The sequence below is a fragment of the Streptomyces sp. T028 genome, from assembly GCF_048159505.1.
Taxonomy (GTDB): Bacteria; Actinomycetota; Actinomycetes; order Streptomycetales; family Streptomycetaceae; genus Streptomyces.
The window spans coordinates 169,919-227,134 of the sequence record NZ_JBLRVZ010000029.1; the positions used below are offsets into that span (position 1 = coordinate 169,919).

General features: G+C 73.5%; 46 protein-coding genes and 1 pseudogene (2 of these 47 only partly in view). 22 read left to right on the forward strand and 25 right to left on the reverse strand.

Annotated features, from left to right (window positions below):
- From ACLZN2_RS27515 to ACLZN2_RS27530, 4 genes are all read right to left on the reverse strand, one after another.
- Positions 1 to 478 carry the beginning of a poly(A) polymerase gene (locus tag ACLZN2_RS27515; protein ID WP_416981842.1) on the reverse strand. Its footprint begins 2,420 nt before the window's first position, so only the first 478 of its 2,898 coding nucleotides appear in the window; the start codon lies at positions 476 to 478; the stop codon falls past the left edge of the window.
- Positions 478 to 2,208, reverse strand: coding sequence for an RNA ligase family protein (locus ACLZN2_RS27520; RefSeq protein WP_416981843.1), 1,731 nt, complete (start codon positions 2,206 to 2,208; stop codon positions 478 to 480). Before ACLZN2_RS27520 ends, ACLZN2_RS27515 begins: the two co-directional genes overlap by 1 nt.
- A 72-nt stretch (positions 2,209 to 2,280) precedes the next feature.
- Positions 2,281 to 4,782, reverse strand: a complete 2,502-nt coding sequence (locus ACLZN2_RS27525) for a SpoIIE family protein phosphatase (RefSeq protein ID WP_416981845.1) — start codon at positions 4,780 to 4,782, stop codon at positions 2,281 to 2,283.
- Between the two features lie 71 nt (positions 4,783 to 4,853).
- A complete protein-coding gene (locus ACLZN2_RS27530) occupies positions 4,854 to 5,720 on the reverse strand; it encodes a LysR family transcriptional regulator (RefSeq protein ID WP_416981846.1) in 867 nt (288 codons plus the stop codon).
- Between the two features lie 68 nt (positions 5,721 to 5,788).
- Here ACLZN2_RS27530 and ACLZN2_RS27535 point away from each other — a divergent pair, with 68 nt between their 5' ends.
- A complete protein-coding gene (locus ACLZN2_RS27535; RefSeq protein WP_416981848.1) occupies positions 5,789 to 6,691 on the forward strand; it encodes an EamA family transporter in 903 nt (300 codons plus the stop codon).
- A gap of 4 nt (positions 6,692 to 6,695) precedes the next feature.
- Here ACLZN2_RS27535 and ACLZN2_RS27540 read toward each other — a convergent pair whose 3' ends face one another.
- On the reverse strand, positions 6,696 to 6,959 hold the full coding sequence (locus ACLZN2_RS27540; RefSeq protein ID WP_416981850.1) for an Lrp/AsnC ligand binding domain-containing protein: 264 nt from the start codon (positions 6,957 to 6,959) through the stop codon (positions 6,696 to 6,698).
- Between the two features lie 249 nt (positions 6,960 to 7,208).
- Here ACLZN2_RS27540 and ACLZN2_RS27545 point away from each other — a divergent pair, with 249 nt between their 5' ends.
- Complete coding sequence (locus ACLZN2_RS27545) at positions 7,209 to 7,679, forward strand: hypothetical protein (protein WP_416981852.1); 471 nt, start codon at positions 7,209 to 7,211, stop codon at positions 7,677 to 7,679.
- 34 nt (positions 7,680 to 7,713) lie between these two features.
- Here ACLZN2_RS27545 and ACLZN2_RS27550 read toward each other — a convergent pair whose 3' ends face one another.
- The gene (locus tag ACLZN2_RS27550) at positions 7,714 to 8,616 is read right to left on the reverse strand and encodes an amidohydrolase family protein (protein WP_416981854.1); all 903 of its coding nucleotides are present in this window, start codon (positions 8,614 to 8,616) and stop codon (positions 7,714 to 7,716) included.
- Between the two features lie 71 nt (positions 8,617 to 8,687).
- On the reverse strand, positions 8,688 to 9,287 hold the full coding sequence (locus tag ACLZN2_RS27555) for a TetR/AcrR family transcriptional regulator (RefSeq protein ID WP_416981856.1): 600 nt from the start codon (positions 9,285 to 9,287) through the stop codon (positions 8,688 to 8,690).
- 156 nt (positions 9,288 to 9,443) lie between these two features.
- Here ACLZN2_RS27555 and ACLZN2_RS27560 point away from each other — a divergent pair, with 156 nt between their 5' ends.
- The 4 genes from ACLZN2_RS27560 (at position 9,444) to ACLZN2_RS27575 (ending at position 12,915) form a co-directional block, all read left to right on the forward strand.
- Positions 9,444 to 10,343, forward strand: coding sequence for an NAD(P)-dependent oxidoreductase (locus ACLZN2_RS27560; RefSeq protein WP_416981931.1), 900 nt, complete (start codon positions 9,444 to 9,446; stop codon positions 10,341 to 10,343).
- A 102-nt stretch (positions 10,344 to 10,445) separates the two neighbouring features.
- Positions 10,446 to 11,411: a D-alanyl-D-alanine carboxypeptidase family protein gene (locus tag ACLZN2_RS27565; protein ID WP_416981857.1), complete on the forward strand. Its 966-nt coding sequence runs from the start codon at positions 10,446 to 10,448 to the stop codon at positions 11,409 to 11,411.
- 155 nt (positions 11,412 to 11,566) lie between these two features.
- Positions 11,567 to 11,818, forward strand: a complete 252-nt coding sequence (locus ACLZN2_RS27570) for an ATP-binding protein (RefSeq protein WP_416981859.1) — start codon at positions 11,567 to 11,569, stop codon at positions 11,816 to 11,818.
- Entirely contained in the window at positions 11,803 to 12,915 is a 1,113-nt protein-coding gene (locus tag ACLZN2_RS27575; RefSeq protein ID WP_416981861.1) for an MFS transporter, read from the forward strand. The genes ACLZN2_RS27570 and ACLZN2_RS27575 overlap by 16 nt, the downstream gene beginning before the upstream one ends.
- Here the strand turns inward: ACLZN2_RS27575 and ACLZN2_RS27580 are convergent.
- The gene (locus ACLZN2_RS27580; protein ID WP_416981862.1) at positions 12,891 to 13,880 is read right to left on the reverse strand and encodes a helix-turn-helix transcriptional regulator; all 990 of its coding nucleotides are present in this window, start codon (positions 13,878 to 13,880) and stop codon (positions 12,891 to 12,893) included. The genes ACLZN2_RS27575 and ACLZN2_RS27580 overlap by 25 nt on opposite strands.
- Positions 13,881 to 13,999: 119 nt before the next feature.
- Between ACLZN2_RS27580 and ACLZN2_RS27585 the strand changes: the two genes are divergently transcribed.
- Entirely contained in the window at positions 14,000 to 14,590 is a 591-nt protein-coding gene (locus tag ACLZN2_RS27585; RefSeq protein ID WP_416981863.1) for an exonuclease domain-containing protein, read from the forward strand.
- A 179-nt stretch (positions 14,591 to 14,769) separates the two neighbouring features.
- Here ACLZN2_RS27585 and ACLZN2_RS27590 read toward each other — a convergent pair whose 3' ends face one another.
- Together ACLZN2_RS27590 and ACLZN2_RS27595 are read right to left on the reverse strand one after the other, a co-directional pair.
- Entirely contained in the window at positions 14,770 to 14,895 is a 126-nt protein-coding gene (locus tag ACLZN2_RS27590; protein WP_416981865.1) for a hypothetical protein, read from the reverse strand.
- Positions 14,892 to 16,280: an MBL fold metallo-hydrolase gene (locus tag ACLZN2_RS27595; protein ID WP_416981866.1), complete on the reverse strand. Its 1,389-nt coding sequence runs from the start codon at positions 16,278 to 16,280 to the stop codon at positions 14,892 to 14,894. The genes ACLZN2_RS27590 and ACLZN2_RS27595 overlap by 4 nt, the downstream gene beginning before the upstream one ends.
- A 32-nt stretch (positions 16,281 to 16,312) precedes the next feature.
- Here ACLZN2_RS27595 and ACLZN2_RS27600 point away from each other — a divergent pair, with 32 nt between their 5' ends.
- Positions 16,313 to 16,990, forward strand: coding sequence for an ArsR/SmtB family transcription factor (locus ACLZN2_RS27600; RefSeq protein ID WP_416981867.1), 678 nt, complete (start codon positions 16,313 to 16,315; stop codon positions 16,988 to 16,990).
- A 54-nt stretch (positions 16,991 to 17,044) separates the two neighbouring features.
- Here ACLZN2_RS27600 and ACLZN2_RS27605 read toward each other — a convergent pair whose 3' ends face one another.
- Positions 17,045 to 18,034: a DMT family transporter gene (locus ACLZN2_RS27605; protein ID WP_416981869.1), complete on the reverse strand. Its 990-nt coding sequence runs from the start codon at positions 18,032 to 18,034 to the stop codon at positions 17,045 to 17,047.
- Positions 18,035 to 18,055: 21 nt separating this feature from the next.
- On the opposite strand from ACLZN2_RS27605, the gene ACLZN2_RS27610 reads away from it, so the two are divergent.
- Complete coding sequence (locus tag ACLZN2_RS27610) at positions 18,056 to 19,609, forward strand: PLP-dependent aminotransferase family protein (protein WP_416981870.1); 1,554 nt, start codon at positions 18,056 to 18,058, stop codon at positions 19,607 to 19,609.
- Between the two features lie 5 nt (positions 19,610 to 19,614).
- Here the strand turns inward: ACLZN2_RS27610 and ACLZN2_RS27615 are convergent, their stop codons facing one another.
- From ACLZN2_RS27615 to ACLZN2_RS27625, 3 genes are all read right to left on the reverse strand, one after another.
- Complete coding sequence (locus tag ACLZN2_RS27615; RefSeq protein ID WP_416981871.1) at positions 19,615 to 22,179, reverse strand: hypothetical protein; 2,565 nt, start codon at positions 22,177 to 22,179, stop codon at positions 19,615 to 19,617.
- 169 nt (positions 22,180 to 22,348) lie between these two features.
- Positions 22,349 to 25,108: a hypothetical protein gene (locus ACLZN2_RS27620; protein ID WP_416981873.1), complete on the reverse strand. Its 2,760-nt coding sequence runs from the start codon at positions 25,106 to 25,108 to the stop codon at positions 22,349 to 22,351.
- Positions 25,105 to 30,240, reverse strand: coding sequence for a hypothetical protein (locus ACLZN2_RS27625; protein ID WP_416981874.1), 5,136 nt, complete (start codon positions 30,238 to 30,240; stop codon positions 25,105 to 25,107). The genes ACLZN2_RS27620 and ACLZN2_RS27625 overlap by 4 nt, the downstream gene beginning before the upstream one ends.
- Before the next feature lie 89 nt (positions 30,241 to 30,329).
- Between ACLZN2_RS27625 and ACLZN2_RS27630 the strand changes: the two genes are divergently transcribed.
- Positions 30,330 to 30,692 carry a hypothetical protein gene (locus tag ACLZN2_RS27630; protein WP_416981876.1) on the forward strand — a complete coding sequence of 121 codons (363 nt, stop codon included), beginning with the start codon at positions 30,330 to 30,332 and terminating at the stop codon, positions 30,690 to 30,692.
- Between the two features lie 7 nt (positions 30,693 to 30,699).
- Here the strand turns inward: ACLZN2_RS27630 and ACLZN2_RS27635 are convergent, their stop codons facing one another.
- Together ACLZN2_RS27635 and ACLZN2_RS27640 are read right to left on the reverse strand one after the other, a co-directional pair.
- Positions 30,700 to 32,415, reverse strand: a complete 1,716-nt coding sequence (locus ACLZN2_RS27635) for a CHAT domain-containing protein (protein ID WP_416981877.1) — start codon at positions 32,413 to 32,415, stop codon at positions 30,700 to 30,702.
- A 27-nt stretch (positions 32,416 to 32,442) separates the two neighbouring features.
- Positions 32,443 to 33,759, reverse strand: a complete 1,317-nt coding sequence (locus tag ACLZN2_RS27640; RefSeq protein WP_416981878.1) for a CHAT domain-containing protein — start codon at positions 33,757 to 33,759, stop codon at positions 32,443 to 32,445.
- A 112-nt stretch (positions 33,760 to 33,871) separates the two neighbouring features.
- On the opposite strand from ACLZN2_RS27640, the gene ACLZN2_RS27645 reads away from it, so the two are divergent.
- Positions 33,872 to 36,109, forward strand: a complete 2,238-nt coding sequence (locus ACLZN2_RS27645) for a hypothetical protein (protein WP_416981880.1) — start codon at positions 33,872 to 33,874, stop codon at positions 36,107 to 36,109.
- Positions 36,109 to 38,925 carry a CHAT domain-containing protein gene (locus ACLZN2_RS27650; RefSeq protein ID WP_416981882.1) on the forward strand — a complete coding sequence of 939 codons (2,817 nt, stop codon included), beginning with the start codon at positions 36,109 to 36,111 and terminating at the stop codon, positions 38,923 to 38,925. Before ACLZN2_RS27645 ends, ACLZN2_RS27650 begins: the two co-directional genes overlap by 1 nt.
- Before the next feature lie 150 nt (positions 38,926 to 39,075).
- Here the strand turns inward: ACLZN2_RS27650 and ACLZN2_RS27655 are convergent, their stop codons facing one another.
- Both ACLZN2_RS27655 and ACLZN2_RS27660 read right to left on the reverse strand, forming a co-directional pair.
- Positions 39,076 to 40,461: an MFS transporter gene (locus ACLZN2_RS27655; RefSeq protein WP_416981884.1), complete on the reverse strand. Its 1,386-nt coding sequence runs from the start codon at positions 40,459 to 40,461 to the stop codon at positions 39,076 to 39,078.
- A 286-nt stretch (positions 40,462 to 40,747) separates the two neighbouring features.
- Complete coding sequence (locus ACLZN2_RS27660; protein ID WP_416981885.1) at positions 40,748 to 41,509, reverse strand: SDR family NAD(P)-dependent oxidoreductase; 762 nt, start codon at positions 41,507 to 41,509, stop codon at positions 40,748 to 40,750.
- 169 nt (positions 41,510 to 41,678) lie between these two features.
- Between ACLZN2_RS27660 and ACLZN2_RS27665 the strand changes: the two genes are divergently transcribed.
- Positions 41,679 to 42,257: a TetR/AcrR family transcriptional regulator gene (locus ACLZN2_RS27665; RefSeq protein ID WP_416981886.1), complete on the forward strand. Its 579-nt coding sequence runs from the start codon at positions 41,679 to 41,681 to the stop codon at positions 42,255 to 42,257.
- Positions 42,258 to 42,290: 33 nt separating this feature from the next.
- The gene (locus ACLZN2_RS27670) at positions 42,291 to 42,449 is read left to right on the forward strand and encodes a hypothetical protein (protein ID WP_416981887.1); all 159 of its coding nucleotides are present in this window, start codon (positions 42,291 to 42,293) and stop codon (positions 42,447 to 42,449) included.
- 295 nt (positions 42,450 to 42,744) lie between these two features.
- Here ACLZN2_RS27670 and ACLZN2_RS27675 read toward each other — a convergent pair whose 3' ends face one another.
- Positions 42,745 to 43,182, reverse strand: coding sequence for a DUF6192 family protein (locus ACLZN2_RS27675; protein ID WP_416981888.1), 438 nt, complete (start codon positions 43,180 to 43,182; stop codon positions 42,745 to 42,747).
- A 401-nt stretch (positions 43,183 to 43,583) separates the two neighbouring features.
- On the opposite strand from ACLZN2_RS27675, the gene ACLZN2_RS27680 reads away from it, so the two are divergent.
- Positions 43,584 to 44,885 carry an IS110 family transposase gene (locus ACLZN2_RS27680; protein WP_416981889.1) on the forward strand — a complete coding sequence of 434 codons (1,302 nt, stop codon included), beginning with the start codon at positions 43,584 to 43,586 and terminating at the stop codon, positions 44,883 to 44,885.
- Positions 44,886 to 44,999: 114 nt separating this feature from the next.
- Here ACLZN2_RS27680 and ACLZN2_RS27685 read toward each other — a convergent pair whose 3' ends face one another.
- Together ACLZN2_RS27685 and ACLZN2_RS27690 are read right to left on the reverse strand one after the other, a co-directional pair.
- Positions 45,000 to 45,584, reverse strand: coding sequence for a hypothetical protein (locus ACLZN2_RS27685; protein ID WP_416981890.1), 585 nt, complete (start codon positions 45,582 to 45,584; stop codon positions 45,000 to 45,002).
- Between the two features lie 341 nt (positions 45,585 to 45,925).
- A complete protein-coding gene (locus tag ACLZN2_RS27690; RefSeq protein WP_416981891.1) occupies positions 45,926 to 46,129 on the reverse strand; it encodes a hypothetical protein in 204 nt (67 codons plus the stop codon).
- A gap of 25 nt (positions 46,130 to 46,154) precedes the next feature.
- Between ACLZN2_RS27690 and ACLZN2_RS27695 the strand changes: the two genes are divergently transcribed.
- Positions 46,155 to 47,156: an Acg family FMN-binding oxidoreductase gene (locus ACLZN2_RS27695; protein ID WP_416981892.1), complete on the forward strand. Its 1,002-nt coding sequence runs from the start codon at positions 46,155 to 46,157 to the stop codon at positions 47,154 to 47,156.
- Positions 47,157 to 47,352: 196 nt separating this feature from the next.
- Here the strand turns inward: ACLZN2_RS27695 and ACLZN2_RS27700 are convergent.
- From ACLZN2_RS27700 to ACLZN2_RS27715, 4 genes and pseudogenes are all read right to left on the reverse strand, one after another.
- A pseudogene (locus tag ACLZN2_RS27700) lies at positions 47,353 to 47,751 on the reverse strand (pyridoxamine 5'-phosphate oxidase family protein); the annotation flags it as partial.
- A 75-nt stretch (positions 47,752 to 47,826) separates the two neighbouring features.
- The gene (locus tag ACLZN2_RS27705; RefSeq protein ID WP_416981894.1) at positions 47,827 to 48,528 is read right to left on the reverse strand and encodes a response regulator; all 702 of its coding nucleotides are present in this window, start codon (positions 48,526 to 48,528) and stop codon (positions 47,827 to 47,829) included.
- A 159-nt stretch (positions 48,529 to 48,687) separates the two neighbouring features.
- Positions 48,688 to 49,383 carry a CBS domain-containing protein gene (locus ACLZN2_RS27710; RefSeq protein WP_416981895.1) on the reverse strand — a complete coding sequence of 232 codons (696 nt, stop codon included), beginning with the start codon at positions 49,381 to 49,383 and terminating at the stop codon, positions 48,688 to 48,690.
- Between the two features lie 41 nt (positions 49,384 to 49,424).
- Positions 49,425 to 49,889 (reverse strand): cyclic nucleotide-binding domain-containing protein, encoded by a 465-nt coding sequence (locus ACLZN2_RS27715; protein WP_416981896.1) that lies wholly within the window; start codon positions 49,887 to 49,889, stop codon positions 49,425 to 49,427.
- A 444-nt stretch (positions 49,890 to 50,333) separates the two neighbouring features.
- On the opposite strand from ACLZN2_RS27715, the gene ACLZN2_RS27720 reads away from it, so the two are divergent.
- The 6 genes from ACLZN2_RS27720 to ACLZN2_RS27745 all read left to right on the forward strand — a co-directional run.
- Complete coding sequence (locus ACLZN2_RS27720) at positions 50,334 to 51,257, forward strand: carbamate kinase (RefSeq protein WP_416981897.1); 924 nt, start codon at positions 50,334 to 50,336, stop codon at positions 51,255 to 51,257.
- Between the two features lie 159 nt (positions 51,258 to 51,416).
- On the forward strand, positions 51,417 to 53,675 hold the full coding sequence (gene pflB / locus ACLZN2_RS27725) for a formate C-acetyltransferase (RefSeq protein WP_416981898.1): 2,259 nt from the start codon (positions 51,417 to 51,419) through the stop codon (positions 53,673 to 53,675).
- A gap of 5 nt (positions 53,676 to 53,680) precedes the next feature.
- A complete protein-coding gene (pflA, locus tag ACLZN2_RS27730; protein WP_416981932.1) occupies positions 53,681 to 54,409 on the forward strand; it encodes a pyruvate formate-lyase-activating protein in 729 nt (242 codons plus the stop codon).
- 169 nt (positions 54,410 to 54,578) lie between these two features.
- The gene (locus ACLZN2_RS27735; RefSeq protein ID WP_416981899.1) at positions 54,579 to 55,196 is read left to right on the forward strand and encodes a hypothetical protein; all 618 of its coding nucleotides are present in this window, start codon (positions 54,579 to 54,581) and stop codon (positions 55,194 to 55,196) included.
- A 149-nt stretch (positions 55,197 to 55,345) separates the two neighbouring features.
- The gene (locus ACLZN2_RS27740) at positions 55,346 to 56,251 is read left to right on the forward strand and encodes a universal stress protein (protein WP_416981901.1); all 906 of its coding nucleotides are present in this window, start codon (positions 55,346 to 55,348) and stop codon (positions 56,249 to 56,251) included.
- 44 nt (positions 56,252 to 56,295) lie between these two features.
- Positions 56,296 to 57,216, forward strand: partial view of a zinc-dependent alcohol dehydrogenase gene (locus tag ACLZN2_RS27745; protein WP_416981902.1) — the 5' portion only. Its footprint extends 102 nt past the window's final position; only the first 921 of its 1,023 coding nucleotides appear in the window; the start codon lies at positions 56,296 to 56,298; its stop codon lies beyond the right edge, outside the window.

Consider the following 57,216-nt stretch of genomic DNA (forward strand, 5'->3'; position numbering starts at 1 on the left):
CGATGACGTCCGCGTCGGCGCGCTCCAGCGCCTCCAGCAGCAGCGGGCGGCGCCGGGCGGTGTCGATGCGATGGCTGTCGTAGCGGTCCCAGAGCGTGTTCCAGGTCAGCATCCGCACCCGGTCGCGCCCCGCGTCCCGCGCGGGCGAGGGGGCGGGCCTCCACCGTCCGGCCGCCGCGTCCCAGGCGTGCGGGGTGCGCGCCGTGAAGAAGGGTGCCCGCAGCCGTCGCGCCTCGCGCACCCGGCCGGCACCGGAGGCGTCGATGCGGTCCACACCCGTGGCACGGTCCCACACCAGCTCACCGTCCGCCTCCACGAACAGCACCCGGTGCCAGGGGATCTCGCCGCCGGGCACGAACGCGGGCAGCGGCACCCGCTTGGGCGCGGCATGACGCTGGTTGATGCCGAGCACGAACCGCGCGGGGTCGAACCGCGGATCCCAGCGCACCCGGTGATAGATCTCCTCGCTGGTACGCATCAGGCGTCCTCCCCCTCCAGTGTGCCGTCACGGTCCCCGACGGTCCCGTCCGCGCCGACGTACCAGGTCCGGTGCGCCTGGCCGGGATACGGCGGCACGAACCGGCGCAGCTGCCCCGTCAGCACGTCCGCCGGCACCGGGTGCGCACGGTCGGCGTTGCGGCGTACGAGCTCGTCCTCGTCCGTGACCAGCACGGCATGCGTGACCAGCGCGTCGCGGCGGCGCGCCACGGTGTGCACCAGGGACCGCTGGTGCGGGTTGAGCGAGGTGGCGTCCCACACCACCGTGCCCGCACCGGACGCGAGCTCCTTCTCCAGCCGCCGCAGGCCCTCCCGCAGCACCTCCCCGTTGGCCCCCTGGTCCCCGCGGGCACCGCGCGCCTCGCGCAGCCCGTCCAGCGAGACGCACGCCGAGACGCCCTCCAGCCGCGCCGCGAAGGCGCTCTTTCCGCTGCCGGACGGGCCCACGAGATGCACCAGCCGCGGAAACTCCCCGCCCCGCCACCGCCAGGTCGCGGCGACGGCCTCCTCCACCGTGGAGATCCGCCCCCGGGCGTACGCCTCCCGGGCCTCCGCCCAGCAGCGGTCGGCCGCCGCGCCGCCGACCCCGTCGCGCTCCAGCGCCTCGCGCAGCCCGGCCCGCAGCGTGCCGAGCGGCGCCGCGCCGAACAGTCCCGCCTCCTGCGCGTGCAGCGCGGACCACTCCACCTGCTCGCGCGCCTGATCGTCCCCGGCGGCCGCCCCGGCGACGGCGTGCAGCACCCCGAGATCGGCCGCGAACGACATCCGTACGAGCCCGGCCCGCCGCTCCTCGTCCGGGTACGGCCGGTGCAGCGCGCCGTGCAGCCCCACCAGATCGGCGACGCGCCGCGCGAGCGGCACACCGAGCGGCCCGGCGGCCCGGCTCAGCAGCCCCGCCCGGGGCGCGCGACGCAGCAGCGCGGCCAGTACCCCCGCGAGCCGTCCGTCTCCGCCGCGACCGAGCACGTCCAGCCGGGCGCCCACCTCCGCGGCGGCGTCCGCGTCCGCGGGGAGGCCGGTCGTGCCGAGCAGCGCGGCCAGCGCCTCCGCGTCCGGCGCCGCCCCGGACCGTACGGCCCACAGCGGGGCCGCCGGGCCGAGCCCGTTCTCCACGACGGCCGCGTGCATCCAGTGCGTGTCCGTCGTGACATGCCCGGACCGCACCCACTTGGCGACCCGCCCGGCGAACTCCGCCCGGGCGAAGCCCCCTGCGGTCCGTACGACGAACCCCTCCTGCCGCCCGGTCTCCACCCGCAGCCGCCGCAGCGCCCGTTCGTCGAACACCCCGCGCCACAGCACCGGCGGCACGGGCACACCCAGCCCGCGCAGGAACCGCACGGTCTCGTCCCAGCCCAGGCACCGGCCGTGCGCGTCCCACACGGAGAAACCGTAGAAGTAGCTGTCCAGGGTGTCGTACGGGATGGAGTGCCGCGCGTACATGTTCTCGCCGCACACCCGCCACCCCGCCGGTATCCGAGCCCCGACGCGTCCCTGGAGCGCCTTGACCCACGCCCGGGACGGATGGTGCGCGGAATCCACGGACCGCGCGTGCAGCCCGTCCGCGTACAGCGTCGTGTTCTCCCCGTCGAGCTTCTCGGTGACGACGACCTCCCGCCCGGCGAACCCCTCCAGGCTCCCGGCCCGCACATCGTCGGCGGAGACGCCGGGTGACCAGGGCAGATGAGGAGTCCGGGGGTAGGCGGTGCGCATGGCGGCCACTATAGGAGCGCGGGAAACGGCCCCTCCAACGGTTAAACGGTCCCTCCAACGGTTTAAGGGCCGTCACTCGTCCAGGCTCAGGGACGCCCAGATGGTCTTGCCGGTGCCGGTGTGGCGGGTGCCCCAGGCGCGGCTGAGCTGGGCCACGAGGAGGAGGCCCCGGCCGCCCTCGTCGTAGGTGCGGGCGCGGCGCAGGTGCGGGGCGGTGTCGCTGGCGTCCGAGACCTCGCAGATGAGCCGGCGGTCGCGGAGCAGGCGGAGCCGGATGGGCGGTTCGGCGTGCCGGATCGCGTTGGTGACGAGTTCGCTGACCACCAGCTCGGCGACGAAGGACACCTCCGGCAGGTCCCACGCGTCGAGCCGGGCCGTGACGAGCCTGCGGGCGCGGGACACCACGGAGGGGTCCGCCGGCAGGTCCCAGGAGGCCACGCGCCCGGGGTCGAACACCCGGGTGCGGGCGAGGAGCAGGGCGATGTCGTCGCCGGGGTCCTCCGGCGGCACCGAGGCGAGCAGGGCATCGCACACCTCGTCCAGCGACGCGGCCGGGCGGGCGAGCGCGCGGCGCAGGCGTACGGTCCCCTCGTCCAGGTCCTGCTCGCGGGACTCGACCAGCCCGTCGGTGTAGAGAACGAGCAGGCTGCCCTCCGCGAGGACGATCTCGGTCGTCTCGAACGGCACCCCGCCCAGTCCCAGCGGGGGCCCTGGCGGTACGTCCGGGAAGGCCACGTCTCCCGCCGGGCCGACGACGGCGGGTGCCGGATGCCCTGCGCTGGCCAGCGTGCAGGCGCGGGAGACCGGGTCGTAGACGGCGTACAGGCAGGTGGCGCCGAGACCGGCCGCCATCTCGGTCGCCATCTCGGTCGCCCGGTCGGGCGGTACGTCGTCCTCGGGGGCCGCGTCCACGGAGAGCCGGATGACCAGGTCGTCGAGGTGGGTGAGGAGTTCGTCGGGCGGCAGGTCGATGTCGGCGAGGGTGCGGACGGCGGTCCGCAGCCGCCCCATGATCGCCGAGGCCTGGATGCCGTGCCCGACCACGTCGCCGACGACCAGCGCGACCCGGGCGCCGGACAGCGGGATCAGATCGAACCAGTCGCCGCCCACCCCGGCCAGGGTGTCCGAGGGCAGATAGCGGAAGGCCGCCTCCACCGCGGCCTGGGCGGGCAGCCGCTGGGGGAGCAGGGTCCGCTGGAGCGTCAGCGCGGTGTCCCGTTCACGGGTGTACCGGCGCGCGTTGTCGATGCAGACCGCGGCCCGCGCGGTGATCTCCTCGGCGAGCAGCAGATCCGCCTCGCCGAAGGACTCCGGCCGCTGATGGCGGACGAAGACGGCCACGCCCAGGGTGTGGCCACGGGCGTTGAGCGGCACCGCCATGACGGAGTGGATGCCGAAGGCCCGGACGGCGGCCAGCCGCCCGGGGTGTCCCGCCCACCAGTCGGCCGACCACGGGTCGAACTCGGCCCGGAGCACCGCCCGGCCCGTGGCCAGGCACTGGGCCGTCGGGGAGTCCGCCGGCCAGCTGTCCACCTCGCCGGGGCGCAGCACCGCCTCGGTGACACCCGGCAGCACCGACTGCTGGGCGGCGCGCCGCAGCCGGAACACCCCCGCCGGCGCGTGCTCGTACGCGGCCTCCCCGGCTTCGGCGCGCTCGACGTCGGGGAGCAGTTCGACGGTGACGAAGTCGGCGAACCCCGGGACGGCGACATCCGCGAGTTCCTGCGCCGTGAGGGTGACGTCCAGCGTGCTCCCGATGCGGGCACCGGCGTCACTGAGCAGGTGCAGCCGTTGGTGCGCCCAGTACTGGTCGGTCCGGTCGTGCGCCGACAGGCCCACCCCGCGCAGGACGCCGTGCTCGTCCGTCAGCGGGAACAGCGAGAGCGACCAGGCCTGCCTCCTGGGCTCGCCCGCGACCCGCACCTGGACCTCGACGTCCTGCGGCCGGCCCGTCCGCATCACCTCCGCCATCCGGCGCTCGACCCGGTCGAACTCCGGATGGGCCATGATCTCGGCGTGCCGGAGCCCGCGCATCTCCTCCTCGCCGAGGTTCATCGCGCGCTCGGCGAAGCGGTTGGCGTGGACCAGGCGCAGCCGGGTGTCGTACAGCTCCATCGAGCAGCAGGACGCCTGACGGAAACCCCACGCGGCCAGCTCGTCGGAGTCCGGGGCGGACACGGCACCGGCGAGCGCGGACAGCACCAGCCAGTCCGAGCCGCCGCCCTCCACCGTCCGGTGGTGGGCGAGCAGCCGGACCTCCTCGACGTGCCCGTCCCGGTGGCGCAGCCGGACCGTCCCCGTCCACCTCGGCAGACCCGGCAGCCGGCGCAGCGTCTCGCCGGGAATCTCCCCGTCGACCAGGCCGGCGGCCGGACGACCGACGATCTCCGCGGCCGGGTGGCCGAGCAGTCGGCGGGCGCCCTCGTTCCACTCGGTGACCGTGCCGTGCTCGTCGACGACGGCACGGGCCGTCAGTTCCTCGCCGGGCACGTGGAGCGGCGCGTCCGGCGGTGGGTCTCCGTCGGAGTGCGTCCGTCCCACCCCCGTGTCGTCCACCCCCGTGTCGTCCACCACCGTCTCGCCTCCGCCCGTGCGAGCCTTCCCTTCCTCCCCATACTGCGCGGCCGGTGCCTCGGGGCGCGAGGTCAGCCCTCGCGGTACAGGGCGGTGAGCAGCTCGATGGCCTGTTGGGCGGCCGGGTGGGGATCGTCCCGCCACCAGGCCAGACGTACGGCGATGGGCTCCGCGTCGCGGACCGGCCGGTAGACGACGCCCGGCCGCGGGTACTGGTGCGCGGTGGACTCCGCCGTCACGCCGACACCACGCCCGCCGGAAATCCCGTTCAGCCAGTCGTCGACGTCGTGGATCTCCTCGATCGCCGGGCGGGAGCCCGCCGGCCACAGTTCGGGGGTGGTGGTGCCGGTCCGGCGGTCGATGAGCAGCGTGCGCGCGCTGAGGTCGGCGAGGCGCAGTGAGCGCCGCGTGGCCAGCGGATCGTCGGACGACAGAGCGCACAGGCGCCGTTCCAGGCCGACGATGGCCGAGTCGAAACGGCGGTCGTCCAACGGCCTGCGGACGATGGCGAGGTCGCAGACCCCCTCCACCAGCCCGGCGCTGCCGGAGTTGCGGCGGACCAGATGCAGATCCGTTCCCGGGTGCTCCTGGGCCCAGCGGCGCTGGAACGCGGGCGTGTGCCGGCCGAGCGCCGACCAGGCGTAGCCGATCCGCAGTCCGGTGTGCCCCGAGGTGGCCGTCCGGACCAGCCCCTCCACCTCACCGAGCACCCGCCGGGCGTGCGCCAGCACCCGCAGCCCGGTCGGCGTCGGCGCCACCTCGCGTGAGGTGCGCCGCAACAGCCGTACGCCCAGACCGCGTTCGAGCGAGGCGAGATTCCGGGACACCGCCGCCTGGGAGACGCCCAGGGCGATGGCCGCGTCTGTGAAGCTGCCCTCGTCCACGATGGCGACGAGACACCGCAGCTGCCGGACCTCTACATCCTTGCCCGATTCCATAACCGAAGCGTATAGATGGTTTCGCCGACGCATTTTGCGCATGGGGCGTCGCGCAGCACGATCCGAGCATGGACAGCCCCTCCACCGCCCTCTCCGGGTCTCCCGCCCCCGCCCTGCGTACGACGGCCCCCGAGCCGGTGCGCGGACGGTCGGCCGGCGTGGCCACCATGGTCGGCAGCGGTCTGTCGAACCAGGTGGGCGCCGCGATCGGCTCGCTCGCCTTCCCCGTCCTCGGCCCGCTGGGCGTCGTCGCCGTCCGGCAGTACGTCGCCGCGCTCGTCCTGTTCGCCGTCGGCCGCCCCCGGCTGCGGGACTTCACCTGGGCGCAGTGGCGTCCGGTGCTGGGGCTGGCCGTCGTCTTCGGCACGATGAACCTCTCCCTGTACACCGCCATCGACCGGATCGGCCTCGGACTGGCGGTGACGCTGGAGTTCCTCGGCCCGCTGACGATCGCCCTCGCCGCCGCACGGCGTCGCGTCGACGCCCTGTGCGCGGTGCTGGCGGCCGCGGGCGTCGTCACCCTGATGCGTCCCCAGCCGTCGACCGACTACCCCGGGATGGGCCTGGGCCTGCTCGCCGCCTGCTGCTGGGCGTCGTACATCCTGCTCAACCGCAGCGTCGGCCGCCGGATCCCGGGAGCGCAGGGCTCCGCCGCGGCGGCCGGGGTCTCCGCGCTGACGTTCCTGCCGATCGGCGTGATCCTCGTCCTGCACCGCACGCCGAGCGCCGAGGCCGTCGGCTACGCCGTCGCGGCCGGTGTGCTCTCCTCGGCGGTGCCCTACCTCGCCGATCTGTTCACGCTGCGCCGGGTGCCCGCCCAGGCCTTCGGGCTGTTCATGAGCGTCAACCCGCTGCTGGCCGCCCTCGTGGGCCGGCTCTTCCTCGGCCAGGACCTGGGTCCGACGGAGTGGGCGAGCATCGGCGCCATCGTCGCCGCCAACATGCTGAGCATGCTCGTACGACACCGGTGAGCTCTCAGGGTTCGACCGCGCGGCCGGGGTCCAGCGCCACCTCGTGCAGGACGAGCCGGCTGCGTACCTCGCGCACGCCCAGCTCCGCCTTGAGACGGTCCACCACCGTCTCGAACTCGCGGGCGTCGGCACACGCCACCCGCAGCTGGAAGTCGTACTCGCCGGTCATGCGCACGGCGCTGATCACCTGCGGCACATCGGCGAGCTGCTCCTCGAAGGCCCAGCGGTCCACCGCCTCGCGCAGCCGGATGTCGCTGATCAGCTGCATGCCACGGCCGAACGCCGCCAGATTCAGCTCGGCCCGGTAGCCCTGGATGACGCCCGACGACGACTGGGCCGTGCCTCGCCGTGACCTGGATGAACTCCGGCCCCGCGACGACTGCGTCGGCCGCCCGGGGCGGCGTCGCCGGAATGCTGGTCGTGGCCTGCTACACCCTCGCCTACGTGCGGCTCGCCCCGGCCCGCCAGTCCGGCGCCGACGCTCCTGCTCGCCCTGCTCCGCGCGCTCGTCGCGGCCGTGGTCGGGTCGGCCGTCGGTCGTGTCCGGCTGTCCGCCGCGCTGACCTCGTCGGTGATCGTCGCAGGGCTGCTGACCTGGCCCGACGCCGATGCCGACGGCCCTGCGCCGGCTCGCGTCCGGCGGTGGGAGATACCGACGCGGATGGCCTTGTCCGGCGTGATCGTGGTGGCGGCACTGACCGCGACCGCCGCGATCGGGCCCCTGGCCGGGGGCGTCCTGGCCGCGCTGCCGGTGCTGTTGTCCGTCATGGGCCCCTCGATCCACCGCACGGCCGGGGCGGCCGCCGCGGCCGACCTGATGCGCGGCGCGCTCACTTCCGTCGCCGGAACCCTGGGCTTCCTGCTGGTCCTCTGTTTCGCGCCGCACACGCCAGGACCGGTCGCCGCGTTTCCGCTCGCCCTGATCGCGTTCGCGGCGACGGACTCGCTGGTGCGGTACGGCCTTGCGCGCGGGTCCGGCACACGGTGACGGTGGCCCGCCCCTGACCCCGCCCCCGCCCCCGTCACAGTCCGAACAACCGCGCGCCGTTGTCATGGCAGACGCCCCGCAGCCACGCGTCCCCGAGTTCCAGGCGTTCGAGGGCCTCCAGTTGGTGGACGTACGAATAGGGGATGTTGGGGAAGTCGCTGCCGAGGAGGATGCGGTCGGCGAGGGCGGACAGACGGGGCAGGGACCGCCGGGGGAAGGGCGCGAAGCGGTTCGAGAAGTCGGTGAAGGCCATGGTGGTGTCGAGTCTGACCTCCTCGTACCGCTCGGCGAGGGTGAGGAAGTCCTCGTACTCGGGCATGCCCATGTGTGCGACGACCAGCCGGAGACGGGGGTGGCGGGCGAGTACGCGCCCCACCCGCTCGGGTCCGGTGTACTTGCCGGGCGCGGGGCCCGAACCGCAGTGGATCACGACGGGGATCCCGGCCTCGGCGAGCAGCCCCCAGGCGGTGTCGAGGAGTTCGTCGGCCGGGTCGTACGCCCCCACCTGCACATGCGCCTTGAAGACGCGCGCACCCGACTCGATCGCCTCCCGGACGTACGCCTCGGCCCCCGGCTCGGGGAAGAGGGTGGAGGTGTGGAGGCAGTCGGGGGTGCGGCGGGCGAAGTCGACGGCCCAGGTGTTGAGCCAGTCGGCCATGCCCTCCTTGTGCGGATAGAGCATCGAGGTGAAGGCACGGACACCGAAGTCCCGGAGCACGGCGAGGCGTTCGGCCTCCTCCGCGCGGTAGGTGATGGGCCACTCGACGCCACCGGTCAGCGGGCCGACCGAGTCGAAGTAGCTCCATACCTTGCGCAGCACGCGCTCGGGCATGAAATGGACGTGCACGTCGACCAGGCCCGGCAGCCCGAGCCGCTCCCAGAACCGCCGGACGATGACCGCCTCGCTCGCCCAGTCGTGCGTTTGTGCGTCAGTCATGTGTCCTCTCGAACTGCTCGAACTGTCGGGAGTGCGGGGGCGGGCCGGGCGGGCCGGGCGGCCCCGGGTGGTCAACCGGCCGTGTGCACGACCGCGGCGTCGAGGAGCGGTCCCAGTTCCCGGGACACGGTCGTCAGGGCCCGGACGTCCTGTTCCGCCCGGGCCATGAGGATCGCACCCTCCAGGGAACTGATCATCAGGGTGGCGAGTGAGCCCGACCGCTCCCGCGGAACGCCCATGTCCGTCAGGGCCGCGGCCACCGGACCGGTCCAGGCGGCGAAGGCGGCGGCCGTCGCCTCCCTCGTGGACGCGGTGGTCTCGGCGCAGTCGACCGTCGCGGCGGCCACCGGGCAGCCGCCCGCGAAGCCGGCGGACTCGTACTCGTCCGTCCACTGGCGCACCATCCCGGCGAACAGCCCGCTCGGTGTCGGCTCCGGCAGGGCGGCCAGGAAGCGGGCGACACGGTGGGCCGCGTACCGTCCGGCCCAGCCCACGGCCTCGTTGACCAGTTGTTCCTTGCCGCCGGGGAAGTAGTGCTGGAGCGACCCGCGCGGTGCTCCGGCATGTGCGGCGACCTCGCGCATCCCGGTGGCGGCGACCCCGCCGCGCCGCAGGAGCTGGGCCGCGCTGAACACCATCCGCTCACGCGGACCGCGTTCGGATGTCGTCATACCCGACCTCCTTCCTCCACTCGTTCGCCCCACTCGGACGTGCCGGGACACATCCTATGACCACCGTCATAGTGCGGGTTATCTATGACCGCTGTCATAGTGGCGTGGAGAAGGCTCGACGTGACGCAGAACGTGACGAAGAATCGGCGGTGCGGCGTGTACGTGGGTTTCATCGGTCTCGGTGTGATGGGGCAGCCCATGGCCCTCAACCTCGCCCGCGCGGGAACTCCCCTCGTCGTCTGGAACCGCACCCCCGCCCGCTGCGAGCCCCTGCGCACCGCCGGTGCCGAGATCGCGCAGGGCCCCGCGGAGGTCTTCGGGCGAGCCGGGACCGTGATCCTGATGCTCGCCGACGAGAGCTCTCTGGACGCGGTCCTGTCCCGTGGCACCCCGGACTTCGCCGCCCGCGTGCGCGGCCGCACCGTCGTGCACATGGGCACCACCTCGGCCGAGTACTCCGCGGAGCTGCGGGACGCCGTACACGCGGTGGGCGGGAGGTACGTCGAGGCCCCGGTCTCCGGTTCCCGGGTCCCCGCCGAGCGGGGTGAGCTGGTGGGGATGCTCGCGGGACCCGACGACGCGGTGGCGGCCGTACGACCCCTGCTCGCGCCCCTGTGCCGTGAGACGTTCGTCTGCGGTGACGTACCGGGCGCCCTGCTGATGAAGTTCTCGGTGAACCTGTTCCTGATCACCCTGGTCACCGGTCTGGCCGAGGCGTTCCACTTCGCCGGCCGGCACGGGCTCGACCAGGGGCTGCTGCGGGACGTCCTGGACGCGGGCCCCATGGCCAGCGCCGTCTCCCGGATCAAGGGACCCAAGCTGCTCGACCGCGACTTCGACGTCCAGGCCGCCGCCGCGGACGTCCTGAAGAACAACCGGCTGATCGCCGAGGCCGCCCGCCGGGCCGGGACGGCGTCCCCGCTCCTCGACGTATGCCACGCCCTGTACGGCGAGACCGTCGCCCTGGGGCACGGCGGCGAGGACATGGTGGCCGACCTGTACGCGCTGGAGGCCAGGACCCGCTTCGGCAACCGTCCCACCCGCAAAGGACTTTGACGGGATCCGGACTCGGAACCTCCGGTCATGTCCCTTAGAGTTCAACCACTTTGGGGGCGGGCCGGAGCAGGCACGCCCGCGTGGAAGCGGGAGAGGACAACCATGCAGGGCACGAACGACGGGTCGGTCCCCGGCCGCCACAGAAGGCGCAGCCGGCGAGGGTTCCTGCTGCTGGCCACGGCCGGAGCGGGGGCCGTCGGCACGGCCGGGATCGGCTGGTCGGCCTTCGGCGGCGAGACCCCGCCGCCGCGGCTGTTCCACTCGCAGCGGGGTGTCGACCGTCGCCAACGCGCCATCACGGCCGTACTGAACGCCGCGGATCCGGCGGCGGTCGCGGCCTGGATCACCGGCACGGGCACCGCCCCGGACGCGATCCCGGCTGAGCTGGACACCCAGGTGAACGCACTGGCCGACGCCGCCGCGACCGGCACGGGCACCGACCGGGACGCGGTCCTCGTCTCCCGGGTGCGGACCGCGGCCACCCAACGCACCATATGGGACCGCAAGTACGACTTCCTGCGCACCGGTTCGGGCGGCGCCGGCACCTTCGGCGTCATCACCGACGAGACCCGCGCCAAGTACCCCGCCGAGCTGGGCTCGGACCCGCAGTGGGACCCCGACAAGGACTCCCACCGCACCGTCTGGGAGTCCATGACCCCGGACGAGCGCCAGATCGAGATACTCCGCACCTCGACCGCCCCCGGCGTCTCACGCCACCACCTGGGATCCGACGCCGACTTCTTCGACACCACGCCCCAGAACTGGACCGACGACGGCCCGCAGGCGGCCCACTACACCTGGCTGCGCGCGAACGCCGCCCGCTACGGCTTCCTGCAGACGTACACGGCCGAATCCGCCCAGGCCTCCCCGGCGATCAGCCAGGAGCGCTGGCACTGGTCGTACGCCCCGGTCGCGCAGGCGGTCCTGGGCTTCGTCCGGGCCAACGACGACCTGATCGTCGGCGCGCTGGACCAACTGTGGAGCTACGACCCCGCGCGGTTCACCTACATCAGGGCGAACTGGCGCAACTACATGTTCCACGTGAACGAGAAGGCGTACTTCGGCTGAGCCCGAGGCATGAGCTCTGGGTGAGCGCCGGTGCGAGGGCCCGGCCGGCAGGCGACCGGAGGTGGTCGCGTGGCGCGTCACCCCGGCGGGGCCGACCGCTGTCCACGACGACAGGGGCCGCACCGGCCGGGCAGGCGCGCCCCGCCCCGGACTTCGTGGGGCGCACGGTCGAACTCTCCGCCGTGCTCGACGCGTTGGAGGACGGGCCGTCCCTCGTCGTGATCGAGGGCGAGGCCGGCATGGGCAAGACCCGGCTGGTCCGCGAGGCGGTCGCGGCGTCGGCCGGGCGGCGCGCGCTGATCGCCACCTGCGCGCTGCTGCCCGAGCCGTTCACGCTAGGCGCGGTCGTGGACGGGATCCGGCGGTTCCGCCCCCGGCCGGCGGCCTGGGCGTGTCCGCCTCCGTGATCGGCCTCGTACCGACCGCCGCGCTCGTCGGCTGCATGACCGGCTTCGTCCTCCTGCTGCCGCTCACCGACCGCCGCGCACCCCACCGCCTGGTGGCCGCCCAGCTCACGGCCCTGGCCGCGGCCCTCGCCGTCGCCGCGGCCGCACCCGGCCCGGCCGTGCTGCTGGCCGCCTACCTGGTCATCGGCGCTGCCGCCGGTGTCGCGGCACAGGCGGGCAGCATCGCCGGCCGGCACGCCCCGCCCGAACGGCGTGCGACCGCCGTCGCCACGGTGGCCGCCGGCATGTCGGCGGGCATCCTGCTCAGCCGCCTCGTCGGCGGCACCCTCACCGGCGTCCTCGGCCGGCGGCGCATGCTCCTCGTCTTCGCCGGTCTCGCCCTGCTCTGCGCGATCGCCGCCGCCACCCTCCTGCCCCGCGAGCGCCCGCACTCCCCGCACGGCTACCGCGCCACCCTCGCCGCGCTCCCTCCGCTGCTGCGGGAGTTCCCGCCCCTGCGGCGCGCCGTGCTCATCGGCGGACTGTGGTACTTCGCCTTCAACCTCGTCTGGGTCGCCCTCGCCCTCGCCCTGGCCGCACCGCCCCACTCCCTGGACCCGACCGCCATCGGCCTCTACAGCCTGACCGGACTCCTCGGTCTCGCCGCCCTCCCGCTCACCGGACGCCTCACCGACCGCCGCACCCCGGCCGCCGTGATCGGCATCAGCATGCTGACCGCCGCGGCCGGCACCGCCCTCCTGGCCACCGGCTTGGACTCCCCGCCCGTCATCGCCCTCGGTCTCGCCCTCTTCGACGCCGGCTGCTTCGCCGCCCAGGCCGCCAACACCAGTCGCGTCATCGCCCTCGACCCCCACCGCTCCGGCAGCCTCACCAGCGTCTACCTCGTGCTCTACTTCACGACCGGCGCTTTCGGCACCGCCGTAGCCGCGCCCCTCCTCCACACCCTCGGCCGGCCGGGCACGGCCCTCACGGCCCTCACGGCCCTCACCGCACTGCTCCTCGCCGCTCTCCTCGGCCGTACGGGCACCCGCCGGACCCCGGACACGAAAACCTCCACGGAACCGACTGCCCCTCAGAGGCTGGGCGGGCGCAGGTAGGTGTCGGCCAGTGCGGCGACCGTTCGCGCCATCAGCTCCCGCAACTCGTCGGGCGCCACGACCTCGGCCCCCGCGCCGAGCCGCAGCAGCATGCCGACGGCGTGCCCGGCCGTCTCGACGGGGACGACGACCCGGACCCGGCCGTCGGGACCCGGTGGCCCCGCGCTGTCCCGGGCGGCGCGTGCCACCGCCGGTTCCACGAGGTCCGGCAGCCGTTCCAGGAGCCGTGGCGACAGCCGTACCACCGCCTGGCCCTGGTGGCGCCGGGCGTCGAACTCCCTCAGATACGACCGCCAGTGCGCGGCCAGGTCGAAGCCGTCGGGCCGGTCGAAGCGGTCCTCCTCCAGCACCCGGGCCCGCAGGATGTGGGAGACGCGGTAGGTGCGGACGGCGTCCGGTCGGCCCGCCACCAGGTACCAGCGGCCCGACTTGAGCACCAACCCGTAGGGCTCCAGCGTCCGGGTCACCTCCTGGGGAGCCTTCCAGCGCCGGTAGCGGACCCGGACGCGGCGCTGCCGCCACACCGCGTCGGTCACGGCGGCCAGCTGCGGGGTGGCGTCCGCCTCCGCGTACCAGCCGGCGGTGTCCAGATGGAACCGCTGCCGTATCTCGCCGCTCCGGTCACGCAGTTCGTCGGGCAGCGCGGCCCTGAGCTTGAGCTGGGCGGTGGCGAGCACGGTGCCCAGCCCGAGGTCCGCGGCCGGCCCGGGCAGCCCGGACAGGAACAGCGCCTCCGCCTCGTCGCGGGTCAGCCCGGTCAGCCGGGTACGGAACCCGTCGACCAGCCGGTAACCCCCGTCGTGGCCGGGATCGCCGTAGACAGGGACACCGGCCGCGGCGAGCGACTCCACGTCCCGGTACACCGTACGGACGGACACCTCCAGCTCGTCGGCCAGCTGCCGGGCCGTCATCCGGCCACGGGTCTGGAGCAGCAACAGGACGGACAGCAGTCGGCTCGCACGCACGCCCCAAGTCTGCCGCGGTCCACTGACACGGGATGTCAGGGGAGTGGGACCGGCTTTTCCCTGAGGCGGGGGCGGAAATGCGGATGCCGGGCGGGCCCGCCCCCTCGTAGCCTCGGCCCATGCGCCACGACCCGACCCTCCTCAACGTCATCGACGTGGAAGCCACCTGCTGGGAGGGGCAGCCGCCGCCCGGATCGGTGAACGAGATCATCGAGATCGGTCTCACGGTCGTCGACCTCCGGGCACGGCGTCGCCTCGCCCGGCACGGCATCATGGTCCGCCCCACCCGGTCGGGAGTCAGCCCCTTCTGCACCGAGCTGACCGGCCTGACGCAGGCGGACGTGGACCGCGGTGTGACCTTCGCTCAGGCGTGCCGGCTCCTCGTCGACGAGTACGGGGCGGCGGAGCGGCCGTGGGCCAGCTGGGGCGACTACGACCGGCGCCAGTTCGCCCGGCAGAGCAAGGCCGACCGGGTGGCCTATCCGTTCGGCCATCCGGTCGAGCGCGGCCACACCAACGCCAAGGCTGTCTTCACCACTGCCCACGGCCTGCGCCGAAAGCCCGGCATGAGCCAGGCCCTGCGGATCGCCGGACTGCCCCTCGAAGGACGACATCACCGGGGCGAGGACGACGCCTGGAACATCGCGGCCCTCGTCCTGGACCTGGTGGAGCGTGAGGCCTGGCCGGCCACGACGGCGACGGACCGGTGATCGTGCGGGGGACACGCACAGTGTCCGGTTGTCTCAGTGGCCCGGGCGCCGTTCGGTGATCCGGCGGGTGGTGAGCAGGCCGGACGCGGCGGTGAGCGCGGCGGCGGCGATGACGGTCGCGTCGAGACCGAGGGCGTCGGCGAGGACACCGGCGACGAGCGCGCCCGCGGCGAGACTGGTCAGCGCCTGAGGCCGACCAGGCCGCCGACACAGGCGTTGACGACGACCAGCAGGGTGAACCGGGGCCGGTTCTCCCGCAGTCCCAGCCGGACGGGCCGGGCAGCGTCCATGGCGGTGACGCTCACCGGGCGGCGCCCTCCGCGAGCGGTTCGCCGTGGGCGGCGGCGTAGTCGGCCGGTCCGCCGTCGAGGACGGCGAGGTCGCTCCGGCCCGCGCGCTCCAGCAGGCTGGCGGCGGTCATCGCTCGAACGCCGTGCCCGCACGCCACCAGCGGCCCGCCCGGGACCTCCCCGGCATGCGCGGCGAGGCCGCCGAGTTCGAGGTGCACGGCACCGGGCACATGCCCGGCCTCGTACTCCGCTTCCTGCCGTACGTCGACGTAGGGGCGGCCACCGCTGCGGTCGGCGGTGACGAACGGGGTGCGGGCCTGCGGGTGGCCGGCGGCGAGCCACGCGGCCATGCCCCCGGCGAGCCGCCCCACGAGCCGCTCGTAGCCGATCTTGTACGCCTGCCAGACGACGTCGCTCGCGTCCTGGTCGTCGTTCATCACGAAGACGAGCGGTGCGGTGTCGGGCAGGAGCCAGCCCAGCCAGGTGGCGAACTGACCGCGCAGCGGGATGGACAGCGAACCCGGGATGTGTCCGGCCGCGTAGTCCGCCGTCGGGCGCACGTCGACGATCTGACAGCCATCGGCGAGCAGGGACCTGACCCGGCCCGCGTCGAGGGCGGGCAGCAGCGGGGCGGAGCCGAGGACGGCGGGGCCGCGCCGGTTGGCCTCGGCGAGCCGCCCGAAGTAGGCCGGGTAGCTGCCCAGGCCGCCCAGCAGACGCCGTACGAAGGTGTCCTCGTCCGGGGCCGCCAGCAGCGGGTTGGTCTGCTTCTGGGCGCCGACGGTGGAGGTACGCTCGCTGCCGGGCGGGGCCGAGCAGAAGGAGCCCGCGCCATGGGTGGGCCACACGGCGGTGGCGTCCGGCAGCGCGGCCAGGCGCCGCAGCGAGTGGTACTGGGCACGGGCGAGCTCCTCGGCGCGGTCGGCGCCGAGCAGATCGGTGCGGGCGGCGGAGTCCACGATCAGCGAGCCTCCGGTGAAGACCCCGAGCGTGCGGGAGCCGTCCGACAGCAGGAAGGACAGATGCTCGTCCGTGTGGCCGGGCGTGGCCAGCGCCCGCAGGGTCAGGCCGCCCAGGTCGACCTCGTCGCCGTCGGACAGTCCGCGGTGCGCGAAGGCCCGGTGCCCGGCGGCGGAGGCCAGCACGCTCGCGCCGTCGTCGTGCGCGAGCTGGACGGCGCCGGAGAGGAAGTCCGCGTGCAGATGCGTGTCCGCCGCGTACGCGACGGTCAGTGCGCGCCGCTCGGCGGTCCGGCGCAGGGCGCGCAGATCCCGGCTCGCGTCCACGGCCAGGGCGCGGCCGTCGCCGAGGTCGACGAGGTAGGCGCTGTTGCCCAGCCCCGTGTCGACCAGAGGGGTCAGGTGGTCGTCGGCGAAACCCATCAAGTCCTCCAGGAACATCTACGATATTCCATGGATTTATGGAGGATGTCATGTCGGGACACACCGTAGCCGGTGCGAAGGCGCAGCTCTACGACGCGTTCGCGGCCGGCGGCAAGGCGTTGGCCAGCGGAAAACGCCTCGAACTGCTCGATCTGCTCGCCCAGGGTGAGCGCACGGTCGACGCCCTGGCCAAGGCCGCGGGGCTGAACCTGACGACCGCGTCGGCGCATCTGCAGACCCTCAAGCAGGCCGGGTTCGTCGCCACGCGCCGCGAGGGCGTGCGCATCCACTACCGGCTCGCGGGCGACGACGTGGCCCGCCTGTTCGTACTGCTGCGCAAGGTCACCGAGGCCCACCAGGCCGCCGTACCCGCCGCCCGCCACGCCTATCTCGGGGACGACGGCGCGACGGAGGTCACCCGCGAGGAACTGCGCGCCCGCGTCGCGGCGGGGCGGGCGGTGGTGCTGGACGTACGGCCCGTGGCGGAGTACCTCGCCGGGCACATCCCCGGGGCGCTCTCCATCCCGGTCGACGAACTGGCCGAGCGCATCGGCGAGTTGCCCGAGGAGACGGAGATCGTCGTGTACTGCCGCGGCGAGTACTGCGTCCTCGCCCACGACGCCGTACGCCTGCTGACCGGCCGCGGGCGGCGGGCGATCCGACTGAACGACGGCATGCTGGAGTGGCGCCTCGCCGACCTGCCGGTCGACGCCGGGAATCTGGGATGAGCGGAGGACCCGTACCCCAAGGGCAAGGAAGACGCCGCGACGGCGAGCAGCCGCTCATCCCGCTCGACGACTTCGAGGACGGTTACGGCCGCCGGCCTCCGGAGAGAGTTCGAGCGAGGGCGCGGAGTCCGCCGCGGCCGAGTGATCCACTCCCGTGGCCTCCCCGGCAGGGACGCGGGGTGGACGGATGCCACCGGCCAGGCCCAGGATCAGCACGACGATGCCCAGCCACACCGACGGGCTCGGCACACCGCCACCCGAGACGGTGCCGACGACCGCCGCGGCAAGGGGTGCGATCCCGGTGAGCAGTCCGGCCCGCCCGGACCCGACGGCGCGGACCGTCGAGTACCACAGCACGAAGGCGACCGCCGTCACCATCAACGCCAGATAGCCGACCGCCGCCCACTGGGCCCCGGACAACTCCCGGACCGCCGAAGGCCCTTCCGACGCCGTGCCGAGAACGGCCAGCATCACGGCGGCCATCCACATCGCGTGCACGGACACCCCCCACGGAGAGTGCCGTCGCAGCACCGGTACGGCGAGCAGGGTGAACGCGGCCTCGCAGGCCAGGGCCAGCGCCGCCCAGGCCACCCCGACGGCGTCGGTGCGCCCCGTTCCCTCCACCAGCACCGCGCCCGCCATCACGACAGGCGCCGCCAACAGGACCTGCCGGCTCGGCGTGCGCCGCTCCAGCACCGGGCCCACGACCCCGAGAACCAGCGGCACACAGGCGACCGCGACAGCGATCACCGCGGGCTCGGCATGGGCGACGCCCCGCACCACGGCCACGTTGAACAGCACCAGACCGCTGACCGCGATCCCCGCCAGCCACAGCCACTCCCACCCCCGCGGCCACATCAGACGGACACCGGCCAGCCGGGCCATGACCAGGAGGATCGCGGTCGCGGCGGCGTACCGGACCGCCTGCGTGGTGAACAGCGGGGCGTCGACGAGCGTGCGCGAGACGGTGACGCTGCTGCCGACCAGCGCCATCCCGACCATGCCGGGCGCGAGCCGGGCGAACGAAGGGGAAGGTGTGTCCATGGCGACCACGGTGCCCGCACAATGGACGTCATGGGCAGGTCCAAGAACCCACCGGCACAGGGGTCCAAAACACCGGACGCGCCGACGGACGGCACGGCTGTCGGCTCGGACTTCCTCCAGCTCGACATCGGCCAGGCGCCGCCCGGCGGCCGTATCGCCTGGCTCGCCGACCAACTGCGGTCGGCCGTCGCCGACGGCCGGCTGCCCGTCGGAGCGCGGCTGCCCGCCAGCCGGGTCCTCGCGCAGGAACTGCACGTCACCCGGGGCGTGGTCACCGAGGCGTACCGGCGGCTCGCCGAGTCCGGACAGATCGCCGGACGCGGCCGGCTGGGCACGGTGGTCGTGGCGGCACCCGCCGCGCCCCGCACCCCCGCCCGCGACACGACACCGGCCGGGGCCGGATCCGGGCCCGCGCCCGAGGCCTCGTTCTTCGCCTCGGCCGACCGCGAGGGCGCCGTCGACGCCCTGCGCGCCCTGCCCTGCCGCATCGACCTCTCCCCGGGCGTCCCCGACCTCGCCGCCTTCCCCCGCACCGCGTGGCTGCGCGCCGAGCGCGCCGTCCTCGCGGGCGTCGGCCCGGCCGACTTCGGCTACGGCGACCCCCGTGGCGCCCCCGCCCTGCGCCGGGCCGTCGTCGGCTGGCTGGCCCGCAACCGCGGCATCCGCGCAGACCCGGACGAGGTCGTGGTGGTCGCGGGGGTGGCGCAGGCCCTGGGACTGCTCGGCAAGCTCCTGCGGACGGACGGAATCGGCCGCATCGCCGTCGAGGACCCCGGATCGCTCGGGGCCCGCCAGCAACTGGAGTACGGCGGCCACGAGATCGTGCCGGTCCCGGTGGACACGGGCGGCCTCGACGTCGGCGTACTGCGCGCCAGCGGCGCACGGGCGGTACTGCTGACGCCGGCCCACCAGTTCCCGACCGGTGTCGTCCTCGACGGGGAGCGCCGCCGCGACCTGCTGAGCTGGGCGGCGGACGGCGGGGTGGTGATCGAGGACGACTACGACGCCGAGCACCGCTACGACCGGCCGCCGGTCCCGGCGCTGCGCTCGCTGATGCCCGAAGGGGTCTGTTACGCGGGCAGTGTCTCCAAACTGCTCGCGCCCGCGCTCCGCGTCGGCTGGCTGCTCGTCCCGCCGGACCGGCTCGACGCCGCGGTGACCGCCAAACGGTACGCCGACCTCGGCAACGGCGTCCTCACCCAACTGGTCCTCGCCCGGCTGATGGACTCGGGCGAGCTGGAACGGCATCTGCGCCATGTCCGGCGGCGCCACCGCCGGCGCCGGGACGTGATGCTCCGCGCGATCGAGGAGCACCTGCCCGGCGCACAGGTGCACGGGGCGGCCGCCGGCCTGCACCTCATGGTCACCTTCGGCGACCGTGGCCCACGCGATGTCGACCTGGCCGCGGCCGCCCTCGAGCGGGGGGTGAAAGCGCACCCCCTGTCCTGGCACCGGATCAGCCCCGGCCCGCCCGGCCTGGTCCTCGGCTACGCGGCAGGCCCCGCCCACGAGATCGAAGAGGGCGTCGCCGTCCTCGGCACGGCCCTGCGGGGTCTTCGTCCCCGGCAGCGCTGAAGCGGTCACCCGGTCTCGTGCCGCTGGAGAAGCCCGAGCCTGCGGACGGCGGCCACGTAACGGGCGTGCAGGCCCTCATGGCGCTCGCGCAGCAGAGCCACCCTGACCCGGTCCATACCCAGGGACTCGGACAACAGCCGGGCCCTGCCCCGCTCCAGGGCGAGCACCGCGTCGGTCCGGTCGCCGTTGCGCTCCAGCGCGTGGGCGGCCTCGGACGCGAGTCCCTTGCTGTGCGTCAGCCACGTCTCCTTGTGGTCCCGGACCGCCTGGGTACGGAACAGCCGTTCCTCGGCGCGCAGGGCGCGGGCGTAGGCATGGGCGGCCTGGGGCCACAGTCGCTGCCGCGCGAGCCGGGCGCCCCAGAACGACAGTCCCCTCAGGGCGAGTTCAGGGTAGGCCTCGGCGGTGGCGGAGGCCACGCGGGAGAAGAAGCGGTGGCTGCGCAGAAAGTCCCGGTGGCGGTGCCGGACGTCGTAACGGTGGGTGAGCGCGACGGCGAGATTGAGCACGCGCCAGTCACGGCCCCGGGCCGTCGGGGCGGAGTACCGCACGGCGGTCTCCATACGGCCGATCGCCCGGTCGAGTTCGGCGGGGTCGCCGCTGAGCACCCACTGGTGCAGGTGCAGCTTTCCGAGGTTGTTGTTCCGGTTCGCGTACTCGAAGTGGTCGGGGGAGGTGCCGTCGACGGAACGGGTGCCCCAGTCCAGGGCCTCGGCCATGTCGGACGTGTTGCCGGTGCCCCCGGCTCGGGTGCTGAGGGCGTTCGCGAGCATGGACTGGGCCCGGGGGGCATGCGGCAGGGGTATCAGCGGTATCGCCTGGCGCAGTTCGGTGATGGCTTCGTCGAGGTCGGCGGCGTCACGGGTGACGGCGAACCGCTCCAGGAGCGTGGTGCCGAGGTTGGCGCGATGCATGGCGTGCCTACGCGCCGAGCCGTACCGGCCGTGTACCGTGCGGCGGTCCAGGTCCACGAGGCGGTCCAGGTGGTCGAGTCGTCCCGTGCGGCGGAACAGCTTGGCCAACGCGCCCGCAAGGTAACTGTTCGCCAGGTTCACCCGGTCGTCGTGGACCCTGGCCAGGTAGTCGTCGTCGTCCGCGTACTTGCCCAGCGCCTGGCCGATCGCCGCCGCCCAGCGTTGTCGCATCGCGTCGCGCGGCCGCCGGGCCAACCGCTCGGCGACCTGGCCCGCCACCCGCACCACCCGCTCGAGGTCGTCCGGCGCGTCGAAGCGCTCGTGCCAGAGCAGGAGCAGTTTGCACAGCAGGAGTTCATGGGTGAAGGGCAGTTCGTCCGACGTCCGGGCGGGCGCCGTGGGGCGGTCCAGCAGCGTCCGGGCCTCCCGCAGGTCGGCGTCCGCTCCCCCCGACTGGTAGCGGTCGATCAGGGCTTCCGCGAAGAAGCGGCGGCTCCCGGACAGCCCGGGCGTGTCACCGGGTTCGGCCGCCACCATGTCGCGCAGTCCGTCGATCGCCATGACGAGGGCGCCGGGCGCGAACCCGGTCCGGTGGCACAACAACTGTGCCGTGGCGTGCTCCTGGAGGACGCACGAGGGGGCTCGCCGCCCGCGCAGGGCCGGGTGGTCCATGATCCGAGCCCATGCCTGCAGCACGCGGCGCGCGGACGCCTCGTCGTCAGGCTCACCGAGCGCGGATGCCTCGGTGAGGAGCGTGCGCAGCGAGGCGGGCAGGAGCAGACCCTGGTCCCAGGCCGCGTCGAGGACGCCGTCGACGCCGGGAGCGCGCCCGGCCTCCAGCAGTCGGCGGGCGGCGTCGAGCGAACCGGGCGGATCCACATACGGGCTGTGGGCGGCGACGAACTCCGCCGCCACCGGCGACAGCAGGCCCGGGAAACGGCGCAGGAGGTCACGCAGCCCTGACGCGTCGGTTCCGTCGGACAGTTCCTGAAGAGCCGCGATCGCCGGACGCGGGTTCCGTGACTCGGCCGTCCCGAGGACCCGGCAGGTCCGCAGGGTGAGCCGGGTCAGCCAGGCCAGGTCCGCGAGCGGACGCTCCGACTCGTTGTCCGCGTCGTTCACGGCGACGCGCGTCAGCAGTGCGTCGACCTCGTCGGACAGCAGTACGGTCTCGTGGGCCTCGACGACGGCGATGCCCACGTCCGCCGAACCGGCCCGCAACAGGGCCGCGACCGCGTCGTACACGATGCGCCGCTCGCCGTCCGGACGCCCGCCGAAGGCGTGGACGACGACGGCGTACAGCGTGGCGCGGGGCAGGTCGGGCAGGCACAGCAACCGCCCCAGGCCCAGCACCGCTTCCGCCGCCCACCGGCGGGGTGACCGCCGGACGACCTCTTCCAGGCTTCGGCGGGCCGTCGCGGCTCCCCACTCCAGGTGGCAGTCACCCAGGTTCAACGGCACGCGGGTCGCGAAGGGATCCGGCATGTCCCGGGTGAGGGCGAGGTACGTCCTGTTCGCGAGCGCGATCAGTGTGCGGCGGTCGGCCCGGCCGGACAGCGCGTCCCGGGCGCGCACCGCCTCCAGCGGCCCTGGTGCCAGCAGGCACGCAAGCGTCCCGTCGACCAGCGCGGCCCGCGGCCCGCCGTTGTGTGTCATGTTCCCCACCCCGGTCCAAGTACAGGCGGGCCCCGGGGGACCGGCAAGGGGGTGCCGTCGGTTCCCGGGTGCGCGGGGCGCGCGAAGGAGCGTTGCGGAGCCTCGGCGCGCCCCCCCCGCGCCGCGCAGGGCGCCTACGAATCGGACACGGAGCATCCGTACGGCGTGATCAGCGGGCCGTGTCCTCCGGTGCCCGAAGGCCGACCGCGGACGGTCTGCCGACGGGGTCGGGCGAAGCCGCGTCGGCCACCGCGGCCGTCAGCCGGCCCACCGCGGCCCGGTACCGTTCGGCCTGCCCGCCGAGACCCACTCGCTCCAGCCGGTTCAGGACCGAGTGGTTCCGTTCGAGTGCCTCGCTGAGCAGCATCGCCCGCCCGGTCTCCAGGGCCACGACCGCCGCGCGGGCGTCACCGAGGGCAGCGTGGGCCCGGGCCGCCCCGGCCGACAGGACTTCCGCGGACCTGAGCCAGCTCTCCTTGTGCGCGCGGGTCGCCTGGCGCCGGAAGACCTGCCGCAGAACGGCCAGACCCCGCGTGCAGGCCTCGGCCGCCTCCCGGTGCTCTCCCCGGCTCTGTGCCCATCCGGCCCAGTTCAGCGCCGCTTGGACGCTCCACAGCACCTCGGTCGCGGCACCGCTCCGGCACGCGTCCCGGAACAGTGCCGTGGCCTCGTCCGCGTCACCGGGGTCACCGGACAGCCGGTGCCGGTCGCGCAGGAAGCACGCCAGGTTGTTGAGGTACAGCGGACGGGACACGGCTGTGCCGGGAAGGCGGCCGAGTACGTCCGTGAGGGCGTCGACCGCCGCCTCCAGGAGGCGGGCATCCTCCCTCTCCCGCCACAGGTGCCACAGACAGCCCGCCCGGTTGGCGGCCGTCCTCGGCACTTCGGGGGAATCGGCGGGCAGCAGCGCGAGGGCTCTGTCGTACGCCTGGAGCGCTTCGTCGAGCGCGGCGGCGTCGGACGTCCGGAGGTAGTGGTCGACCAGCGCACTGGCGAGGTTGTCCAGGTACACCGGCTGGTCCGGGGCGGCGGGCAGCGCGCTGTCGGCCGCCTCGCGGAAGGCCGCCAGGGCCCGGGCCAGGGTGTCGGGCTCCGTGAAGTGCTCGTAGTGGGTGCGCAGGGCGTTGCCCAGGTCGTTGAGCAGCCCGTGCCGTGCGGGTGCGGTCGGCGGGGTCAGGGCAACCGCCTCGTTCAGGCACGCGAGACTCTCCTCCAGGTCCACCACATGGCCCCGGACCGTGAAGCGGTCCAGCAGATCGTTTGCCAACTCCCGCAGCAGCCCGGGCATCTGCGGTCCGCCGCGCTCCGTGCGGGCCAGCGCCTGCCGGTGCAGGGCGACGGCCGCTTCCAGGTCCTCCGCGTCACCCGAGCCGGAGTGCCGTAGACGGAGCGCCACGGCGAGGTGGTCCAGGAGGCGGGTCACCACGGGCGCCGCCGGTGCGGTCCGCTCGAGCAGGGCCCGCAGGCGCGCGACCAGTTCGTCGAGCCGCGGGCCGGGGGCGGCGAAACGCAGCCCCGCCGCCGCGGCGTTCAGCCCCCCGACGAGCGGCTGCGGAACGTCGTCCCCGGAGGGTGACCCCGGGCTCTCCTCCGACAGGAGTCCGGTCGCGCGCACCAGGTCCTCGGGGGCGCCCCGCCCGTCCCAGCGGTCGAGCAGGGCCACCGCCAGGTCGCCGGCCCGGCCGCTGCGGGCCGGGGCCCTGAGCGGTGTCATGGTCCACGCCCGGTCGAGGAACCGCACCGCCTCGTCCAGGGCCGGCCCGTCCCCGGTTCGCCGGTACGCCTCCAGGACGGCCCGGCCCAGCAGGGCCGGCGCCGCGGGTTCCCGGCCGAAGGACGGGCTCGTGCTCCGGGCGTGTCGGCACACGGCCTCGGCTTCCGCCAGGGCCGCCGCGTCCCCGTTCCGCTCGTACAGGGCGAGCAGCGCGCCTGCGAGCCCGACCGCGCAGGAGGCACGCAGGGCGGGGCGGTCCGTGATGTACACCGCCCGGTACAGGGTGATCGCCAGGGTGAGATCGTCGATGTCCCCGCGGTCCTCGTAGCGCGTCCGCAGGGCCTCCGCGAGCGTGTGCGTCTGCCGTTGCCGGTCGGCCGACGAGGGCGGGCCGGCGGCCAGCGCGCTCTGCGCGAGCGCCACCGCCGTGTCCAGGTCGGAGGCCTTGCCGCCGCGCCGGTGACGGGCGAGCAGCACTCCGGACAGATTGGCCAGGCGCAGCGGCAGATCGGGGGAGTCCTGGTCCGTGCTGTCGATGGCCTCCTGGTAGACGCTCACGGCTTCGTCCATGGCGCTCCGGTCGCCCGCGAGGTCGTAGTGCGTCTGAAGGGCGCTGCCCAGGTTCGTCAGGTACAGCAGCCGGTTCGGATCGTCGGGCCGGGACGTCACGACGGCTTCCCGGTGCGCCTCGACAGCGCGGGCGAGGTCCTGCGCGTCCCCGTCCCTGTCGTACCGTTCGGCCAGCACCAGGCCCAGGTTGTCCCGAAGCGTGCACCTCAGGTTCGTGTCGTCCGGGTCCGTGTCGTCCGGGTCCGTGAGCTCCAGGGCCCTGAGCAGGGTGGCGCCGGCGTCGTCGAGGAGGTCCACGGCGCCCGACAACTCGTACTGCACGCGCATGCAGTTGGCGAGGTTGTTGAGGGTGAAGGGCTGTTCGGGTTGTTCGGCGCGGTGGGCGGCCTCGTAGGCGGCCCGGGCCTCGGTGAGGTCCTCGGGGTCGCCCAGTGCCTCGAAGCGGTCCAGCAGGGCATGGCCCAGCTCGGTCAGGAAGTCCGTGTCCGGGTGAGCCGCCTCGGCTGTGATCCGGCGCCACAGCAGGACGGCACGTTCCGCGGCTTCGGGATCACCGGTGCCGGCGTACTCCTCCTGGGCGGCGTCCGCCCAGGAGACGAGGGTGTCGATGTCGTCGGGGAGGGCTGCGTCGTCCGACCCGCTCATCGGGCTCCTTCCGCCGACCGGGTTGGGGAGGGCGCGTCGGCCCGCAGCTCGCAGGCGCGCTTCAACTCGCGCAGCGTGCCCCGTACTTCGGGCGGCAGGTCTGCGCCGGCCAGTCGGTGCGTCAGATGATCGGCCACGGCCATGACGTCGTCCGCCGTCCCCTCCGCCGTCCCGCCCGGTCCGTCGAGATGCCAGTCCCTGACGGCGTGCGTGGCGATCGCCGCCGCGCGAGGTCCCGGTTGTACGTAGTCGTCGATCACGGTCCGCCACTCCCCGAGGTACGCGAGCCCCGCGAGCCGCCCGAGGGCCACGCCGGGCTGCGGGGCGTCGGCGGGGAGGGCCGTCAGCAGGTCCCGGGCCCGGGACAGGGCGTCGGGGTCGCCCTGGGCGGCAGCGAGCCGGGCGAGCCAGCCCACCGCCGGCAGGATGTCGGCCAGGGCGGTCTGCTCCACGCATCCGTACGGGCCGGTCGCCCGGCGCCGGGGCGTGGTCCCGAACCCGGGACGGGCGGCGAGCAGACAGGCGTGGGGGAAGGCCTCGGCGAGGCCCGCCGTGGCCGCGGCCGACACGAACCGCTCCGCGCCGTCCTCGTCGTCGGCGCCCGGCCACAGCCCGGCCAGCCGCTCCCGGGCGGTCCGGCCCAGTCGATGCCCTGGCCCCCTGGAGGCGTCGAGCAGGAAGGCGCACCCCCCGGCCAGCCCGAAAACCGCCAGGGCCGCGTCCTCGTCGTCGGTGTCGGCGTCCAGCAGTGCCTCCAGGTCGTCCGGCAGGGCCCGGGCGCGGGCGAACGCCATGATCCACGGCCAGTTGTGACGCAACGTCAGATCACGTTGCTCCAGCGTGCGTGCCGTCCGCAGGGCCAGCCGGACACCGCGCGCACGGCGGGCGGAGAACACCGCGCCCACGAGTCCCGCGAGGGCCTCGGCGTGTTCTCCGGCGGTCTCCGCGGAGAGCCCCTCGACCAGCGAGGCGACCAGGTGCTCGGCCTTGTCGAGCACCTGCGCGGCGGGTTGGCCGAGGTCGGCGTCGAGTTCGCCGACGGCCACGGCCAGAGCGGTCAGCCGGCCCGGCGGCACCTCCTCGGCCGCCGAGGTGAGCAGGAGCGCCGCCCGTTCGGGCGCGAGGGCCAGCAGCCGGTGCACGGCCGCGGCGGCGACCAGGTCGTCGTCGCTCCGGGCGAAGAGGCCGGCGAGGTCGTCGAGAGCGGGTGCGGCCATGGTCAGGACGTCCCAGGCCTCGGCCGGCAGGGAAGGCATGCGGTCCTCCTGCCCGGGCGCCGACGGGTTCCGGATCCGATCGGCCGTCAGCTTCTCGAGCAACCGGCCCGCCTCGTCGTGGGCCGCGAAATCGAACCGGTGCCACAGCAGCGGCTCCACTCGCCCGGCGACGGCGAGTTCACCGAGCAGTTCGCACCGCTCGTCGCTCAGTCGGAGCTGCTCGGCGTGGACCGTGGCGGCGGCCAGTTCCGTGACGTTGGCGGTCAGCCGGTTCTCGCAGACGGTGACCCATCGCAGGGTCAGGGCCTCGGTCGGGTCGGTGTCGAGGGTGCGCAGGGCCCGGCGGGCGGCCGAGGACACCGGCCAGGGCTGGGCCGGGTCGACCAGCTCGGCGAGGCGGGGCGTGAGGGCGGTGATTCCGCGACGGGCCACGGCGTCAATGGCGGCGACCCTCGTTACGATGTCGGGCGTGCCGCCCTGCTCGGGCGTGCCGCCCTGGTCGGGCGTGCCGCCCTGGTCGGGCGTGCCGCCCTGGTCGGGCGTGCCGCCCTGGTCGGGCGTGCCGCCCTGGTCGGGCGTGCCGCCCTGGTCGGGCGCGCCGCCCAGAATGGCTGCGCAGGCCCTGCGCAGCGTGCCGGGGTTGTCCGCTGTTCCGTCGCGTCGTGTGATCGAGGCCAGGCCCCGGATTGCCTCCGCCCGTGCCCGAGGGTCCACCGTGGGGTCCTGCGCGACGGTACGCAGGAGCGTGCGCGCGCGGGCGCCGCCGAGCTGCCCGAGCGCCGACACCGCGTCACGGTGGGCCGCGGGGTCCGCGTCCGGCCCGCGGAGCAGGCTGTCGGCCCGCGCGACGAAGTCGTCCAGGGTCGCGGGGTTCGGCGTCGGAGCGGCGGCCAGGAGGCGCGCGGCCAGCAGGATGTCGTGCTCGAGCGCGGCCGTCACCAGCGCCTCGGCCGGGGCCTCGTCCGCCAGCGTGAACGACTGCAGGATCCTGGCCGGTTCGTGCCAGGCCGGGCGGCGGACGCGCTCGGCGGTGCCGTCCGGATCCTCGCTCCACGTGAGGTAGAGCCACCGGGCCGCGAAGAACTCGCGGATCGTGGAATGGGTGAAGGTGAGCGTGGACCGCGGGCCGTCGAACTTCCGCTCGATCAGTCCGGACTCCGTGAGGCTGCCGATCCGCAGGGGCGTCCCCCCGGCCAGCTCGGCCTCGGGCAGCTCCGTGGCACGGCGGTCGGTGAGTTCGCGGGCCAGTTCGGCGAGCAGGGCCTCGTCGGCGTCGTAGTGGTCGGACGCGCGGGGCAACCGCTGCAGGGTGTAGGTGGTCAGCTTTTGCCGGGTGTAGAGGTACAACACCTCTCCGATGCCCAGCCGGAGGCCGCTCTCACCGGTGCGCCCGTCGGTGGCGGCCGTCTCCGCGGCCAGGTCGGCGACGAGGGCGACGAGACGGGGCGAGCGCAGCCCGGCGGAGAGCCGTCCCTCGGACTGCCGGCCGAAGAGCATCGCGAACAGTCTGTCCGCCGTGTCCACGGGATCCTGGACCCGTCCGTCCACCAGCAGCCGGCTGAGGAGAGTACGGCGGATCTGGTCGTCGTCCGGCGGGGCCAGCACGAGCACGTCGAAGACGTCCGCCAGCTCCGGTTCGGCGGGAGGGGCGGCCACGGTGCGGGGGCGCTCGCACACCAGGATCCCGGCGCGCGGCGCGGCGGCGTGGGCCAGGAGCCACGAGACGACCCGCTGCCGCGCGGCGCCCGGATCGAGCGTGTCCAGGCCGTCGACGACCAGACGGAGCACGCCGAGGGTGCGCAGGGCGTCGATGTGGTCCGACCACGCCGTGGGCATCCCGGCCTCGGTCCAGGCGAGGACCGGTAAGGACACCGGCGCCGGTGACCGCCCGCCGCCGTGCTCCGACAGCAGTTCCGCCAGCCGGGCGGCGGAGACGACCAGAGGGACGCGGAGCTCGGGCGGCGTGGACGCGCCGTCGATGCCGGCGGCGGCCGCCTCGGCCTGCCGCAGGCACCACTGCTCGACGACAGCGGTCTTGCCGGACTGCGGCTCGCCCCGCAGCAGCATCAGTCGCCCGGCGTCCAGGTGGTGCTGGACGTCCTCCGTCCGCCCGTCGGCGTCCGTGGCCCGCATGACGAGGCGCGGGCCGGAGCCGGTGGACCGGCCCAGGCCCACCGTCGTCACACCCCACTTCCGGAAGGCCGTGCGCACGAGCTTTCGGCCGACGTCCCGCAGCGTCGCTTCGAGCCCGGGGTCGCGCAGGCCACGGCGATCCGTCTCGTCGACCAGAGCGGCGAGCGCCGCCGCGCTCCGCGGGCCGTCCGGTACGGCTCCCCGCGCGGTGGCCCGGGCCGCGGCGGCCAACAGGCCGGTGGGCCATCGCTGGTAGGGCCGTTTCCCGTCGTAGGCCTCGGCGCAGACCCCGGCGGCCGCCACGGTCGCGGCGATCGCGGCCGGGGCGACAGAGGTGAGGGTCCAGCCGAAGGTCTGGTTGGCGGTGATGGCGAGATGGGCGGCGTACTCCCGGTGCCAGCCCCCTGCCGCGCCTTCCGGGAGGCTCAGCGCGGCCTGGGCCCGCACCGCCCACAGCACCCGGAACGCGGCGAGCAACGGGTCCGGGAAGTCCCGCAGCGCGTCGAGGGCGACCTGCTCGGCCACCGCGGCAGCCTCCCGCGGCGGGGTGCTCGCGGCGTCGGTCAGCGTGCCCGCCAGGAACAGCGCCCGTTGCAGGGTGAGCACCTCGCCGAAGCCGAGGCGGTCGGCGAAGACGTCGCGGAGCAGGCCGAGTTCCAGCCAGGTGAAGTCGGCGAGCGGGGGCCGGCCCGTGCGGGTCCGGGCGAAGTCGATCAGATAGATCTGCTCGGCTCCGTCGGCGCTCGTCGCGACGATCAGGTTGCGCGGGTTCGGGTCGCCGTGCACCAGCGACTCGGTACGCCCCGGCCGCTGGTCCGTCAGCATGGCGTACAGCCGCGCGAAGGGCGACAGGGTGCGTTCGCCGCCCGCCGCGACCTCCTCTCCCTCCAGCAGGAGGTCGCGACAGCGCTCGGACATCGCGCCCCACCGGTTGGCGGGGTAACGGTCGTCCACGGTTCCGTAGAGCTCGATCTCCTCGGACGTCGAGTCGGCCGGGGAGCGGACGAGGCGGTACTCGATGCGGTCGTGCGTCCGCGGGCCGCCCGCCGCCGGTGATCCGGGGCCCAGGTAGACGCGGCCCCCGGGGGCGGACGGCGCGAGCACGATCTTCAGCAGGGTGCGTTCGGGGCAGTAGCCGACCTCCGCGTCCGGGGGAGATCCGTCGACACACAGGTCGAACATCGGACCGAGGTCCCGTACGAAGGAGTCGAGGCTCGTGTCCACTTCCCGTACCTCGGCGCGGCTGTAGAAGGCGGCACGCGCCTTCTCGCCGTACGCGGCGAGCAGTCCCAGCACCGGAGCGACCGCCTTCGGACCGTTCTGCCACACCTGGGCGACGCGTTCCTCCAGGGTGACGACGGACCGGTCGGGGCTTCCCGCGTAGTCGCTCACATGACCGTAGACGACGGCCTCGCGCCGTCCCCGCACGGCCTTGTCGCGGCCGAGTACGGTGCGGGTCGCTGCCTCGACGGGGGCGCACAACGCGCTGCGCGGCGCCTTCAGATGGGCCTCGTACGCCTCCCACTCGTCCCGCATCTCCACCGCGGGGCCGATCTTGACGACGCATCGCCACACCACGGTCCGCCAGCGGACCTCCGCCTCCAGGACCAGGGGGCCGTCCCGTCCGCCGTGCAGCAACCGCTTGGCCTCGATGTGCGTCGGCGTCTCGCTCCACTGCCCGATGCCCGTCTCGGCCGGTTCGAGCCGCTTCAGTACGTCGAGCACCTCGGCCTCGTGGGACCGCACGGCCTCGGCACAGCTGAACGTCGTGGTCTGCGGCACGCCACTCCCGCGTCTGACGGTCCGTGACGGAAAGTCAGGCACCATGGACGGAACGGAACGTGAGTCAGTATGCACCGGAGGGAGCCGGCATGGGGGAGTCTCGAACGCCCGGGGGCCCGCTGTCGTGGGCCGACGTGTGTCTGCGCAAGGACCGGCTGCGTCAGCGGGCGAAGGAGAGCGGCCTGCTCCCCGCCTGGCGCGAACTCGACCGGGCGTCGCGGGAACAGCGGGACACCCTGCGGGAGTGGACCGCGCTGTGGGAGGCCGTCGATGCCCACCGCGTACTGGCCGGGGGCTACGTCGTGCGCACGGAGGGCGAGGACGCCGCCTCGACGGTGGCGTACGGCTGCCCGACCGCTCGGGAGTGCGGACGGCGGGTGATCGCCGAACCGGCGGACCCGGCGCCCGAGTGCCGCCTCGCCCGGCAGGAGATGGCCCGGGAGGGGCGGTGACCGCGCCTCAGCGGCCGGCGACACGGGCTGACGGGTTGCCGTACACGGTGTAGGCGAGCCAGGTCGGGTCCCCGGCCTCATCCATGATCACGCGGCGGGCGAGCCGCGATGCCTCGCCGAGCGGGCTCCCCTCGGCCAGCGCCCGGTAGAAGGCGTCGGCGAAGTCCGCCGCCGAAGTCGAACGCACGTTCCAGAGGGAGCCGACGAACGCTCCGGCGCCCGCCTTGAGGAACTGTCCGGCCCAGCCCACGGTTCCCGTCAGCCCGCGGACCTCACCGCCGGTGCGACAGCCGTTGAAGAACACCAGGGGACTGTTGCGCCAGGCCCTGCTCAGCGCCGCCCGGTTGAGGGTGTCGGGGCGGAACTCCCCGCCGTTGAGCTCCACCGCGGGCCCGGTCTTCGCGTCGAACGCGTGGTGGCAGGCGAAGTGGAGTACGCCCGGTGGTTCCGGGAGCAGCAGCTGCCGCAGATCGTCCAGGTCCTCGACGACGCCCAGGTCCTGGGTACCGCTGAGATGGCCGCGTACGGCGGCGATCTCCCGTTCCGCATGTTCCGGCATCTTTCGGGACTGGACGAAGGCGATGCTCGTCGGGACGATCAGACGGGCCCTGGACTGGCCCGCGCTCCTGCGGACGACCGCCATACGTCCGGCGAGGAAACCGGCCTCGTGGCTCTGGTCCACCGCGTAGAGCAACTCCCATGGCACCGTGTCCAGTTCGCTGGCCACCGTGAAGGAAGTGATGCGGTCCAACTGGTTCCAGAAGGCGGTGCGCACAGTGGCGGGAATGACGCCCCACAGTCCTGAGCCGAGGTCCTTCAGCCGTTCCTGGACCAACGCCGGGCTGTCGAGGCGGTGCTCTCCGCGCGCCATCAGGCCGAGTTCGCTCACGAGCAGACCGACGGCCTCCGTCGGGTCGGCGCTCGGCAGGTCGGAGCGCTCCGGCCGGGGAAGGTCGTCGCCGAGCAGCCGGAACCGGTAGTGGTCCGCCTCCCGGGCGACTTCCAGGGTCACCTCACCGGGTTCGCAGAGCATCACGGGCAGGTCCGCGGTGACGACAGCCTCGCCGCCCGGCACGGACCGGCCGGCGGCGGACGTCTCGACGGCCACCTCGACCGTCAGCTCGCCGAGGAAGGTGCCGCCCCGGTGAGCGCGGACGAGCACCCGGTGCAGCCCCGCCTCGACGGCCCGGAACCCGAAGTGCGCAGGCTCGGAGTCCCCGGTCCCGGGCACCCGCAACTCCTGTTCGAGGTCTCCCTGGCAGAACAGGCCGGGCGCCGAGACGCTCACGGTCACGGTCGCTCCGTCGGGCGGCACGTCGAAGGGTTTCAGGGCCGCCGAGGGACCCGTCGGCGATGTGGCCAGCACCCGCACGTACAGCGGGAACCGCCGGTCCACCAGGACCACCTGTTGGGGCAGTACGGCCTCCAGCCGCCGGACCGGGCCCGGCTCGGCCGAGCGGTAGTCGCTGTGGTCGGCGGGACGTCTGCGGGCGATCTGCTCGCGCACCCAGGCACGCAGGTCGGCCTGCGCGGTCAGCGCCCGGCGCAGGGCGTTCTTGGCGGTGCCCGGCGCGAGGTCGAGCGCCCGGTCGAGGGCCGCGGCGCAGTCCCGGGCGGCGCTCGCGTCGGGGATCAGCCGGTACAGCCGCCGCCGGGCTTCCCGGGCCAGCACGCGCCAGTCGTCCTCGTCCATCCGTCCCGGCTCCATGCGTCCCGGCTCCATGCGTCCTCCCGGCCGTCGGCGGCCCGCTCAGATCCCGAAGTGGGCGAAGGCCGCCCAGCGGGAGATGTGTGCCTCGTCCCGCGCGTCCGGCTCGGTGAGCAGAAGGGTGTCGAGCAGCGCGTCCGCGGAGGTGGGCGAGAGCCGGCCCTCGTCGGCCGCCGTGTCCACGAACCGTGTCTTCTCCTCGTTGGAGGTGTCCCGCACCCAGATCTGGGCCTGGCGCAGGGCCTCCGCCGGTGGCGAGCCGGCCCTCCAGCAGTCGTAGAAGCGCGTCATCACCAAGGTGGTGGGCCAGTCGGGCACCGGCCACTGGGACGCGACCACTCCCGCGGCGCCGGCCTGGAGCAGGCCGGTGGGCAGAGCGACGACCTCGTCGGGCAGCCGCGTCCCGGGCACCGAGGTCTCGCACGACGACAGCACCGCCAGCCGCACCCGTAGATCGAGCCCCATCAGGTCGCGCAGCCGCAGCGTTTCGCCGTCCGCCAGCGACAGTCCGCTGTCCAGAGGGCTGCCGATGTCGGCGAAGCCGTGGCAGGCGAAGTGGACCACACCGGCAGCCGGAAGTTCCCGCAGGACGGCGGGGACCGTGGCCCGCGGACCGCGCAGCATCCGGTGCGCGCCGGGAAAGACGCCGGCCACGGCCTCTGCCTCCAGCGCCGTGAAGGACGTATGCCCGCCGCCGGCCGGCCGGTCGGGGTCGGCGACGACCAGCAGCCGGTCGGGGCCGCGCTCCTGTGCGATGCGGCGCGCGGCGGTGAGGGCGCGCGCGTTGGGGATGTAGCTGATCGTGGTGTGGTCCAGGGCCCACCGGCGTCCGGTCGGGGTACTGGCGTCCGGTGTCCAGGCCGCATGCAGGGGCAGCATTCCGAGCAGCCCGGCGGGGATGAGGGTGACGTGGTCGGCACCGGCCAGCTCTCCGTGCAGCAGCGGGCCCATCGCCGCGTCCCACAGCCACCGGGCGGTGCCGTCGAGGTCCGTGCCCCAGGCCGCGAACCCGGCGTCGGGGTTCGCGCGGAACTCGGCCCCCGAGACGGCCAGGCCGCCGACGCGACGGCGTACCTCCTCCGCCGAGAGGTCCTCCAGCCACACCGCGGTCACCTCGTCCCCGCGGACGATCAGTGCCAGGCCCCCGCCCTGCGCGGGGGAGAGGTAGCACAGGGGCTGCTGCCCCGCCGCCGCCGAAATGTCGTCGAAGGACGGTTCGGCGAGGAAGTCCCCGAAGCCGTCGAGGCGGCGGATCTCGTCGATGACGTCGTCCAACTCCTGGCGAGCCGCGCGCAGTTCGTCGAGGTCCAGGTCCTGGCGCCTGCCCTCGGGGAAAACGTCCTCTGTCGACTCCGCCACGTCTGTCATCGTATGGGCCCGTGACGGTGTGGGAAGTCTGAACCGGGTGAAGGAACTCGAAAGCGGGGCGGGACGGTACCGGCCGATGCTACGGCGAGGGGCGCGACGCGCGGTGCGAAGAGGGGCGGAGTGGGCCGCGCGGACCGTGGCAGCCGTCCGCCAGGACCTGTGGGAACGCCGGTGTCACCGGCTGCTGGACGCCTACGCCGCCGCGCCCTCCTGGGAGGACGGCCACCGGCTGCTCTCCCGGCACCCGGCGCTGCTCGGCGAGCGGGCGGACGTCCTGATCGGTGAGCTCGTCGAGGCCGCGGACCGGGCAGGCCTGCCCGAGACGGCGGAGCGGTACGCCTACTACCGGGGCGTACTGAGGCGGTATCGCGAGGTCGGCCCGGAGCGGGCACTGCGCGAGCTGACGGCCGACGAGGACGACGACGCCCTGATCGGCCTGGCCGAGCAGGCGAGGACAGCCCACGCGCGCTACCGCGACGAGGGCGGAGCCGACGCACTCGACGCGGCGGTGAGCGGCTACGAGGAGGTGCTGGCTCGTGCCGTCGCGGTGCCGACCCGGGCGGCGACACTGACCAACCTGGGCCTCGCGCTGCTGGACCGGGCCGAACGCGACGGCGGCGGCGGGGACACCGAGCGGGGTCTCGCCCTGCTGGAGGAGGCGGTCGTGCGGACGCCGCCGGGCAGCCCCGAGCGCAGGGACAGCACCGTCAACCTCGCGGGCGGGCTGCTGCACCGCCACCGCGTCGACGGCGACACCCGAGCGCTGGACCGGGCGCTGGCCCTGCTCGAACCGCTGGCCGGTGCCCTGCCGCCGGCGGGCTCCTTCGGCGAGCCGGGGGCCATGGAGCTGTGGCTCAACCTGGGAACGGCACGCCACTCCCGTTACACCACGTTCGGCGACCCGGCCGAACTCGAGGCGGCGATCGGGCACTTCCGGCACGCCGCCGAGGCAGCCGCGGCAGCCGGCGCGCAGCCCTCGTCCTCCGCACGCCTGCTGGGCAATCTCGCCGTCGCCCTGTCCGAGCGGTACCAGCGCACCGGGAAGCGGAACGACCTGGACGGGGCGCTGCACTGCGTCGAACAAGCGCTGGAGGCGACGTTAGGCGGTTCCCCGGAACGCCCCGCGCGGCTGGCTCTGCACGCCGTCCTGCTGCTGGACCGCCACGACGCCCTCGGACACCTCGCGGATCTCGACCTCGCCGTCGAGAAGTTCGCCGCCGCACTGCGCGAGACGCCCGAGAACTCTCCCGAACGCCCCCTGCGGGAGGGCGAATCCGGCGCCGTGCTGCTCGCCCGGTACCAGCGCACCGGCGAACTCGCCGACCTGGACGCGTCCGTGGCCCTGCTGCGGCGCGCGGTCCGAGGCCGCGTGTACGAAGCCGAGGACAAGGCCATCCTGTGGGGGCAGCTCGGTACCAGTCTGCGCGTCCGGGCCCGCAGGCGGCACGACGGGAACGACGCCGGGCAGGCCGTGGCGGCACTGCGGCGCGCGGTCACGCTCACCACCGGAACGCCCAACCGGGCGGTCGATCTCAACAACCTGGGCGGAGCGCTGCGTCTGCAGGCCGAACTCCTCGGCACACGCGGGCCGTTGACGGAGGCAGTCACGGCGTACCGCCGCGCCCTGGACATCCTGCCGGCCGGCTCGCCACGCCATACGGCCGTCCTCGGCAACCTGGGCACCGCGCTGCTCGCCCGTGCCGAACACACCCACGACGAGGCCGAACTGGACGAGGCGGTCCGCGCGCTCACCGCCGCGGTCACCGGCACCGACGAGGGATCGCCCGATCTGGCAGGCCGGTGGTGCAACCTGGGCCACGGGCTGCGGGCCCGTCACGAGCGCACGGGACGGGCGCGGGACGCCGAGGCCGCGACCGCCGCGTACCGCAGCAGCTGTTCCGGCACCGACCTCGCGGGCCCCGAGGTAGGACTCCTCGCCGGCCGCGCCTGGGGTCTGTGGGCGCACTCCAGGGGCGCCCACACCGAGGCGGTGGAGGCGTTCGGCCACGCGAGCGAGTCGGCCGAGCGGCTGATGCGCACCCAGTCGGGCCGGGAGGCGGTGGAGGTCTGGCTGGCGGAGTTCCTTGAGGTCCCGGCCCACGCGGCGCACGCCCTGGCCGCCACGGGCGGCCCGCGCGCCGCCGCGCTGCAGCTGGAACGCGGCCGCGCCCGGTCCCTGTCGCGAGCCTTGGAGCGTGGCCGTGCCCAACTCGGCCTCCTCACAACGGCCCGACCCGACCTCGCCGAGCGCTACCGCCGCGCCGCGACCCGCTTGACCGTGCTGGAGACGGCGGAACTGGCCGGCGTCCGTCCGGTCGCTGCCCGCGCCATGGAGACGTGATGCACGACGACCCCTCCGACCTGGATCCGCCCGCCCGACGGCTGTTTCTGGCCGTCGACGAGTTGTTGCGGCTCGCCCGGGCGTCGGACGACCGGACGCTCTGGGACCACGTTCTGGACGCCGCCGGCCTCATCGTCGGTCTGCCCGGCGTCCTCGAGGCCCGGTACGCCCCACTACGCCTTCTCGCGGTCACGGTTCACCTCGACAGCTGCGCCGCCACCGCGGACCGCGGGCGGCTGGACCTGGCGATCGAGTCGCTTCGACGGCTGCGAGCCCCAGGGGCCGACGACGAGGCGGACGCCCGCTGCGGGCTCGCCCTGGCGGTGCTCCTCAACGCGCGCCACGACCTGCTGTCCCCCGCACAGGGCGGTGAGGATCCGGCGGACCTCGACGAGGCGCTCGCCCAGCCCCTCCCCCCTCGCCACGCGGCGGCGACCGCTCTCAAGGGGCGGCTGCTGCGCATCCGCTTCGAACGGTACGGCGACACACGTGACCTCGATGCCGCCGTCGCGGCACTGAGAACCGCACGCGGTCTCGCGCCCGCCGACCCGGCGGCCCCCGACCGGCTGCTGGCCACCGCCACGCTCGGCGACGCCCTGCGCGCCCGGGGCGACTTCACCGCTTCGCTGGAGGACCTCGACGAGGCCGTCGACCTGCTCCGGGAAGTCACCCGGACACGGCGGGACAAGCTCGCGGACGCCCTGGCCGCCCTGGGCGTCGCCCTGCTGGCCCGTGCCCAGGCCGCCGACGGAGCCGCGGCGGAGCGCTCGGCGGCCGAGGCGGTTCAGGTGCTGGGGCAGGCGGTGGCGGACACCGACCCCGGTCACTGCGACCTGCCGCGTCGGCTCGCCCACCTCGGCGACGCGTTGCGCACACGGGCCGGTACCCGGCAGAACACGGACCCGGGCGTCGTACGGGATCTGCGCGCGGCCCTGGACTGCCACGAGAAGGCGCTCGCCCTCGCCGACGACGACCGGTGGCGGGCACAGACACTGGCGACGCTGGCCACCGTCCACGGCGACCTCGCCCGGCGCACCCCTGAACCGGCTCTGCTGGACACAGCGGTGAACGCCTGGCAGCGGGCCTACGACGAGACGCCCGCGGACGATCCCCGCCGCCCCTACACCCTGGGCAACCTGTGTCTGGAGCGCTGGCACCGTGCACGGTCCGCGGCCTTCGACGACGGTGGGCGGGAGGAGGAGTTCAGCGCCGCCGCGGCGGGCTGGCTCGGCATCGCCGACGACGTCCGCGCCCCCGTCGAGTGGCGTGCCCTCGCGGCCTTCCGTGCCGCGACGGCACTGCTGCGCCTGAGAGACGCGTCCGCCGCCGTGAACGCGGCGTCGAAGGCGGTCGACCTGCTGCCCCTGCTCGCTTCTCCCTCCAGGGGCCGCAAGGAGCAGGAGAAGACCCTCGCCGAATGGCGGCGACTGCCCGAGGACACGGCCCGCATCGCAGTCGAGACCGGCGATTCCCGCCGCGCCGTGGAACTCCTGGACCTGGGCCGCGCGGTGCTCTGGTCGCACCACGACGGTCTGCGGGACGATCTGGCCGAGCTCCGGGCGGCGGACCCCGAGCGGGCGGCGGCACTCGGCGAACTCCAGGCCACCGCCGGCCGGGCCCTGCACGGCGACGCCGCCACGCGACGGACCGGCGTCTTCCGTCGCCGACAGGAACTCGTCGACGAGATCAGGCGCGAGGTCCCCGGTTTCGCGCGGTACCTCATGCCCGCGCGCTACGACGATCTGCGCGGGGCGGCGGCCGAGGGGCCGGTCGTCGTCGTGTCCGCGGGACCGGACGGGGGTTTCGCCCTGGCGCTCACCGACGCGCGTGCCGCCCCTCTGACGACCGACCTGCCGGGCCTGACAACCGCCGAGACCGAGGCACACGCGCGGAGGCTGGTCACGGCATGGAACCTGGTGCGCCTGCAGCCCTCGTCCGCCGAAGGTCATGAGGCCCTCTCCGAGTGCCTCGACGACCTGCTGCCATGGCTGTGGGAGCGGCTCGCGGGACCCGTGCTCGACACGCTGCACATGCCGGTGCCCGCCGGGGGAGCGCTGCCGCGGCTGTGGTGGTCGCCGTGCGGGCCGCTCGCGGTCCTGCCCCTGCACGCCGCGGGGACACCCACCGCCGGCCGCTCGGTGCCCGACCGCGTCGTCTCGTCGTACACCCCGACGGTCGAGACCCTGCTCCGGCTGCGTCGTGCCCGGCGCGGGCGGCCCGCCACGGAGTCGCCCGCGCTGCTGCCGGTAGCCGTCCCGGGCGAGCCGGCGCTCCCGTACGCCGACGACGAGGTGCGCGCGGTCGCGGCCCGGCTCGGGCGCCACGCCTCGCCACCCCTGCTGGGTCCGTCGGCGACCGCCGGAGAGGTACTGCGGCGGCTGCCCCTGCACGACTGGGTGCACTTCGTCTGCCACGGTCTGCACCGTCCGGTCGACGCCTCGCAGGGCGGACTGCGCCTGTACGACCGCACGTTGACGGTACTCGAACTCGCCCGGGCCCGTGCCCGGCCAGGCGGCCTGGCCTATCTGTCGGTCTGCTGGGGAGCGCAGGGACACCGCGAGCTGCCGGGCGAGGCCGTCCATCCCGCGGCCGCCCTGCTGATCTCGGGGTACGAGCATGTGGTGTCCGCCGGCTGGACACTGGACGACGACTCGGCGTCCGAGGTCGCACAGGCCGTGTACGACCGCCTGACCGCGGGCCCCGGGACACCGTCGGCGTCCGGCACGGCCCGCGCGCTGCACCGTGCGGTCACCCGGTTGCGGCAAGCCGGCCACGAACCCCGAGTCTGGGCCCCGTACGTGCACTTCGGCCTCTGAGTGCCTGTTCCTGAGGCCGACATGACAGGGCTGCGGTTGTGATTGGTCGGTGAACGGCTCGTTGGATCTGGCCGCCTGGCCCGTGGGCGGGCGGACGGCGGCGAGCCGGCTTCCCACGATGGTGGGGAAGCCGGCTCGCCGGGTGGTGCTTCAGTTGGTTTTGGCGGGGGCCGGTCGGTGGGAGCGCAGGATGAGGGCTGCCAGGGTGGAGGCCAGGAGCGTGAATGCTGCGGTGGTCAGGAATGCGGCGCGGGCTCCGGGGACGAACTGGCCGGGGACGGCTCCGGCGGCGTAGACCGAGACGATGACGGCGAGTCCGATGGCGCCGCCCAGCTGCTGGACCGTCTGGAGCAGGCCGGAGGCCGATCCGGCGTGCTGCGGCTCGACCCCGCCCATCACCAGGGAGGCGGCCGGCATGAAGGTCAGTCCGGCCGAGATGCCGTTGATCAGCAGGGGGCCGAGGACCGCGGTGACGTAGCCGCTGGTCGTGTCGATGTTGCTGAGCCAGACGTAGCTGGCGGTCAGGCCGAGGGTGCCGGTGATCAGCAGCGGCCTCTGTCCGAAGCGGGCCACCAGCTTGGGGGCGGTGCGTGCCATGGCGAAGATGCCCAGCGTCATCGGCAAGAACGCGGCACCGGCAGCGATGGGGCCGAAGTGCAGTTCCCCCTGGACGTACTGCACGACCAGGAAGAACGTGGCGATCTGGGAGCCGAAGACCAGGGTCGTCACGGCGAGAGCCCCGAGGCGGCGTCGGTCGCGCAGCAGGGCGGGCACCAGCATCGGGTGGGCGACGCGGCGTTCGGTCATGGCCAGAGTGGCGAGGAGCACGACGCCGACTGTGAGAGAGCCGATGGTCTGGGCGGAGGTCCAGCCGTGCTCGGGTGCGCCGATCAGTGCCCAGACGATTGCCACGGCCGCGCCGGTGGCGCTCAGTGCGCCGATGAGGTCGAAGCGGCCGGGGTTGCGCGGGGTTTCGGTGACGAAGCGCGGGGCGAGGGCGAGCACGGCGATGCCGATGGGGACGTTGATGAACAGGGTCCAGCGCCAGGAGCCGACTTCGGTGACCACGCCGCCGAGGAGGAGGCCGAGGGTGCTGCCGCCGATGCCGACGGCGGCGAACAGGGCCAGGGCCCGGTTGCGTGCAGCGTCGTCGCGGGCGCTGGTGGTGACCAGGGCGAGCACGCCGGGTGCGGCGAGGGCCGCTCCGATGCCCTGCGCCGCGCGGGCGGCGATCAGCAGGGTGGCGCTCTGGGCGAAGCCGCCGAGCAGGGAGGAGGCGGTGAAGATGCTCAGGCCGATGAGGAAGACGCGCCGTCGGCCGTAGGTGTCTCCGAGCCGGCCGCCGGTCAGCATCAGGCCGCCGAAGGCGAGGGTGTAGGCGTTGACGATCCAGGACAGGGAGGACGGGCCGAGGCCGAGACCGGTGCCGATGCCGGGCAGGGCCACGTTGACGATGGTGCCGTCGAGGGTGAGCATCAGCTGCCCGACGAGCACGATCATGATGCCGAACGCCGCGCGGCGGCTGCTGCGCTGCAAAGTGGCAGGCGATTGGGCGGACGAAGTCGGCGGTATGGCGGCAGGGATGCGCTGCGTTGTGGACATGGCGGGGTCCTGTTCTGGCCTTCGGAGGCCGACAGAGTGTGAGCGGTGTGCGGGGCGGCCTCGGGCCTGGCCCCGGAAGGGAGGGTGGGGGTGGTGATCGCGGGCGTTTGCGGGCCGGCGGGAGGGACCCGGTCGAAACCGGGCCCGGGAAAGGGATGGCGGCCGGGGTGACGCGCGCCCGGCGGGCCTGGTTGCCGGGCGCGCGTCACGGCTTGGCTGCTCAGACCTGGGCCATGCCGCCGTCGGCGAAGAGTTCGACGCCGGTGATGAAGCTGGAGGCGTCGCTGGAGAGGAAGGCCGCGGCCTTGCCCATCTCGCGGGGGTCGGCGATCCGGCCGGTGGGGTTGCCCTCGCCCATCTTCTGGACCGCGGCGGCAACGGCGTCGGCGCCCTGCGCCATGGCGAGGGCGCGGCGCAGGGATTCGGTGTCCACGGCGCCGGGGCTGAGGACGTTCATGCGGATGCCGGTGCCCTTGATGTCCTGGATCCAGGACCGGATGAAGGCGCGTACCGCGGCCTTGGCGCCGCCGTACAGGCCCATGCCGGCCGGGGGCTGGATGGAGGCGGTCGAGCCGATGATGACGACCGTGCCGCCGGGCGGCAGCAGCGGGATCGCCGGCTGGAGGGTGAACAGGACGCCCTTGGCGTTGACGTTGAAGGTCTTCTCGAACTGTTCCTCGGTGATCGCGCCGAGTGGGGCGTGGGCGCCGATGCCGGCGTTGGCCACCACCGCGTCGAGGCGTCCGTGGCGCGCGATGACCTCCTGGTACATCGCCTCCATGTCCGCGAGCCGGGTGACGTCGGCGACGATGCCCGAACAGTTCGGGCCGACCGTGGCGACCGCCTCGTCCAGCGGCTTCTGCTGCAGGTCGGTGATGACCACGCGGGCGCCCTGGTCCACGAATTCCTGGGCGATTCCCAGGCCGACGCCGGACGCGCCGCCGGTGACCACGGCGACCTTGCCTTCGAGTGGGAGGCTCATCGTTTTCTCCTTGCGGTTGAGTGTGCCCGCACCCTGCGGACGGCGGCGGAATGTGCTCTACACTCGGAACTGGAGGCGCCGCCGCTTCCTCGACTATAAGTGGAGGTGTCGCCACTTAGCAAGATGTGGAGGCGTCTCCACTTAATTCCGATGAGGAAGGGGCCCTTACGTGACCACAGACACCGGGCGACCGCTGCGGGCCGACGCGCGGCGCAACCGCGAGAAGATTCTTTCCGCGGCCGTGCGCGTCTTCGCCGAAGAAGGGCTGGAGGCGCACCTCGAGCGCATCGCCAAGGAAGCGGGCGTAGGCTCCGGCACCCTCTACCGCAACTTCCCCACCCGCGAGGCGCTGATCGAGGCCGCCTACCGCAACGAACTGACCCGGCTGTGCGACGCCGCCCCCGGCCTCCTGGCGGCCATGCCGCCGCACGAGGCGCTTCGCGCCTGGATGGGGCGCTTCATCGACTACGCCACCGCGAAACTGGGGATGGCCGAGGCCCTGCGCGCCGTCGTCGACTCCGGCGTCAACCCCTACGACCACAGCCGTGAGCTGATCATGAACGCCCTCACCTCGCTCATGGACGCCGCGACCGCAGCCGGGACCATCCGGTCGGACGTCAGCCCGGCCGTCATGTTTGCGGCCCTCACCGGTGTCGCCCTCGCCTCGGGAAAACCCGAGGAACGCGAACAGGCCGAACGCCTCCTCGACCTCACCCTCGACGGACTCAGGTACGGCACGGCGGACTGATGCCACCCCGGAAGTGCCGACGGGCTCGCCTCCGTGCGAGCCCGCGGCCGGGCCGGCGCGCGCTGGCCGAAGCTCACCGAGGACGAGGCCGCGCTCGCCAAACGGCTCTACGACGATCGGGAGGAAACCGTCCAGCAGACCGCTGACATGTTCGGCGTGCTCCCGGTCGACGGTCTACGACACCTCGACTAGACCAAGATAGTGCTTAGCCGGCCGAAGAAAACGGCGGTCACGAACCCTGACCGCCGGTCGTTTGCGGCTGGCGGTCAGGGTTCTCACCGGCAGCAGCCCGATCTGGGGTAGCGACCGGTTGAACGGCCCTCAGGATCACGGGAGTTCATGGCAGAGTGGGCGGTGTGGATCTGCGCGTGGGTGCGTTCGGTGGCGGCCATGAGCTGGGTGATGGTCAGTCCGGCGGGGCGGGCCTCTTGCAGGGCGCTGAGGATCGCTTCGGCGTGGACGTGAGCGGGGACTCCCGCCCCATCGCCTACTCACCCGAGCCCTTCGGCAGCTTCTGGAACTGCTCGTCCAGGTCGACCTCGCCGCGGGTGACGGCGTTCTCGATCCAGTCGGCCGCGGCGCGCACCCGTGCCAGGCCTCGGCCGATGGTGTCGCGTTCGGCGTCGTCGTAGTGCTCCCCTTTCAGGTTCGGCACGATTCTGCCGACCGTGGTGACGAACTGTGAGCTGTGTTCCATGCGTTGCAGCTGCGGGGCCGCCTCCTGGTGCACGAATTGGGCCTGCTGGCGGAATCGGTCGAACTGGGCTTCGTTTACTGCGTGCCTGGCCGTGTCGTCGGCCATTGCCTTGGAGGCGACCGCGGGACGGCGCAGGAAGTCGGTGGTCACCACGGACGCGACCGCGTCGTCGCATACGTCCCCCGATTGCGAGTTGTCGCCAATCCCTGCCTCATAGTGTGGCGACATGCGGCTGCCGACGGCAGCCCGTCGGCACAACTTGCCGAGTGGGCAGGGGAACCGGCAGTCGAGCGTCCAAATGCGGGCGCGGACTGCCGATCCCAGGGCGTGCCGTGATCAATGCCAGAGCCAGAGCAGATCCACTTGGCATTGGCAGGTCAGGATCAGACACAGTTGCCGTATCCCTTCTCGTGACGCCTTGCCAGGCGTGAAAATTGGGTCGGCGGCTGTCCGTTGACGTCGGCAGAAACTTGGGGGAGCGATCCCGCGACACAGTCTGGCGCCGGAGCCGGCCCGAGGGGCCATGCACTGTTGCCTTCCAGCACGCCGTTCAGCTTTCCGACGTCCCCTCCCGCTCCACGGGCAGCCGCCGCCCTGGTCTGTCCGTTCGAGGAAGCGAGGTGAGGGCGGTGCCGGAGCCGGAGGAGCTCGGCAGGACCGAGGACCTGGTGGAGCGGGTCGCGGCGATCGACGTCGCGAAGGCGTCGGGGATGGTGTGCATGCGCCTGCCCCATGACAGCCGTGCCGGGCGGCGGGTGCAGGAGGTGTGGAACGTCCCGGCGACCACCGCGGCGATCCTGGAGCTGGGCGACCGCTTGGTGTGCCAGGGCGTCACGCGGGTGGTCATGGAGGCGACCGGCGCGTACTGGAAGCCGTACTTCTTCCTGCTGGAGGCCCGCGGGCTGGAGTGCTGGCTGGTCAACGCCCGTGACGTGAAGAACGTCCCGGGCCGGCCCAAGACAGACAAGCTGGACGCGGTCTGGCTGGCCAAGCTGACCGAACGCGGCATGCTCAGGCCGTCGTTCGTACCGCCGAAGCCGGTGCGGCAGCTGCGCGACCTGACCCGGCTGCGGACGGTCCTCAACCAGGAACGCGCCCGGCACAAGCAGCGCGTCGAGAAGATCCTGGAGGATGCCCAGATCAAGCTGACGAGCGTGCTCACCGATCTGTTCGGGGTCTCGGGGCGGGCCATGCTCTTTGCGCTCATCGCCGGCGAGCGCGACCCCCGGGCCCTGGCCGACCTCGCCCGCGGCAACCTGGTCCGTAAGAAAGCGGCCCTCGTCGAGGCCCTGACCGGGCAGTTCGAGGATCACCACGGCTTTCTCTGCCAGACGCTGCTGGACAGCGTCGACCATCTCACCGCGCAGATCGCCCGGCTCACCGACCAGATCGCCGCCGCCGTCCAGCAGCTGCCCGGTCCGGAGGGCTCCTCACGTCCGGGGCCGTCACTGGTCGAACGCCTCGACGCCATTGCGGGCGTCGGCATCACGACCGCCCACGTCCTGCTGGCCGAACTCGGCCCGGACATGGGCGTGTTCCCCACCTCCGATCACCTCGCCAGCTGGGCCAAACTCACCCCGAGAACCACCCAGTCCGGCGCCAAACGCGGCGCCAGTCCCACCGGAAAGGGCAACCCCTGGCTCAAGGGAGCCCTCGGCGAAGCCGCCACCGCCGCCTCGCGCACCGATACCTTCCTCGGCGCCCGCTACAGACGCATCGTCAAACGCCGCGGCCGCAAGAAGGCCCTGGTCGCCGTCGCCCGCTCGATCCTCGTCATCGCCTGGCACCTGATCAACGACCCCGACACCGAGTACCAGGACCTCGGCTCCGACTTCCACCAGCGCCTCATCGACCCGGCCCGCCGCACCCGCGACCTGGTCCGCCAGCTCAAGGCGCTCGGCCACGACGTCACCCTCGCACCCGCCAGCTGACGAGCGCCTGCTCTCCTCAAGCTCTGGCCAACGAACGCATCAGCATGCCCGTGACCTGGGGAATTTTCCGTTCAGCTTCTGAACAGGCGACTCACGGCACAGCCCGGCGGCGGGCTAAGCGTGTCGATGGCCCCGCTGGGTGTCGAACTCCTTCCAGGCGCGTTCCCACCACGCCCTCCGGCGCACGTCCAGGCGCACGCGGACAACCCACCAGGCGCCCAGCACCAGCGCACTCGTGCCCAGGGCCGCGGCCGCGCCCAGCGCGACTCCCCGGGAGGCGGCCTGGGCGGGGGTGGGCGGAGTGGGCTGGACACGGCCGTCGGCGTCGAGCCACACCGTGGTGGCCGATCCCGCCTTGCTGCCGGCTGCCACAGGTGCCGTGGCGGAGACGACGGACCCGCTGTTCGTGGTCCACCGTACGGTCACGCGCACCAGCTCGCTCGTCGGCGCGGAGAACCGGGACGGCCTCGCGCCGGGGGCGTCCTCGACGAGTTCCGCGGTGACGGAGTGCAGCCCTCGCGCTTCGTGGAGCGCGGACTGCTCGGCGGCCTCCGCTGCCGCCAGGCCCACCGCCGGCGCCGTCAGCAACATCACGGCCGCGGCCACCACGCCGATCCATGCCTCGATGACGTCGGAACGGCGCTTCAGCGGATTGTGCCGCCAGCGCCACAACAACACCCTGTTGTTCCGCTTCAGCATGGCCTGCCCCTCCGTCAGTCTCTGTTTCGGCCGATGCAGGTACGGTGCCCGACCCGCGCCCACGGGGAGCAGAGGCCGACGGGTCCGGGAGAGGGGGCCAACGGGCCCTGCGCCGGTGGCTGAGAGACCCACACGGGGAGCGGGACGCCCGCGGTGGCGCTCGCGCGGAGGGACCTTCGGCCCTGGTCGTGAAGACCATCGGCCGCCGCGCCGACCGTCGCCGCCGGTGAATGCTGACACCGACCGATCCGGAGGTTTCCCGTGCACGATCACGTCGACCATCCCCCAGGCCGATGCCGCCGCTGTCGCTCGCGGCGCATGTCGCGCACGGTCCGGCCCGGTCACCGTCCGGCCGCCCGCCTCGTCTGCCCTGACTCCAGGGCGGCCGGACACAGCCACGACGTGTCGGCACCCGACACCGCCTCCCGGCCGCCGAGCACAGGCCGATGCCGGGGCGGGCCTTCTTCCCGGGCGCGGGTGCGCACCCGCCGCCGTACGTCGTCCACCGCCCTGACCGCCAGCTGAGGCGCGTGCGGTGCGGCCATGAAGAAAGCAGAGAGAGGAGGCGTCATGCGTACCCCCGTCCTCCCGGACACGGCCACGCTGGAGTCGCTGCTCGAGGTGGCCGTGATGGCCCCGTCGATCCACAACACGCAGCCCTGGTCTTTCAGGATGGACTCCGCGGGCCAGGCACTGGAGATCCATTCGGCGCCGAGACGAACGCTGCCGCTGACCGACCCGATGCACCGCGCCCAGTACCTGTCCGTCGGTGCGGCCCTCTTCAACCTGCGGCTCGCCGCCGTCCACCGCGGCTGGCGACCGGAGGTCCGCCTCCTGCCGGACCCGGGCAGGCCCGGACTGCTGGCCGCCGTCCGGCTGACCGGCCCCCTCACGAGGGACGACCGGCCGGCGGACGACGGCCTGTACGAGGCGGTCGCACGACGGCACACCAGCCGGATGCCGTTCACCGGCAGACCGGTGCCCGAGCCGATCGTGGCGGAGATGAGGGCGGCCGCGCACGCGGCGGGAGCACGGCTGCACGTGCCGGGCATCGTCGGAACACGGCGGATGCTGGGCCTGTTCGCCGAGGGCGAGGCACGCAACAACGCCGATCCGGGCCGCGTCGCCGAAACCCGTTCGTGGCTCACCGCCCCCGGGACGGACGCCTCCTACGGCGTCCCCACCACCGCTCTCGGCCCGCCCGACGCCGCCGGACGGATGCCGATGCGCGACTTCACCGGCGGGCTGGCCGCCCTGAGCCGACCGGCCCTGTGGTTCGAGCGCCACATCCAGGTGGCCCTGCTGTGGACGGACCGTGACCGGCGCGAGGACTGGCTGAGGGCGGGCCAGGCACTGCAGTACGTCCTGCTCACCGCGACCGCCCGGGGGCTGCGCACATCGCTGCTGCACCAGGCCATGGAGTGGCCGGACCTGCGGTCCGCGACGGGGCTCCCGCGGTACAAGCGGTGTCACGCGCAGGTGCTGATCCGGTTCGGCTACGGCCCGGACGGCGACCGCACCCCACGGGCCCCGCTCCGCTCCGGTCCGGTCGGTAGTGCTGACGTGCCGTGATGGGCCGTTGTTCGGCTGCGGCGTCGTTGTGGCTGGTCGCTCCCCCACTCTCGGCTTCTCCCCCACTCTCGGCTTCGCTCGAGCGGGAGGGACCCCCATGAGCGGGGGGACCCCCATCGCGGCGGAGCCGCATATCGACACAGCCCCGCGCCCCNGGGGCGCGGGGAACTGCTCTATGCGTGCCGCTCGCGGGACCCAGTTCCCGTCCGGTGACCACCTCGGACTCGATCCGTACGAACACCGGATCCAGCATCGGCATCCACGAGCGGGGGCCGGCCTGTGACAGCCGTGCGTGGTCGTCGGGGTCGGTCACCACGGTGGCCCGTCCGGTGACGACCACGCTCCAGCCGTACGGGGTCCGGGCGTCGAACTCGTCCGCCTCGAAGGCGACGACGACGCCGTCGATGGCGTGGACCAGGTCCGAGCCCCGCGCGGTGCACAGCAGCACGGAGGTGTCCGCGTCCAGCGAGAAGTTGACGGGAAGGACCGCGGGCAGCGCATGCCGGGTGTAGACGACGCGGCCGACCGGCACCTTCGAGAGCAGGCGCAGGCACTCCTGCCGGTCGAGTGCGCGAAAGCCGTCGTTGTGGGACATCCGCACATCGTCCCCGTGCGTGGGGCACGGGGGTAGGTCCGACCGGCCCTAGGGCCCTTCTGGGCCCCGCCTCCGTCACCTGGCCGGGTGTCCGCCCGTCTCCGGCTGCTGCAGATGGGAGGCGAGGACCGCGGCCTGGACCCGGCGTTGCACGCCCAGCTTGGACAGGAGGCGGGAGATGTGGTTCTTGACGGTCTTCTCCGAGAGATAGAGCCTCTTGCCGATCTCACGGTTGGTCAGGCCGTCACCGATCAGCGTCAGGATCTCCCGCTCACGCGGGGACAGGTTCGCCACCTCGGAGGGAAGGACCGGAGTCTGCGCGGGCTCGGCGCGCAGGGAGCGCATGAGGCGGGCCGTGGTCGCGGGGTCCAGCATCGACTGGCCCGAGGCGACGGTGCGCACGGCCGAGACGAGGTCGGATCCCCTGATCTGCTTGAGGACATAGCCGGAGGCGCCGGCCATGATCGCGTCGAGGAGGGCCTCCTCGTCGTCGAACGAGGTCAGCATCAGACAGGCCAGCCCCGGCATGCGGTTGCGCAGCTCGCGGCAGACCGAGATGCCGTCGCCGTCCGGCAGACGGACGTCGAGGACGGCGACGTCGGGGCGCAGGGCGGGGCCGCGGGCGAGTGCCTGGTCCACGCTGCCGGCGTCGCCGACCACCGAGATGTCCGGCTCGGCGTCGAGGAGATCGGCCAGGCCGCGGCGGACTACCTCGTGGTCGTCCAGCAGGAACACCCGGATGGGGTGCTGCTCGGTGAACGTGCGTGGCTCCGGCATGGTGACCCTTCGTTACCCGGCGGCGGACAACTACGAGCTGTCCCTGACGACGATCGTCGCGTGCGGAGACCCCGGGCAACAGGGCCGACCGGCCCACTGGCGTGGGGGCCAGGGTCCCGACCGGGCGGCCACCGGGGGCGGGCGGCCGGGACCGGCGGGTCACGCGGAACCGGGGTTCGCGGTGTCGGACGCGGGTGTGTCCCTCGGCGCCGTGCGGCGGGTGAGATCGAAGTCGACGTCGACGACGCCCTCGACGGCGCGGACCAGCCTCGCCGCCACCGGTACCAGCGAGGTGTCCCGCACCCGGCCGACGAGCCTGACCACGCCGTCCCGCACGGTCACCCGCACGCTGGAGTCCGGGGTGGGGAACAGGAAGGACACGACCTCGCGCCGTACCTCCTCGGCGATCTCCTCGTCGGCGCGGAGGAAGACCTTGAGCAGATCGGCGCGGCTGACGACACCTTGGAGCAGGCCCACGGCATCGACCACGGGGAGCCGCTTGACCTTCGCCCGGGCCATGGTCCGGGCGGCCTGGGCCAGTGTGGCGTCGGCGCGGACGGTGAGCGCGGGGGAGGTCATGAGTTCCTCCGCGGTCACGGCGCCGGCCTTCGCCAGGTCCGTCAGGCGCCGCAGCTGCGTGTACCGGTCGGGGTCGCTGTCGCGGAACTCCTCCTTGGGCAGCAGGTCCGCCTCGGAGACGACGCCGACGACACGGCCCTCGCCCTCGATCACGGGCAGGGCGCTGACCTTCCAGTCCTGCATCATCCGCACGATGTCCTTGAAGGCCGCCTCGCGGCCGATCGCGGCGACCGTGTGGGTCATGACATCGCTGACGATGTGCGGGGTGCCGTGCATGACCACTCCTTCGTCGTTCGTCCGGTGGGTGGGCGGCGGCGTCAGACGACGTTGCCGGCGCCGTAGGGGGCGTACAGGTCCAGCAGGCGGGTCCGTGCGGAGCGCAGGCGGTGGGCGAGTACGTCGCCGACCCACTGGGTGACGGCCTGGCCCATGGCCGGGTCCTCCTGGCACATCAGCCGGACGGCCGTGGCGTCGAACTCGTACGCCCGCACCGGCGTCGTCGCCTCGGCGCCCAGGTGCCAGACATGCGGCCGGAAGAGCCAGGACCAGCCGATGAGCTCGTCGTGCCGGAGGGTCTCGATGACGGCCGCGCGGCGGCCCGGCACCCGCATGTCGAGCTCGACCGTACCCGTTCGGACGATCCAGAACCGGTCGGCCCGGCCGCCTTCCTCGAACAGGCGCGTCCCCTGCGGGAAGGACACCTCGCGGGCGATGCGCAGCAGCCGGTTCCGGTGCTCGCCGGGCAGGGCGCGCAGCATGCTGGGTGTGGCGGTGGTGACCATGGCCTACCTCCTGGCCGTGTGCGGGAACTGCCACGGCCAGCGTGGGCCCGCGGCCACCACGACGACCATGGGCCGTCCGGTCCGTCGCCGGGGCCACCCGGTACTCGTGGCGGGCCCCGCCCGACAGCCCCCGCCCGACAGCGCCCGCACAGCCCCCGCCCGGCAGCCCCCGCACAGCCCCCGCCCGGCAGCCCCCGTACGTCCGCCGGGTTCTCGCGTTCTTCCGGGCGTTCTTCCGGGCGTTCTTCCGGGCGTTCTTCCGGGGGTCCCTCTCTCCTTCTCGGCACCCGGGCAGGCGAGTCGGGCCGACGGGACCCGGACGGCCCTGCCGGGCCGGGACCATCGGGGCCCCGGCGGGACCTGTGGCCGCTGCCCGGGCTCCGGCACGGCGCAGAACCATCGTTCACGGATCACCCCTCGTCGCCACCCCGGAGGACTGAGACCATGCGCATCGTCGTCGCTCTTGGCGGCAACGCCCTGCTGCACCGTGGCGAACGCCCCGACGCCACCGTCCAGCAGGCCAACATCGACCGGGTGGCCAACGCCCTCGCCGCCCTCGCCCATGAGAACGAACTGGTTGTCACCCACGGCAACGGCCCCCAGATCGGCCTGCTCGCCATGGAGAGCGCGGCCGACCCCGCGCTCAGCGCCCCCTACCCGCTGCACCTGCTCGGCGCCCAGACCCAGGGCATGATCGGCTCCCTGCTGGCCCGCACCCTGCACGACGCCCTGCCGGGCCGCCCCATCGCCACCCTCGTCACCCACACCCTCGTACGGGCCGACGACCCCGCGTTCGCCCGGCCGACGAAGTTCGTCGGCCCGGCCCACTCCCGCGACCTGGCCAAGGCGCTCGCCCGCAAGCGCGGCTGGCACATCGCCCAGGACACCGGCGGGTGGCGCCGGGTGGTGCCCTCCCCGGCGCCGGAGCGGATCCTGGAGACCGACATCGTCCACGAACTGATGAACAGCGGCACCCTGGTGATCTGCGCGGGCGGCGGAGGCGTGCCCGTCACCGCGGACCGTGACACCGGCGCCCTGACGGGCACGGAGGCCGTCGTCGACAAGGACCTGACGGCCGCGCTGCTGGCCGAGGACCTGAAGGCCGACTTCCTGCTCATCCTCACCGACGTCCCCTGCGTGTACGAGGGTTACGGCACACCGGCCCAGCGGCCCGTCCTCGACGCGAGCCCCGCCGAGCTGCGCCGCGGCGGTTACGCGGAGGGATCCATGGGGCCGAAGGCCGAGGCGGCCGCCCGGTTCGTGGAGCGGACCGGGGGACTCGCCGCGATCGGGGCGCTGGACGCGGCGTACGAGATCGTGCACGGCCGGTCGGGCACGCTGGTCCGCGAGGACCTCACCGGCGCCTGACGGCCGGGAGCGGGGAGCGGGGACGGGGAGCGGCGGACCGTCAGGCCCCGGCACCGAAGGGCCGGTCGGCCCGGACGAGGGCACTGTTGGGCACTCCCCGCGGCGATCACGGTCGACGAGCATCGAAGCGCAGGACACGAACCGAGGAGAGGAACGGCGATGACCGCAACCGTGACAGCCGCAGACCTGGTGACGCCGGCCTGGCGAGGCTTCGCCGGCGCTCGCTGGCGCGAGCTGATCGACGTGCGCGACTTCATCCAGGCCAACTACGTCCCGTACGAGGGCGACGCGTCCTTCCTGAGCGGCCCCACCGACCGCACGCGTGCCGTCTGGGAGAAGGTCGCCTCGCTGTTCCCCGAGGAGCGTGCCCGGGGCATCCTCGACGTCGACGTCACGACCCCCTCGACCATCACCTCGCACGCGCCCGGCTTCATCGACCGCGACCGCGAACTGATCGTCGGTCTGCAGACGGACGCCCCGCTGAAGCGCGCGATCATGCCCAACGGCGGGCTGCGCATGGTCGAGAACGGGCTCAGGGCGTACGGCTACGAGCCCGACCCGTTCGTGACGAAGGTCTTCGGCACCTACCGCAAGACCCACAACGACGGTGTCTTCGACGCCTACACGCCCGAGATGCGCACCGCCCGCAGGGTCGGCATCATCACCGGACTACCGGACGCCTACGGCCGCGGTCGGATCATCGGCGACTACCGGCGGGTGGCCCTGTACGGCACCGACCGGCTGATCGAGGCCAAGCTGGCCGAGCGCGCCCGCCTGGACGCCGAGCCGTCGACCGAGCACGTGATCCGCGACCGCGAGGAACTCGCCGAGCAGATCAGGGCCCTCGGCGAACTGACCCGCATGGCGGCGTCCTACGGCTGTGACGTCTCCCGCCCCGCGGTCACCGCGCACGAGGCGGTGCAGTGGCTCTACCTCGGCTACCTCGCCGCCGTGAAGGAGCAGAACGGCGCCGCGATGTCGCTGGGCCGCACCTCGACCTTCCTGGACGTCTACCTCCAGCGCGACCTGGACGAGGGGACCATCGACGAGACCCGCGCCCAGGAGCTGATCGACGACTTCGTGATCAAGCTGCGGATCGTACGCTTCCTGCGCACCCCGGAGTACGACGCCCTGTTCTCCGGCGACCCCACCTGGGTCACCGAGTCGATCGGCGGCATCGGCACGGACGACCGCCCGCTGGTCACCCGCACCTCCTTCCGCTTCCTGCAGACCCTCCACAACCTCGGCCCCGCCCCCGAACCCAACCTGACCGTGCTCTGGTCGCCCCGACTGCCCGCCGGCTTCAAGGAGTTCTGCGCCCAGGTGTCCATCGACACCAGCGCCGTCCAGTACGAGTCCGACGAGCTGATCCGGCCCCGGGGCGGCGACGACACCGCGATCGCGTGCTGTGTCTCCGCCATGGCGGTGGGCAAGGAGATGCAGTTCTTCGGGGCCAGGGTCAACCTGGCGAAGGCCCTGCTGTACGCCGTCAACGGCGGCCGGGACGAGATGACCGGGGACCAGGTCACCCCCGAGATGCCGGCGCTGACCGGCGAGTACCTGGACTACGAGGAGCTGTCGGCGGCCTACGACCGCGTCCTGGACTGGCTGGCCGCGACGTACGTCAACACGCTCAACGTCATCCACTCCATGCACGACAAGTACGCCTACGAACGCCTCGAGATGGCCCTGCACGACCACCCGGTGCACCGCTTCATGGCCTGCGGCATCGCCGGACTCTCGGTGGCCGCCGACAGCCTCTCCGCCGTCAAGTACGCGCGGGTGAAGGTGTTCCGGGACGCCACCGGGCTGGCCGTCGACTTCCGTACCGAGGGCGAGTTCCCGGCCTACGGCAACAACGACGACCGCGCCGACGACATCGCCGTGGGGCTCGTGGAGTCCTTCATGGCCAAGGTGCGCCGCCACCCCACCTACCGGGACGCCGAGCACACCCAGTCGGTGCTGACCATCACCTCGAACGTCGTCTACGGCAAGCACACGGGCAACACCCCCGACGGCCGGCGCGCCGGTATGCCCTTCGCACCCGGAGCCAACCCGATGAACGGCCGGGACCGGCACGGCGTGGCCGCCTCCGCGCTGTCGGTCGCCAAGCTGCCGTACGAGCACGCGCGGGACGGCATCTCGCTGACCACCACCATCACGCCCGAGGGCCTCGGGCACGACCCGGCCGACCGCGCCGGCAACCTGGTCGGCATCCTCGACGCCTACATGGCCTCCGGCGGCTTCCACATGAACGTCAACGTCCTGGACCGGGCCATGCTGGAGGACGCCATGGCGCACCCGGAGAAGTACCCGGACCTGACGATCCGGGTCTCCGGATACGCCGTCAACTTCGTCCGGCTGACCCGTGAGCAGCAGCTCGACGTCATCAGCCGCACCTTCCACGGTTCGCTGTGAGGACGATGACGACCGGCCGGATCCACTCCTGGGACCTGTCCACCGGCGTGGACGGTCCCGGGACCCGGTTCGTGCTCTTCGTCTCCGGCTGTCCGCTGCGCTGTCTGTACTGCGCCAACCCCGACACCTGGCACATGCGCGACGGCCGGGAGACGACGGTGGACGAGGTGATGGCGCAGATCGAGAAGTACCGCGCCTTCATCAGCACGGCCGGGGGAGGAGTGACCGTCACCGGTGGCGAGCCCCTGCTCCAGTCCGCCTTCACCGGCGAGATCCTGCGCCGTTGCAAGGAAGCCGGACTGCACACCGCCCTCGACACCTCCGGCTTCCTCGGCGCCCGCGCCGACGACGAGCTCCTCGCCGGCACCGACCTGGTCCTGCTGGACATCAAGTCCTTCGACATCCGCGCCTACCGGAAGCTGACCGGCGGCGAACTCGCCCCCACCCTCAGCTTCGCCACCCGCCTGGACCGCCTAGGGGTGCCGGTGTGGGTCCGCTACGTTCTCGTCCCCGGCTGGACCGACGACGAGAGCGCCGTGGACGGTCTGGGCGCCTTCCTCGCGGGCCTGAGCAATGTGGAGCGGGTCGACGTGCTGCCGTTCCACAAGCTGGGGGCCCACAAGTACGAGGCGCTCGGCATCCCCTTCCCGCTGGCGGACACCCCGACGCCGGACCGGGGACTCGTCGAGCGGGTCCGTGAACAGTTCAGGGACCACGGGCTGCGAGCGGTGTGAGCCGCCCCGCCCCTGGTGCGCGCGACTCCCGCAGACCCCAACGGGCTGTGCACACAGGGACGTTCGGCCCCCCAGCTACAGCCCTTCGGCATCGAGCGCCGGACGGCGTGCAGGACGAGAGTAAGACACGTCAGGCAACGACCCGATCGTCCCGAAGGGAACCACGACCATGGCCGTTCACGAGCACCCCCACGGGAGCTCCGGCTTCCACCTGCCCACGTTCCGCAGGCACCGGACCGCCTCCGCCTCCGGGTCCGCCGTGGCGGCGGACACCGCCCCGGCCTACGCCCTCGCCTCCCTGCGCCTGCTCACCGGTTTCGTCTTCCTGTGGGCCTTCCTAGACAAGACCTTCGGCTTCGGCTACGCGACCCAGTCCGGCAAGGGGTGGGTCGACGGCGGTTCGCCGACCAAGGGCTTCCTCAGCGGCGTCTCCGCCGGACCGATGGAGTCGACCTTCCACGAGTGGGCCGGCGCCGCCTGGGCCGACTGGCTGTTCATGCTCGGTCTGCTCGGTATCGGCCTCGCCCTGGTCGCCGGCGTCGCGATGCGGTTCGCCGCCCTCGCCGGCACCGCGATGATGGCGCTGATGTGGATCGCCGAGTGGCCGCCGGCCCAGCATCTCTCGGACGGCTCGCCGAGCATGTCGACGAACCCGTTCGCCGACTACCACCTCGTCTACGCCATCGCCCTGATCGTCCTGGCCGCCACCGCCGCCGGCGACACCCTCGGCCTGGGACGCCTCTGGGCCAGGCTGCCGTTCGTCCGCGACCACGGCTGGCTGCGCTGAACACCCACGGCGCGGTGAGTCCGCCGGCCGGACCCCGCGCCGAACCGGGCAGTGGGTCGCCCGGTCCCCACAGCGACCAGCGGCCCCTGCCCGAGGAACTCCCCGAAGACCACTCCGATACCGGATCCCCTGCCCAGGAGGTGGAGATCATGCTCCGCACCATCACTGTTGGTCTCGACGGCTCGAGCGAGAGCCGGGCCGCCGCTGAGTGGGCGGCCCGCGAGGCGGAACTGCGCAGCCTGCCGCTGAAGCTCGTCCACGTGTGGGAGCCGGTGCCGGAGCCGATGGCACAGGCCCCGCTCCTCGGCACCGAGACCCAGCAGCACTGGACCGAGCGCATTCCGCGGGAGGCCGCCGAGGGCATCGCCCTGCGGCACCCCGGCGTCGAGGTGGTCACGGAGCAGCTCTCCGGTTACCCGGGCGACGCGCTCGTGGAGGCGGCGAAGGACGCCGAGCTGCTCGTCCTCGGCTCGCGCGGTCTCGGCGGGGTCGGCGGGTTCATGGTCGGATCGGCCGGCCTGTCCGCCGTCGCGCACACCGAGCGTCCCGTGGTGCTGGTCCGGGCGCTGGAACAGGCCGCCGACGAGCACGAGCCGGACCCGGCGGGCATCCCGTCCGCCGCGACGCCCTTCCGGCCGGTCGTGCTCGGGCTCGACATCGAACACCCCGACGACACGCTGATCGCCTTCGCCTTCGACGCCGCCCTGCGCCGGGAGACCTCGCTGCGGGTCGTCCACGCCTGGAACCCGCCCCCGTACTACGCGTTCGGCACCCCCGCGAATCCCGCCCTGCACGAGGCGCTGGCGCAGAGTGCCGCCGAGGAGCTCGCCAAGGTGCTCAGCCCCTGGCGGGCCAGGTTCCCGAGTGTGGAGATCGTCGAGGTCACCCGCTACGGCAGCCCCGCGATGCACGTCGTGGACGCCTCCCACGAGGCCTCGCTGGTCGTCGTCGGCCGGCGCACCCGCCGCAGCCCCTTCGGCACCCGCATCGGCCATGTCGCCCACGCCGTCCTGCACCACGCCACCGTCCCCGTCGCCGTCGTCCCCCACGACTGACCCACCTTCCCCACTGACCCACCCTCCCCGAGGAGAAGAGACCCATGAAGGCAGCGGTCGTACGAGCATTCGGCGAGCCCCTGGTCATCGAGGAGCGCCCCGACCCCGAGCCCGGCCCCGGCCAGGTCCGGGTCCGGGTGGAGGCCTCCGGGCTCTGCCACACCGACATCCACGCCGCGCACGGCGACTGGCCGGTGAAGCCGAACCCGCCGTTCGTGCCCGGCCACGAGGGCGTCGGCCTGGTCGAGGCCCTCGGTGACGGCGTCACCCACCTCGCCGTCGGACAGCGCGTCGCGGTGCCCTGGCTCGGCACGGCGTGCGGGCGCTGCGAGCACTGCCTGTCCGGCTGGGAGACCCTGTGCGAACGGCAGGTCAACACCGGCTACGGCTGCGACGGAGGGTACGCCGAGAAGATGCTGGCCCGGGCCGACTTCGCCCAGCCCGTGCCCGACGGCGTCAGCCCCTTCGACGCCGCCCCGCTGACCTGCGCGGGCGTCACGACGTACAAGGCGCTCAAGGTCGCCGGCGTGAGGCCCACGCAGCTCGTCGCGATCTCCGGCGTCGGCGGCCTCGGCCATCTCGCCGTGCAGTACGCGAAGATCGCGGGTGCCACGGTCGCCGCGATCGACGTCACCGACGACAAGCTCGAACTCGCCGCCGAACTCGGCGCCGACATTCTGATCGACGCCCGCAAGGACGACGTCGGCGAGGTCCTCAAGCGGCACGGCGGCGCCCACGCGGCGATCGCCCTCGCCGTCAACGAGGCGGCCTTCGCCGCCGTCAACTCCGGCCTGCGGCGCGGCGGGAAGCTGGTCATGGTCGCCCTGCCCGCCCACGGCACGGTCCAGGTCCCGATCTTCGACACCGTCCTGAACGGCACCTCCGTGATCGGCTCGATCGTCGGCACCCGCCAGGACCTCGCCGAGGTCTTCCAGCTGCACGCGGCAGGGCGTACCCGGGTCATC

Bases quoted from the DNA above. Each gene is read 5' to 3' on its own strand.
- ACLZN2_RS27520 (WP_416981843.1), bottom strand. From the start codon at position 2,208: ATGCGCACCGCCTACCCCCGGACTCCTCATCTGCCCTGGTCACCCGGC.
- ACLZN2_RS27530 (WP_416981846.1), bottom strand. From the start codon at position 5,720: ATGGAATCGGGCAAGGATGTAGAGGTCCGGCAGCTGCGGTGTCTCGTC.
- ACLZN2_RS27535 (WP_416981848.1), top strand. From the start codon at position 5,789: ATGGACAGCCCCTCCACCGCCCTCTCCGGGTCTCCCGCCCCCGCCCTG.
- ACLZN2_RS27540 (WP_416981850.1), bottom strand. From the start codon at position 6,959: ATGCAGCTGATCAGCGACATCCGGCTGCGCGAGGCGGTGGACCGCTGG.
- ACLZN2_RS27550 (WP_416981854.1), bottom strand. From the start codon at position 8,616: ATGACTGACGCACAAACGCACGACTGGGCGAGCGAGGCGGTCATCGTC.
- ACLZN2_RS27555 (WP_416981856.1), bottom strand. From the start codon at position 9,287: ATGACGACATCCGAACGCGGTCCGCGTGAGCGGATGGTGTTCAGCGCG.
- ACLZN2_RS27565 (WP_416981857.1), top strand. From the start codon at position 10,446: ATGCAGGGCACGAACGACGGGTCGGTCCCCGGCCGCCACAGAAGGCGC.
- ACLZN2_RS27585 (WP_416981863.1), top strand. From the start codon at position 14,000: ATGCGCCACGACCCGACCCTCCTCAACGTCATCGACGTGGAAGCCACC.
- ACLZN2_RS27595 (WP_416981866.1), bottom strand. From the start codon at position 16,280: ATGTTCCTGGAGGACTTGATGGGTTTCGCCGACGACCACCTGACCCCT.
- ACLZN2_RS27600 (WP_416981867.1), top strand. From the start codon at position 16,313: ATGTCGGGACACACCGTAGCCGGTGCGAAGGCGCAGCTCTACGACGCG.
- ACLZN2_RS27605 (WP_416981869.1), bottom strand. From the start codon at position 18,034: ATGGACACACCTTCCCCTTCGTTCGCCCGGCTCGCGCCCGGCATGGTC.
- ACLZN2_RS27610 (WP_416981870.1), top strand. From the start codon at position 18,056: ATGGACGTCATGGGCAGGTCCAAGAACCCACCGGCACAGGGGTCCAAA.
- ACLZN2_RS27615 (WP_416981871.1), bottom strand. From the start codon at position 22,179: ATGACACACAACGGCGGGCCGCGGGCCGCGCTGGTCGACGGGACGCTT.
- ACLZN2_RS27620 (WP_416981873.1), bottom strand. From the start codon at position 25,108: ATGAGCGGGTCGGACGACGCAGCCCTCCCCGACGACATCGACACCCTC.
- ACLZN2_RS27630 (WP_416981876.1), top strand. From the start codon at position 30,330: ATGGGGGAGTCTCGAACGCCCGGGGGCCCGCTGTCGTGGGCCGACGTG.
- ACLZN2_RS27635 (WP_416981877.1), bottom strand. From the start codon at position 32,415: ATGGAGCCGGGACGCATGGAGCCGGGACGGATGGACGAGGACGACTGG.
- ACLZN2_RS27650 (WP_416981882.1), top strand. From the start codon at position 36,109: ATGCACGACGACCCCTCCGACCTGGATCCGCCCGCCCGACGGCTGTTT.
- ACLZN2_RS27660 (WP_416981885.1), bottom strand. From the start codon at position 41,509: ATGAGCCTCCCACTCGAAGGCAAGGTCGCCGTGGTCACCGGCGGCGCG.
- ACLZN2_RS27675 (WP_416981888.1), bottom strand. From the start codon at position 43,182: ATGTCGCCACACTATGAGGCAGGGATTGGCGACAACTCGCAATCGGGG.
- ACLZN2_RS27685 (WP_416981890.1), bottom strand. From the start codon at position 45,584: ATGCTGAAGCGGAACAACAGGGTGTTGTTGTGGCGCTGGCGGCACAAT.
- ACLZN2_RS27690 (WP_416981891.1), bottom strand. From the start codon at position 46,129: ATGGCCGCACCGCACGCGCCTCAGCTGGCGGTCAGGGCGGTGGACGAC.
- ACLZN2_RS27695 (WP_416981892.1), top strand. From the start codon at position 46,155: ATGCGTACCCCCGTCCTCCCGGACACGGCCACGCTGGAGTCGCTGCTC.
- ACLZN2_RS27705 (WP_416981894.1), bottom strand. From the start codon at position 48,528: ATGCCGGAGCCACGCACGTTCACCGAGCAGCACCCCATCCGGGTGTTC.
- ACLZN2_RS27710 (WP_416981895.1), bottom strand. From the start codon at position 49,383: ATGCACGGCACCCCGCACATCGTCAGCGATGTCATGACCCACACGGTC.
- ACLZN2_RS27715 (WP_416981896.1), bottom strand. From the start codon at position 49,889: ATGGTCACCACCGCCACACCCAGCATGCTGCGCGCCCTGCCCGGCGAG.
- ACLZN2_RS27720 (WP_416981897.1), top strand. From the start codon at position 50,334: ATGCGCATCGTCGTCGCTCTTGGCGGCAACGCCCTGCTGCACCGTGGC.
- pflB (WP_416981898.1), top strand. From the start codon at position 51,417: ATGACCGCAACCGTGACAGCCGCAGACCTGGTGACGCCGGCCTGGCGA.
- pflA (WP_416981932.1), top strand. From the start codon at position 53,681: ATGACGACCGGCCGGATCCACTCCTGGGACCTGTCCACCGGCGTGGAC.
- ACLZN2_RS27735 (WP_416981899.1), top strand. From the start codon at position 54,579: ATGGCCGTTCACGAGCACCCCCACGGGAGCTCCGGCTTCCACCTGCCC.
- ACLZN2_RS27740 (WP_416981901.1), top strand. From the start codon at position 55,346: ATGCTCCGCACCATCACTGTTGGTCTCGACGGCTCGAGCGAGAGCCGG.